The organism is Streptomyces albus subsp. albus, assembly GCF_000725885.1.
Lineage (GTDB): Bacteria > Actinomycetota > Actinomycetes > Streptomycetales > Streptomycetaceae > Streptomyces > Streptomyces albus.
This window is the reverse complement of record NZ_JODR01000004.1, coordinates 1-56,135: the sequence shown is the minus strand read 5'-3', so window position 1 is coordinate 56,135 and position 56,135 is coordinate 1. Positions and strand designations below refer to the sequence as shown.

Annotated in this window: 49 protein-coding genes, 2 pseudogenes and 1 riboswitch (1 of these 52 running past the window's edge); of the genes and pseudogenes, 25 read left to right on the top strand and 26 right to left on the bottom strand. The window is 74.1% G+C overall.

Translation table 11 applies throughout. The annotated features are described in order from the left end of the window. On the bottom strand, nt 1–619 hold the 5' portion of the coding sequence (locus IO40_RS0105015) for a sigma-70 family RNA polymerase sigma factor (RefSeq protein ID WP_033229883.1). It extends 290 nt beyond the left edge of the window; the window shows 619 of its 909 coding nt (coding positions 1–619); the start codon lies at nt 617–619; its stop codon lies beyond the left edge, outside the window. 187 nt (nt 620–806) lie between these two features. On the opposite strand from IO40_RS0105015, the gene IO40_RS0105010 reads away from it, so the two are divergent. Then, on the top strand, nt 807–1,166 hold the full coding sequence (locus tag IO40_RS0105010) for a YciI family protein (RefSeq protein ID WP_031028160.1): 360 nt from the start codon (nt 807–809) through the stop codon (nt 1,164–1,166). A 5-nt stretch (nt 1,167–1,171) separates the two neighbouring features. Next, nucleotides 1,172–2,513 (top strand): annotated as a pseudogene (locus IO40_RS33135) (RNA polymerase sigma factor). Here the strand turns inward: IO40_RS33135 and ddaH are convergent. After that, nucleotides 2,482–3,288 carry a dimethylargininase gene (gene ddaH, locus IO40_RS0105000; protein ID WP_016468686.1) on the bottom strand — a complete coding sequence of 269 codons (807 nt, stop codon included), beginning with the start codon at nt 3,286–3,288 and terminating at the stop codon, nt 2,482–2,484. The pseudogene IO40_RS33135 and the gene ddaH overlap by 32 nt on opposite strands. Nucleotides 3,289–3,566: 278 nt before the next feature. Between ddaH and IO40_RS0104995 the strand changes: the two genes are divergently transcribed. After that, nucleotides 3,567–3,812: a hypothetical protein gene (locus tag IO40_RS0104995; protein WP_031028157.1), complete on the top strand. Its 246-nt coding sequence runs from the start codon at nt 3,567–3,569 to the stop codon at nt 3,810–3,812. Between the two features lie 555 nt (nt 3,813–4,367). Here IO40_RS0104995 and IO40_RS37910 read toward each other — a convergent pair. Further along, nucleotides 4,368–4,541, bottom strand: coding sequence for a DUF6243 family protein (locus IO40_RS37910; protein ID WP_016468684.1), 174 nt, complete (start codon nt 4,539–4,541; stop codon nt 4,368–4,370). Between the two features lie 149 nt (nt 4,542–4,690). Here IO40_RS37910 and IO40_RS0104985 point away from each other — a divergent pair, with 149 nt between their 5' ends. Then, on the top strand, nt 4,691–5,299 hold the full coding sequence (locus tag IO40_RS0104985; RefSeq protein ID WP_016468683.1) for a TetR/AcrR family transcriptional regulator: 609 nt from the start codon (nt 4,691–4,693) through the stop codon (nt 5,297–5,299). A gap of 637 nt (nt 5,300–5,936) precedes the next feature. On the opposite strand, the gene IO40_RS0104980 is transcribed toward IO40_RS0104985, so the two are convergent. Both IO40_RS0104980 and IO40_RS0104975 read right to left on the bottom strand, forming a co-directional pair. Beyond that, entirely contained in the window at nt 5,937–6,716 is a 780-nt protein-coding gene (locus IO40_RS0104980) for a hypothetical protein (RefSeq protein WP_016468682.1), read from the bottom strand. Nucleotides 6,717–6,757: 41 nt separating this feature from the next. Further along, nucleotides 6,758–7,588: a glycerophosphodiester phosphodiesterase gene (locus IO40_RS0104975; protein WP_016468681.1), complete on the bottom strand. Its 831-nt coding sequence runs from the start codon at nt 7,586–7,588 to the stop codon at nt 6,758–6,760. Nucleotides 7,589–7,817: 229 nt separating this feature from the next. Here IO40_RS0104975 and IO40_RS0104970 point away from each other — a divergent pair, with 229 nt between their 5' ends. Further along, nucleotides 7,818–8,660 carry a bifunctional DNA primase/polymerase gene (locus IO40_RS0104970; RefSeq protein ID WP_016468680.1) on the top strand — a complete coding sequence of 281 codons (843 nt, stop codon included), beginning with the start codon at nt 7,818–7,820 and terminating at the stop codon, nt 8,658–8,660. 63 nt (nt 8,661–8,723) lie between these two features. On the opposite strand, the gene IO40_RS0104965 is transcribed toward IO40_RS0104970, so the two are convergent. Then, a complete protein-coding gene (locus tag IO40_RS0104965) occupies nt 8,724–9,719 on the bottom strand; it encodes an SCO2278 family lipoprotein (protein WP_078659792.1) in 996 nt (331 codons plus the stop codon). 106 nt (nt 9,720–9,825) lie between these two features. Here IO40_RS0104965 and IO40_RS0104960 point away from each other — a divergent pair, with 106 nt between their 5' ends. Then, nucleotides 9,826–10,593: a CDP-alcohol phosphatidyltransferase family protein gene (locus IO40_RS0104960; RefSeq protein WP_016468678.1), complete on the top strand. Its 768-nt coding sequence runs from the start codon at nt 9,826–9,828 to the stop codon at nt 10,591–10,593. Here IO40_RS0104960 and IO40_RS0104955 read toward each other — a convergent pair. After that, a complete protein-coding gene (locus IO40_RS0104955) occupies nt 10,553–11,032 on the bottom strand; it encodes an FAD synthase family protein (RefSeq protein WP_016468677.1) in 480 nt (159 codons plus the stop codon). The two genes, IO40_RS0104960 and IO40_RS0104955, sit on opposite strands and share 41 nt — an antisense overlap. A 199-nt stretch (nt 11,033–11,231) precedes the next feature. Here IO40_RS0104955 and IO40_RS0104950 point away from each other — a divergent pair, with 199 nt between their 5' ends. Genes IO40_RS0104950 through IO40_RS0104940 form a run of 3 tightly spaced genes read left to right on the top strand, consistent with a single transcriptional unit; the run spans nt 11,232 to nt 15,727 of the window. Next, on the top strand, nt 11,232–12,599 hold the full coding sequence (locus IO40_RS0104950; RefSeq protein WP_031174929.1) for a glycosyltransferase: 1,368 nt from the start codon (nt 11,232–11,234) through the stop codon (nt 12,597–12,599). After that, entirely contained in the window at nt 12,596–14,296 is a 1,701-nt protein-coding gene (locus tag IO40_RS0104945) for a P-loop NTPase family protein (RefSeq protein WP_030407574.1), read from the top strand. The genes IO40_RS0104950 and IO40_RS0104945 overlap by 4 nt, the downstream gene beginning before the upstream one ends. Nucleotides 14,297–14,356: 60 nt before the next feature. Then, on the top strand, nt 14,357–15,727 hold the full coding sequence (locus IO40_RS0104940; RefSeq protein WP_234336593.1) for an MATE family efflux transporter: 1,371 nt from the start codon (nt 14,357–14,359) through the stop codon (nt 15,725–15,727). Here the strand turns inward: IO40_RS0104940 and IO40_RS0104935 are convergent. Next, complete coding sequence (locus tag IO40_RS0104935; protein WP_016468673.1) at nt 15,672–17,174, bottom strand: hypothetical protein; 1,503 nt, start codon at nt 17,172–17,174, stop codon at nt 15,672–15,674. The genes IO40_RS0104940 and IO40_RS0104935 overlap by 56 nt on opposite strands. A gap of 159 nt (nt 17,175–17,333) precedes the next feature. Here IO40_RS0104935 and IO40_RS0104930 point away from each other — a divergent pair, with 159 nt between their 5' ends. Beyond that, nucleotides 17,334–18,554 (top strand): glycosyltransferase, encoded by a 1,221-nt coding sequence (locus IO40_RS0104930; protein WP_016468672.1) that lies wholly within the window; start codon nt 17,334–17,336, stop codon nt 18,552–18,554. On the opposite strand, the gene IO40_RS0104925 is transcribed toward IO40_RS0104930, so the two are convergent. The 4 genes from IO40_RS0104925 to gmd all read right to left on the bottom strand — a co-directional run bounded on the left by IO40_RS0104925 (nt 18,487) and on the right by gmd (nt 23,082). Further along, nucleotides 18,487–19,359 carry a glycosyltransferase family 2 protein gene (locus IO40_RS0104925; protein ID WP_016468671.1) on the bottom strand — a complete coding sequence of 291 codons (873 nt, stop codon included), beginning with the start codon at nt 19,357–19,359 and terminating at the stop codon, nt 18,487–18,489. The genes IO40_RS0104930 and IO40_RS0104925 overlap by 68 nt on opposite strands. A 20-nt stretch (nt 19,360–19,379) precedes the next feature. Next, a complete protein-coding gene (locus IO40_RS0104920; RefSeq protein WP_016468670.1) occupies nt 19,380–19,883 on the bottom strand; it encodes a hypothetical protein in 504 nt (167 codons plus the stop codon). After that, nucleotides 19,880–21,967: a CBM96 family carbohydrate-binding protein gene (locus IO40_RS0104915; protein ID WP_016468669.1), complete on the bottom strand. Its 2,088-nt coding sequence runs from the start codon at nt 21,965–21,967 to the stop codon at nt 19,880–19,882. The genes IO40_RS0104920 and IO40_RS0104915 overlap by 4 nt, the downstream gene beginning before the upstream one ends. 98 nt (nt 21,968–22,065) lie before the next feature. Beyond that, complete coding sequence (gene gmd / locus IO40_RS0104910; RefSeq protein ID WP_016468668.1) at nt 22,066–23,082, bottom strand: GDP-mannose 4,6-dehydratase; 1,017 nt, start codon at nt 23,080–23,082, stop codon at nt 22,066–22,068. A 155-nt stretch (nt 23,083–23,237) separates the two neighbouring features. Here gmd and IO40_RS0104905 point away from each other — a divergent pair, with 155 nt between their 5' ends. Continuing rightward, nucleotides 23,238–24,242 (top strand): GDP-L-fucose synthase family protein, encoded by a 1,005-nt coding sequence (locus tag IO40_RS0104905; RefSeq protein WP_031174927.1) that lies wholly within the window; start codon nt 23,238–23,240, stop codon nt 24,240–24,242. Nucleotides 24,243–24,266: 24 nt separating this feature from the next. Here the strand turns inward: IO40_RS0104905 and IO40_RS0104900 are convergent, their stop codons facing one another. Further along, a complete protein-coding gene (locus tag IO40_RS0104900) occupies nt 24,267–25,784 on the bottom strand; it encodes a sugar transferase (RefSeq protein ID WP_078659794.1) in 1,518 nt (505 codons plus the stop codon). Between the two features lie 387 nt (nt 25,785–26,171). Here IO40_RS0104900 and IO40_RS33130 point away from each other — a divergent pair. Together IO40_RS33130 and IO40_RS0104890 are read left to right on the top strand one after the other, a co-directional pair. Further along, nucleotides 26,172–26,908, top strand: a pseudogene (locus IO40_RS33130) (SDR family NAD(P)-dependent oxidoreductase). Between the two features lie 53 nt (nt 26,909–26,961). Further along, nucleotides 26,962–27,327, top strand: a complete 366-nt coding sequence (locus IO40_RS0104890; protein WP_031174926.1) for a MerR family transcriptional regulator — start codon at nt 26,962–26,964, stop codon at nt 27,325–27,327. Nucleotides 27,328–27,761: 434 nt separating this feature from the next. Here the strand turns inward: IO40_RS0104890 and IO40_RS0104885 are convergent, their stop codons facing one another. The 3 genes from IO40_RS0104885 to map all read right to left on the bottom strand — a co-directional run bounded on the left by IO40_RS0104885 (nt 27,762) and on the right by map (nt 30,769). Beyond that, nucleotides 27,762–28,955: an RtcB family protein gene (locus IO40_RS0104885; protein ID WP_016468663.1), complete on the bottom strand. Its 1,194-nt coding sequence runs from the start codon at nt 28,953–28,955 to the stop codon at nt 27,762–27,764. Between the two features lie 130 nt (nt 28,956–29,085). Further along, on the bottom strand, nt 29,086–29,769 hold the full coding sequence (locus tag IO40_RS0104880) for a biliverdin-producing heme oxygenase (RefSeq protein ID WP_016468662.1): 684 nt from the start codon (nt 29,767–29,769) through the stop codon (nt 29,086–29,088). A gap of 142 nt (nt 29,770–29,911) precedes the next feature. Further along, the gene (gene map, locus IO40_RS0104875; RefSeq protein ID WP_016468661.1) at nt 29,912–30,769 is read right to left on the bottom strand and encodes a type I methionyl aminopeptidase; all 858 of its coding nucleotides are present in this window, start codon (nt 30,767–30,769) and stop codon (nt 29,912–29,914) included. Nucleotides 30,770–30,867: 98 nt separating this feature from the next. Here map and IO40_RS0104870 point away from each other — a divergent pair, with 98 nt between their 5' ends. Further along, nucleotides 30,868–31,092: a hypothetical protein gene (locus tag IO40_RS0104870; protein ID WP_016468660.1), complete on the top strand. Its 225-nt coding sequence runs from the start codon at nt 30,868–30,870 to the stop codon at nt 31,090–31,092. 558 nt (nt 31,093–31,650) lie between these two features. Beyond that, nucleotides 31,651–31,819, top strand: a riboswitch (cyclic di-AMP (ydaO/yuaA leader). A 4-nt stretch (nt 31,820–31,823) separates the two neighbouring features. After that, the gene (locus tag IO40_RS0104865) at nt 31,824–32,633 is read left to right on the top strand and encodes a LysM peptidoglycan-binding domain-containing protein (protein ID WP_016468659.1); all 810 of its coding nucleotides are present in this window, start codon (nt 31,824–31,826) and stop codon (nt 32,631–32,633) included. Between the two features lie 93 nt (nt 32,634–32,726). On the opposite strand, the gene IO40_RS0104860 is transcribed toward IO40_RS0104865, so the two are convergent. The 5 genes from IO40_RS0104860 to IO40_RS0104840 all read right to left on the bottom strand — a co-directional run bounded on the left by IO40_RS0104860 (nt 32,727) and on the right by IO40_RS0104840 (nt 38,431). After that, the gene (locus IO40_RS0104860; RefSeq protein ID WP_016468658.1) at nt 32,727–33,737 is read right to left on the bottom strand and encodes a hydroxyacid dehydrogenase; all 1,011 of its coding nucleotides are present in this window, start codon (nt 33,735–33,737) and stop codon (nt 32,727–32,729) included. 29 nt (nt 33,738–33,766) lie between these two features. Then, nucleotides 33,767–34,633 (bottom strand): carbohydrate ABC transporter permease, encoded by an 867-nt coding sequence (locus IO40_RS0104855; protein WP_016468657.1) that lies wholly within the window; start codon nt 34,631–34,633, stop codon nt 33,767–33,769. Further along, complete coding sequence (locus tag IO40_RS0104850) at nt 34,630–35,661, bottom strand: carbohydrate ABC transporter permease (protein WP_016468656.1); 1,032 nt, start codon at nt 35,659–35,661, stop codon at nt 34,630–34,632. Before IO40_RS0104850 ends, IO40_RS0104855 begins: the two co-directional genes overlap by 4 nt. Further along, nucleotides 35,658–37,085, bottom strand: coding sequence for an ABC transporter substrate-binding protein (locus tag IO40_RS0104845; protein ID WP_106967457.1), 1,428 nt, complete (start codon nt 37,083–37,085; stop codon nt 35,658–35,660). Before IO40_RS0104845 ends, IO40_RS0104850 begins: the two co-directional genes overlap by 4 nt. Before the next feature lie 206 nt (nt 37,086–37,291). Then, nucleotides 37,292–38,431 (bottom strand): substrate-binding domain-containing protein, encoded by a 1,140-nt coding sequence (locus IO40_RS0104840; protein WP_016468654.1) that lies wholly within the window; start codon nt 38,429–38,431, stop codon nt 37,292–37,294. Nucleotides 38,432–38,776: 345 nt separating this feature from the next. Between IO40_RS0104840 and IO40_RS0104835 the strand changes: the two genes are divergently transcribed. From IO40_RS0104835 to IO40_RS0104810, 6 genes are all read left to right on the top strand, one after another. Next, nucleotides 38,777–39,856 (top strand): sialidase family protein, encoded by a 1,080-nt coding sequence (locus IO40_RS0104835; protein WP_016468653.1) that lies wholly within the window; start codon nt 38,777–38,779, stop codon nt 39,854–39,856. Nucleotides 39,857–39,937: 81 nt separating this feature from the next. Beyond that, nucleotides 39,938–40,768: a TrmH family RNA methyltransferase gene (locus IO40_RS0104830; protein ID WP_016468652.1), complete on the top strand. Its 831-nt coding sequence runs from the start codon at nt 39,938–39,940 to the stop codon at nt 40,766–40,768. Nucleotides 40,769–40,826: 58 nt separating this feature from the next. Beyond that, nucleotides 40,827–41,540 carry an NADPH-dependent F420 reductase gene (npdG, locus tag IO40_RS0104825; protein ID WP_016468651.1) on the top strand — a complete coding sequence of 238 codons (714 nt, stop codon included), beginning with the start codon at nt 40,827–40,829 and terminating at the stop codon, nt 41,538–41,540. A gap of 19 nt (nt 41,541–41,559) precedes the next feature. Further along, nucleotides 41,560–42,231, top strand: a complete 672-nt coding sequence (locus IO40_RS0104820; RefSeq protein ID WP_031174923.1) for a hypothetical protein — start codon at nt 41,560–41,562, stop codon at nt 42,229–42,231. 191 nt (nt 42,232–42,422) lie between these two features. After that, on the top strand, nt 42,423–44,012 hold the full coding sequence (locus IO40_RS0104815; RefSeq protein WP_016468649.1) for an MFS transporter: 1,590 nt from the start codon (nt 42,423–42,425) through the stop codon (nt 44,010–44,012). A 53-nt stretch (nt 44,013–44,065) separates the two neighbouring features. Then, a complete protein-coding gene (locus IO40_RS0104810) occupies nt 44,066–44,272 on the top strand; it encodes a hypothetical protein (RefSeq protein WP_016468648.1) in 207 nt (68 codons plus the stop codon). Nucleotides 44,273–44,319: 47 nt separating this feature from the next. On the opposite strand, the gene IO40_RS0104805 is transcribed toward IO40_RS0104810, so the two are convergent. Further along, nucleotides 44,320–45,117, bottom strand: a complete 798-nt coding sequence (locus IO40_RS0104805) for a site-2 protease family protein (protein WP_016468647.1) — start codon at nt 45,115–45,117, stop codon at nt 44,320–44,322. A gap of 137 nt (nt 45,118–45,254) precedes the next feature. Next, nucleotides 45,255–45,659: a ChaB family protein gene (locus IO40_RS0104800; protein ID WP_016468646.1), complete on the bottom strand. Its 405-nt coding sequence runs from the start codon at nt 45,657–45,659 to the stop codon at nt 45,255–45,257. Nucleotides 45,660–45,885: 226 nt separating this feature from the next. Between IO40_RS0104800 and IO40_RS0104795 the strand changes: the two genes are divergently transcribed. After that, on the top strand, nt 45,886–49,653 hold the full coding sequence (locus IO40_RS0104795; protein WP_031174922.1) for an AfsR/SARP family transcriptional regulator: 3,768 nt from the start codon (nt 45,886–45,888) through the stop codon (nt 49,651–49,653). 49 nt (nt 49,654–49,702) lie between these two features. Here the strand turns inward: IO40_RS0104795 and IO40_RS0104790 are convergent, their stop codons facing one another. From IO40_RS0104790 to panB, 3 genes are all read right to left on the bottom strand, one after another. Beyond that, nucleotides 49,703–50,596: an ABC transporter permease gene (locus IO40_RS0104790; RefSeq protein WP_016468644.1), complete on the bottom strand. Its 894-nt coding sequence runs from the start codon at nt 50,594–50,596 to the stop codon at nt 49,703–49,705. Continuing rightward, a complete protein-coding gene (locus IO40_RS0104785; protein ID WP_016468643.1) occupies nt 50,593–51,594 on the bottom strand; it encodes an ATP-binding cassette domain-containing protein in 1,002 nt (333 codons plus the stop codon). Before IO40_RS0104785 ends, IO40_RS0104790 begins: the two co-directional genes overlap by 4 nt. 154 nt (nt 51,595–51,748) lie before the next feature. Continuing rightward, entirely contained in the window at nt 51,749–52,576 is an 828-nt protein-coding gene (panB, locus tag IO40_RS0104780) for a 3-methyl-2-oxobutanoate hydroxymethyltransferase (protein ID WP_016468642.1), read from the bottom strand. Between the two features lie 173 nt (nt 52,577–52,749). Here panB and IO40_RS39360 point away from each other — a divergent pair, with 173 nt between their 5' ends. From IO40_RS39360 to IO40_RS0104765, 3 genes are all read left to right on the top strand, one after another. Then, on the top strand, nt 52,750–52,884 hold the full coding sequence (locus IO40_RS39360) for a hypothetical protein (protein WP_258775745.1): 135 nt from the start codon (nt 52,750–52,752) through the stop codon (nt 52,882–52,884). Nucleotides 52,885–53,134: 250 nt separating this feature from the next. Further along, on the top strand, nt 53,135–54,193 hold the full coding sequence (locus tag IO40_RS0104770; RefSeq protein WP_016468641.1) for an endonuclease/exonuclease/phosphatase family protein: 1,059 nt from the start codon (nt 53,135–53,137) through the stop codon (nt 54,191–54,193). Nucleotides 54,194–54,496: 303 nt separating this feature from the next. Beyond that, nucleotides 54,497–55,696: an MFS transporter gene (locus IO40_RS0104765; RefSeq protein ID WP_030409764.1), complete on the top strand. Its 1,200-nt coding sequence runs from the start codon at nt 54,497–54,499 to the stop codon at nt 55,694–55,696. The last annotated feature ends 439 nt before the right edge of the window (nt 55,697–56,135 follow it).

Here is a 56,135-nt window from a genome sequence, read left to right as displayed (position 1 = left end):
GCTTGACCAGCCCTTCCAGATCGCCGGCCAGGCAGGCGGCACGGAAGGCCAGCAGCAGGCGTTCGCGTTCGGCCCGTGCGGACGGGCCGCCCCCGGCCCCGGCCGCTGCGGCGCCCGTCCCGCCGTCCTCGCCCGGTGCCCGGTCCCGGGCGTCGGCGATCCGCCGCCGGGCCCGCGAGGTGAGCTGGCGGACGGCGGCGGGGGAGCGGTCCAGCACCCGGCCGATGTCCGCCGCGGACAGGCGGAAGACGTCCCGCAGCACGAATGCGACCCGCTCGGCCGGGTTCAGCTCCTCCATCACCAGCAGCATCGCCGTGCCCACCGATTCGTCGGCCAGGACCGGCTCCGCGGCGTCCGGGCCCGTCAGCAGCGGTTCGGGCAGCCACGGTCCGACGTACTCCTCCCGCCGCACCCGCGCCGACCGCAGCACGTCGTACGCGCGCCTGGCCGCGACCGTCACGAGCCAGGCCCGCGGGTCGGCGATGCCGTCCGGCCGGACGCGGGCGGTGCGCAGCCACACGTCCTGCGTCACGTCCTCGGCGTCCGCGACGCTGCCCAGCAGCCGGTAGGCCACCCCGAAGACGGCCGGCCGGTGCTGTTCCCACTCCTCGCCGGGCATCCCGGCGCCGGCCTCCGGCGCGCCGGGGGCGGTCGTCAGTTCGTCGGTCACGGGTGAGTGAACGACGGGGGAGAAATTTTCCATCCCCGCGATGTCGATCCCGGCCCTCCCCGTTCGTCGTCAGGGTGTGCGGCGCGGTCGCGCCGCGCGAGGATCTGTTCCCGAACACCGATGGGGAGTGCCAGGAATGAAGTACATGCTGCTGATCAACGCGGGTTCCGTGGGCGAGGACGGCCAGGCCGACGGCTGCGACGCGCAGGCGGTCGAGGACTGGATCGCCTTCGACAAGGCGGTGCGGGACGCGGGAGTCATGGTGTCCGGCGAGTCACTGGCCGATCTGGTGACCGCCACCACCGTGCGGGTCGCCGAGGACGGCCGGCGGAGCGTCGTGGACGGGCCGTTCGCCGAGACCCGTGAAGTCCTCGGCGGCTTCTACGTGATCGACGTGCCCGATCTGGACGCCGCGCTGGACTGGGCGGCCCGCTGCCCCGGAGCACGCGGTGGCGGCTCCGTCGTGGTGCGGCCGGTCGCCGACATGGGGGCCTGAGCACCGTGCGGGAGCAGGGGGCGGGCACCGGCCGGGCGGTGGAGGAGGTCTTCCGGGAGGAGCACGGGCTCCTGCTGGCGACGCTCGTCCGCCGCTTCGGCGACCTGGACCTGGCCGAGGAGGTCACCGCGGAGGCCATCGAGGCGGCGCTGGTGCGCTGGCCCGTCGACGGCGTACCCTCCCGGCCCGGCGCCTGGCTGCTGACCACCGCCCGCCGCAAGGCGGTCGACCGGCTGCGCCGCGACCGGGCGTACGCGGCACGGCTCGCGCTCCTCCAGGTGGCCGCCGACCGCGCCGCCCCCGCCCCGCCGCCCGACACCGTCCGCGAGTTGCCCGACGAGCGCTTGCAGTTGTTCTTCACCTGCGCCCACCCGGCCCTGCCGGCGCCGGCCCGCGCGGCGTTGATGCTGCGTTGCCTGGCGGGACTGACGACGGCGGAGACCGCCCGCGCCCACCTGGTGCCGGAGGCGACGATGGCCCAGCGGATCGTACGGGCCAAGAAGAAGATCCGTGAGGCCCGCATCCCGTTCCGGGTGCCCGGCGCGGACGAGCTGCCCGAGCGGCTGCCCGGCGTGCTGGAGGTGCTCTACTCGGTCTTCACCGAGGGGTACGCGGCCAGTTCCGGCCCCGATCTGACGCGGCCGGACCTGGCCGGGGAAGCCATCCGGCTGACGCGGATCCTGCACCGGCTGCTGCCCCGGGAGCGGGAGGTGACCGGGCTGCTGGCGCTGATGCTGCTCGTCCACGCCCGCCGCGCGGCCCGCACCGGCCCCGCCGGGGAACCGGTGCTGCTGGCCGACCAGGACCGGGGGCGCTGGGACCACGCCATGATCGCCGAAGGGCTGGCCCTGGTGCCCGCGGTGCTCACCGGCGGACCGCCGGGACCGTACGGGGTGCAGGCGGCCATCGCGGCCCTGCACGACGAGGCGGCCGATGTGGCCACCACGGACTGGCCGCAGATCGTGGCGCTCTACGACGTGCTGTCCGCGCTCGCGCCCTCGCCCGTCGTCGCCGTCAACCGGGCGGCGGCCGTCGCCATGCGCGACGGTCCCGAGGCGGGGACTGGCCCTCCTCGACGGGCTGGCCGGCGAGCAGCGGCTGCGCGGATACCAGCCGTACCACGCGGCGCGGGCCGATCTGCTGCTGCGGCTGGAGCGGCCGGACGAGGCAGCGGCGGCCTGCCGCCGCGCACTCGGACTGGCCGGGACACAGCCGGAACGGGCCCGGCTGCGGCGCATGCTGGACGCCGCCGCACCACCCGGCTCTCCGTACGGCCCTTCCGGCGGCGGGGACCGGCCCGCCGCCGGGGACGGCCTCAGCGGCGCAGCTCGGCCGTCACGCACTTGACGCTGCCACCGCCCTTGAGCAGCTCGGACAACGACACCGGTACGGGCTCGTAGCCGCGGGCCCGCAACGGGGCGAACAGACCGGTGGCCGCCTCCGGGAGCAGCACGTGGTGGCCGTCGCTGACGGCGTTGAGACCGAGGGCGAGGGCGTCGGCCTCGTCGGCCAGCAGCGCGTCGGGGAAGAGCCGCCGCAGGACGGCCCGGCTGCCGGGGGAGAAGGCGGCCGGGTGGTACATGACGTCCTCGGTCTCGGGGTCGAGGACGCACAGTGCCGTGTCCAGGTGGTAGTAGCGCGGGTCCACCAGGTCGAGCCCGATGACGGGACGGCCGAAGAACTCCTGCGCTTCGCCGTGCGAGAGGGGACTGCTGCGGAACCCGCGGCCGGCCAGCAGCCAGGTGCGGGTGACGGCGAAGTCGCCCTCCCCTTCGTTGATGTGGGCGGGCTCGGTCACGTCGCTGAACCCGTGCGCGCGGTACCAGGCACGGTGCGCCGCCGCCTCCCCGGCCCGCTCCGGGTGGGCGAACCGGGCGCCGAGCACCCGCCCGTCGATGACGGTGGCGCCGTTGGCGGCGTACACCATGTCCGGCAGGCCCGGCACCGGGTCGAGGATCTCGACGGTGTGGCCGAGTGCGCGGTAGCGGTCGCGCAGCGCCTCCCACTGGGCGAGCGCGAGGGGAAGGTCCACCGGCTTGGCGGGATCCATCCACGGGTTGATGGAGTAGGTGACGCGGAAATGGACCGGGGGGCACATCAGATAGCGACGGGTTGCGTACATCGTCGGCTCCTCGGGAGTTGCATGGCGGTGCGCCCATGGTCCTCCCCGGCGAGCCGGTTGTGTCCCCGTCCAGCAGCGCCTCTATGGGGTGGTTCACCGGTCATGTGAACGGGCCGTGACGGCCGTGCACCGAAGATTTTCGAACAGTCGTGAACTTCCGGGCCGCATGCGCCGTCCAACACCGCGCAAGGCGCCGTGGCGGCTCCGGTACGGCAACCGCCACGGACATCTCGACGACGCGCGCTTCCTCATGGAGGTGCGCGTGTGAAAGGGCACGAATGCGCAAGTTCAAGCGTGCAATGATCGCCGGCGCCGGTCTCCTGGCCTTCTCCGGCCTCGCCGCCGGCGCGGCCCAGGCCGCCCCGGCGACCCACCAGGGCCCCGACATCGTGGTCCCGGGCACCAGCATCGCCGACTGCCAGGCCGTCGGCGACAAGCTGGTGAACCAGGGGCTGATCGAGAACTACGCCTGCATGGTGAACCCCGACGGCACCGTCTCGGTCACCCCGTACTACAAGGACTGAACCCTGTCCTGACGCGGGTGTCCTGACCCCTCATCGGGACGCGTCGGACCGCACCGGCGGACCGACGCGGCGGGCCGCCCCTGCAAGCCGGCTCGACCAGCCGGCGCGAGGGGTGAAGCCGCGGCCTGGCGGCGCCTCCCGGCCACGGTGGCGCCTCCGGGCCGCGGCGACGGCCTCGGGGCGCGGCGCGGGCCGGGCCGGTGACGGTGAGCCCGGGGCGCGGCGGTGAACCACCCGTCGTGGCACGGTCGTTCGCAGCGGTGCACCGGCCTGCGGTCCCGCTCGCCGACGGGCGCACTCGCGTATGACGTTCCTCGTGGAACGCAGGACGGCGGCTTCTCCCTCCCCGCCGGGAGCGGAGGAGCCGCCGTCTCGTGTGTGCGCCCCGCCGGGTTCCGTGGGTGCTCCGCCCGCAGGCGGTGGAGCGCTCTCGTGCGGGGCGCCCGGTGCCACAGCCCGGCACGGCGGGGCCTCTCCGCCCGGAGTGCCCGCCGCCGCGGACGTGGGGCGCTCTTCCTGTCTGCTTGCCGCTTCCGGGGCATCACCCGGGGCGCTTCAGTCGCGGGACTCCCGCAGCTTGCGCAGCAGTTCGCGTTTGAGCGCGAGCGGGTCGGTGCCGCCGCCCGGCCCGTGGCCCCCGCCCCTCCCGCCGCCCCGGAGCTGCTTGCGCGACAGATGGGAGCGGGTGCCGCCGACGCCCAGCAGGTGTCCGCCTCGTCCCTTGCTCATGGTGGTCTCCTCTCGTCGCGGCCGTGGTGCGGCCCTCATCCAACTACCCGAGACGTATCGTCTCGCCGTGTCACGGTACGAGCATGCGGCGAGACGTCTCGTCTTGTCAAGACGATTCGTCTCGTCTCCTTCGCTGTTAGATTCGTGCCATGTCACCCACGACCGCCAAGACCCCCGACGTCTCCCGCCGCAGCGAACGCTCCCGGCAGGCCATCCTGCGCGCCAGCATGGAACTCGTCGGCGAGGTCGGATACCCGAAGCTGACCATCGAAGCGATCGCCGCCCGGGCCGGCGTCGGCAAGCAGACCATCTACCGCTGGTGGCCCTCCAAGGCCGCCGTCCTCCTCGACGCCTGCACCGACGCCGCCACCGGGGACGGCCACGACAGCGGCCTCCCCGACACCGGTGACGTCGAGGCCGACCTCAAGACCGTGCTGCGGGCCACCGCCGACGAGTTCTCCGACCCCGCCTTCGAGGCCCCCTACCGCGCCCTGGCCGTCGCCGCCGCGGCCGACGCCGAACTCGCCGAGCAGTTCCTCGTCCGCCTCCGCGAACCCGGCCTCCAGGCGTACACCCGGCGACTGCGGGCCGGGCAGGAGGCGGGCCAGATCGACCCCGACCTCGACCTGGGGCTGGCCGTCGAGATACTGCTCGGCCCCTTCCAGCAGCGCTGGCTGAACCGCTCCGGTCCGCTCACGCACGAGTTCGCGGACTCCCTGGTCGAACTGGCCATGCGCGCCTTCACCCCACGCCCCTGACCAACCCGGGGCCGGCTGCCCCACCGGGCCGCCACCTCGGAGCCCGCCCGGCGGGGCAGCCGGCCTGTGCCGGAGCGGGCCGGCCCGCCCCGGGGCCCCACCCGGCGGGCCTGACAGCTCCGCGACCCGCCTGGCGGGCCCATCCCGGCCTGCGCCGAGCCGGCCCGGCCTGCCCGGGCTTACCCCAGCCTGTCCGGGCCTACCCCGGCCCGCCCGGGCCCACCCCGGCCTGTCCGGGCCCACCACGGCCTGTCCGGTGCCTGCTCCGGCCCACCCCGGGCCCGGGGCGGGCCCACCCCGCAGTGGCCTGGCCTTCTCCGGACCGGCCGGGGGCCTGTCCCGGGTTTACTACGGGCCCTGCTCCCGGCCCCTCTCCGGGCCGGCCTCCTGCTTCGACCCGGGCCTACCCCGCGCCTGCCCGGACCCACCTCGGGGCTGCCCTGGCCTCATCCCCGGGCCGGCCTGGCCTGCTCCGGGTCTACCCGGGCCCTGTGCCGGGGCCCATCAGGGCCCACTTCAGGCTCACCCCGGGCCGCCTGGGCTGCCCCAGGCCCACCGGGGCCCACCCCTGGACCACCGTGCCGGGCCGCCTGAACCCCATTCCGGCGGGCCCCACCCCGCCGGAATGGGCCCGGCGTCAGGCGTCGCAGGGGGCGAAGTCCTGCCACAGTGCTGGTTCGCCCTGCCACCACTCCTCCTCCGCGTCCTCGGGGAGGCGCCCCTCGCCCATCGTCACCCCGCCCTTCTCCTGGCGGCCGGTGAGTCCCAGGAGGACCCCGTCGCCATCGGACTGGTACACCTGGAGTTCGGCGCGCCCGTCGCGGTCCGTGTCGGTCGCGCGCACCTGCTCGACGAAGCTCTTGCGGGCGATGCGGATGGTGCCGGTGCGGCTGCCGGTCAGGTCGCGGGCGAGGGGCCCGTACCGCACCTCGTGGAGCGGCATGTTGTCGCTGGGGTTGTCGCCGGTGTCCCGTTGGCTGTGGAACAGCGCCAGGTCGACGTACCCGTCGCCGTCGAAGTCGCCGACGGTGCCCCGGGTCGCCATGTCCTCGCGCACGGCGTCCCGCAGCTTTTCCCAGAAGCCGCGCGCCTTGTCGAGACCGACTTCGGAGCGCTCGTCGCCGTCGCGGAAGACGACGGTGATCGTCCCGTTGCGCCGGGGATCGCGTACCTCGTCGCGCTGCCCGTCGCCGTCCACGTCGGCGATCAGGCTCACGTTGTCGGCGCCGGCGCACAGCGGCATCGGGGGGTGATCACCGGGCTCGGGCCCGAGGTCGAGGAGCAGCCCGCCGGCCACGGCCACCACCAGGGCGGCTGCACAGCCGGCCACCAGCCGCCGCCGGCTCAGGTGCCTGCGTAACAGCGGGGGTCTCTCGTCGTCGTCACTCTGCGGAAGGTTCTCGGGAGAGGCGGACATGGCGGGATACTACGGCGGTCGCCGCGTCCCGACCGCGGTCGCTAACCGCGGCTGCCGGTGAGGGCCAGGCCGCCCGGTTTGTCCGTGACGAAGCCCTCGCAGCCGAGGCGGAGCATCCGGTCGCGGGCCGCCCGGCTGTTGACGGTGTGCGACCACACGTAGGTGATGCCCGACCGGACCGCCCGGCGGACGTGCCGGGCCTTCGTCCGGTGGTCCACGCTGAGCATCGTCACGTACCGCTGCCAGCGGGCCGGGCGGTCGTGGGCGAGCTGGGCCGCGGAGCGCCACACCGCCGTCAGCAGGCCCAGTCCGTGCGCCCGCTCGGCCACGCGCGGGTCGTTCGACTCCACCAGGACCGAGCGGCTGAGCTGGCGGTTGCGGATCAGCCGGGCGAGCCGGGGCAGCCCCGCCGGGTCCTTCAGCTCAAGCATCAGCAGGCTGCGCCCGCCGAAGCGGTCCAGGATCTCGCGGACCGAGGGGGGACGTTCGGGGCGCCAGCGGCCCGGCAGTCCGGGGGAGGGGGTGAGCCGGACCCGCTGCCACGCCGCCCAGTCCAGGGCGCCCACCCGGCCGCGGTGGTCGGTGGTGCGGTCCAGGGTCGCGTCGTGCATGGCCACCAGCGTGCCGTCCCGCAGTCGCCGCACATCGGCGTCCAGGACGCGTGCGTAGCCGCGCCGGTGGGTGGCGGCCAGGCCCTGCATGCTGTTCTCCGGCACCTCCGCGGCCCCGCCCCGGTGGGCGGTGACCGTGACGCCGGTCAGCCGGTCCGCGTCCGGGGCCCGCTCGGCGGCGCCGGCCGGGGCCGGGCCCGTCGTCACCAGCAGCAGAGAGACGAACGGGACCACAGGGGCGAAATGCACCTTTGCGACCATGGGCCCCAAGCTAGTTGCGACCCGGACGATCCGCCGGTCACGCCACCCGCCCGGGTGGCTCTCCCGGGTGACGCGCGCCACCCCGCGTACCCGATCGTCGGCGGGAGAGCGCAGGATAGAGGGGAATCATCCGTGATCCGTGGATTCCACCGCAGCGTGCCGTAGCGCTGCGTACCCTCGGAGCACCATGGTTCGCCCCGGCAGTCTCGGTCGCGGAGTGAGGCGGTAGATGGAACGCGAGAGCAGGATCGCCCAGTGGTTGCGCCGCCGGGCCGCCCAGGACGAGTCCGAGCGGCCCGGTGCCCGGTCCCGCGCCCGGTCCGGCTCGTCCGGGTCCGGCAGAGGGCGCCGCTGGGGAGGGCGGGGCGCCCAGGCCGCCGCCGGAGCCGACGAGGCAGCCGCCCGACGCGAAACGCTCCTGCTCACCGCCGCCGAGGCCGGATTCCCGCTGGCCCCCGCCGCCCACCCCTCCGGATACGGCTGTTCCTGTGTCCGGATCGGCTGTCCCACGCCCGGCCGGCACCCCGTCTCCTTCGCCTGGCAGACCCAGGCCACCACCGACCGCGCCCAGATCGAACGCTGGCTGCGCGCCGAACCGCAGGCCAACTTCATCACCGCGACCGGCCGCGCCCACGATGTGCTGGACGTCCCCGCCGAGGCGGGCTACGCGGCGCTGGCCCGGCTGGAGGAGCGCGAGGCCGCCGCCGAACCGGGTGCCGAACCGGTGCTCGGGCCGGTCGCGCTGCTGGGTGAGGACCGGATGCTCTTCTTCACCAAGACCCGGGGCCGCCCCGAGGACGAGGACGAGTGGTGGCCCTGCGAGCTGGACAGCCACCCCGAGACGATGGAGGAGCATCCGGGGCTGCGCTGGCACTGCCGGGGCAGCTACGTGCTGCTTCCGCCCTCGCGTCTGCCCGACGACGAGGAGGGCGTGCGCTGGCTCCGCCCCCCGCAGCCCGGCGACGCCCTGCCCGAGCCCCTCACCCTGCTGGAGACCCTCACGGATGCCTGCGCCGAGTACGCGGTGACGGTCGAGGGTCTGGAGGACCCCAGCCCCTGGCCCGTGCGCTGATCTTGTGCCGTCCCCCCGGGCGCCTCGGGGACGGGGCCGGACCGCGGGGAGCGGGGAGGCCGGTCAGCTGCCGCGGGCCGTGGTCAGGCCCTCGATACGGCTGAGGAAGTCCACCTTGCCGTGGGACTTCCGCGCCGGCACCGTCACCGCCTGCTCCGACATCCGCACGAAGGTGACCGACTGCTTCGGCGTCCCCGACATCAACGCCTTCACCAGCGGGTTCTTGATCTGCGGCCGGTAGCCGCGCGGCAGCGTCTGCTTGTGGTGGTGCCGGGAGGCGAAGAAGACCAGCGCGCCGCCGTCCTTGGTGCGCAGCCCGAACGGGGCGAACTGCGGCGACCGGACCGCCTGGTCCGCGAACTCGTTGCGCACGCTGGTGCGCTTCATCTCCTTCAGCCGCTGCTTGCGCTGCACGCTGGTGTGCGGGCCGGTGGCGAAGTCGTCGCCCGCGCCCTCCTGGAGATAGCGGGTGTAGCGCCGGCTGAGCTGGTCCGGCGCGACCGTAAGGCCCGAGGCGCCGCCCACCGGCACGGCCTTGACGTGCCCTTCCGCATCCCGGGCGAACTCGGGCATCGCGTCCGGGTCCACGACCGACAGGTACGCGGCCTTCCACGGGCCGTCGGCCCGGTCGCGCTGGAAGACGAACAGCCAGCGGCCCTGCCCCTTGCGGTTGCTCCGGGAGTCGGTGACGAAGAACTTCGGCCAGCCCGCCTGCTCGGGGATCAGATAGCGGGTGTCGGTCAGCTTCAGCGGCACGTAGTCGGGGTTGCCCTGGGGGCGGACCTTCTTGCGGGCGGTGAGGCCCGCCTGGTCGATGGCGCCCAGCGCGCCCGTCTCGATCCGCGCGTTGAGCGCCGTGTCGTAGGCGGTGTTGGCGCGGTTGTTCCGCTCCACGAAGGTGCGCAGGACCTTGGCCGCCTCCGCCTTGCCCAGCGCGGGGACCACGGCGCTCTCGCCGTGCACGGTCACGCAGCCCGTGAGCGAGGCCAGCAGCGCCCCGGCCGTCACGGCAGCCGCCAGCGGTGTGCGCCGCGGCGTGCGAACCCTCGTCCCCTTCACCTGTCCACCCTCCCCGTGCTGTCGGCGAACGCACCCTACCGTGCGGCCTGTGGCGTGCCGCGTGGTGCCTGGCACAGTATGCGCGGCGGAAGAGCGAGGGGGGCGTATGACGCGGTCGACGGGCGGGGACGGGACACGGGTGGCGGCGCGCACCGGCGGGCCCGCGGGCTTCACGGCGGCGCTGGGCGCGTTACGCGCGGCGCAGAAGCCGCCCAGGGGGGTGTCGTTGTACTCGCGGTACGTCAACCGGCCGCTGGGCCGGGTGCTGGCCGCGGCGGCCCACCGGGCCCGGCTGGTCCCCGATCAGGTGACGCTGCTGAGCGCCGCGTCCTCCTTCGCGGGGGTGGCGGCGGTGGCACTGGTGCGGCCGTCCTGGGGGCTGGGGGTGGCCGTGTGGGCGGCGCTGGCCCTCGGGTTCGCGCTGGACAGCGCGGACGGCCAGCTCGCCCGGCTGCGCGGCGGCGGCAGCCCGGCGGGGGAGTGGCTGGACCATGTGGTGGACTGCGCGAAGATCGTGGCGCTGCACTCCGCGGTGCTGATCTCCTTCCACCGGTTCGGTGATCTGCCCTCCGAGGCATGGCTGTTGCTGCCGCTGGCCTTCCAGCTCGTGGCGGTGCTGCTCTTCTTCGCGGGGCTGCTGACCGACAAGCTGCGCCCCCGGCGCGCTCCCGGACCGGCCGGTGCGCCCTCCACCTGGCGGGCCGTGGCGCTGCTGCCCGTCGACCACGGCGTGTTCTGTCTCGTCTTCCTGCTGCTGGGCGCCCCGGGGCTGTTCCGGATCGGCTACGCCGTGCTGTTCGCGGCCTCCGCGCTGTTCCTCGTGGCGTTCGGCGTCAGATGGTTCCGGGAGCTGTCCGCTGCCCCTCGGGGCTGAGCCGCCCGGAGGGCTCCGGCCCGCCGAGCGCCTCCAGGGCCCGCCGCAGTTGCGTGCTGGAGGTGTGCACGGTGTACGGCAAGTAGACGACCTCCACACCGACCGTACGGAAATCGGCCTCCAGCTTGTCGCCCTTGGGCGTACCCCGCCAGTCGTCGCCCTTGAACAGCACGTCGAACCGGACCTGCTGCCAGGTCTCCAGCTTGTCCGGCACCGTCTCGACGAACGCCGCGTCCACGAAGCGGATGCTGCGCACGATCTGAAGCCGCTCCACCAGCGGGATCACCGGCGGGTGGCCCTTGGCGCGCTCGGCCATCTCGTCGGAGACCACGCCCGCCACCAGGTGGTCGCAGCGGGCGCGGGCGTGCCGCAGCAGGTTGAGGTGGCCGATGTGGAACAGGTCGTAGGCGCCGGGCGCATAGCCCACGGTGTGCGTCATGCGAGGTCCCCCCAAGGCGTCGGCTGCCGTCGGACGTACGGCGAACGCCGTACGGTGCGCGCGGGGGCGGCCCTCCCCGGCCGCCGCGCATCGAGGCATGCAACCACAACAGGCCGGAAACAGGGACATGTTGGGGAAATCACGTACCGCAGGCGCTACCCTGCCGGGGGGTAACGAGGGGCGGACGTCTGGGGGATCCATGGTGCACGGCTCTGCCGCGCCCGCGCGGCGGGTGCTGCTGGTGTCGACCAACTACGCGCCCGAACAGGCCGGCATCGGCCCCTACGCGGCGCAGCTCGCCGAGCACTGGGCGGCGCGGGACGGCTGGGAGGTGCACGTCCTGGCCGGTATGCCGCACTACCCCGCCTGGCGTACCGACCCCGCCTGGCGCGGGGTGTGGCGCGCCACCGAACGCCGCGCCGGGGTGCTGGTGCACCGCCGCAGACACACGGTCCCGCCCCGCCAGACCGCCGTGCGCCGGGCCCTGTACGAGGCGTCCATCCTCGCCCACGGGCTGCTGGCCCCGCCCCGGCTGCCGGGCCGGCCGCACGCCGTCGTCGCCCAACTGCCCAGCCTGGCCGGGGGAGCGCTCGCCGCCCGCTTCGCCCGCGCGGCAACAGCCCCGTTCGTCCCCGTCGTCCAGGACCTGGTGGGCGCGGCGGCTGCCCAAAGCGGCATCCGGGGCGGCGGCCGGGCCGCCGCCCCGGCCGCCACGGTCGAGCGCCGGGTGCTGGCGGCGGCCACCCTCGTCGGCGTCATCCACGAGAGCTTCACCGACCGGGTCGCCGCCATGGGCGTCCCGCCCTCCCGCATCCGCTGCGTGCCCAACTGGACGCACACGGCCCGCCCCACCCGTTCCCGCGCCGCCACCCGGCGCCGGCTCGGCTGGGGCCCGCACGAGAAGGTCGTGCTGCACTCCGGGAACATGGGCCTCAAACAGGGCCTCGACGTGCTGCTCGCAGCCGCCCGTCTCGCCCCCGAGTTACGCATCGTCCTGATGGGCGACGGCAGCCAGCGCGCCCACCTCGCCGCCCTGGCCGCCACACTGCCCAACGCCCAACTGCTGCCGTTCGCCGCCGAGCGGGACTTCCCCGACGTACTGGCCGCCGCCGACGTGCTGGCCGTCACCCAGCGCGCCTCCGTCCTGGACATGAGCGTCCCCTCCAAGCTGACCTCCTACTTCGCCGCGGGCCGCCCCGTCGTCGGCTCCGTCGCGGACGGCGGCGGCACCGCCGGGGAACTGCGCCGCTCGGCCGCCGGTGTCCTCGTCCCGCCCGAGGACCCGGCCGCGCTGGCCGCCGCGCTGCGCGCCCTGGCCGCCGACCCCGACCGGGCCGCCGCCCTCGGTGCCGCCGGCCGCGTCTACGCCACCACCCACCTGGGCCGCGGAAGAGCTCTCGCCCGGCTGACGGGCCTGCTCGACGAGGCCCTCACCCTCCCGCCGCCGGCGCCCGCACCCCGGCGCGGCAACGGCCGCCGCCACCCGGCCGGCACCCTCGGCCGGGCCGGGCAGCCGCCGGGCCACGCGCTGAGCGGACCGGCCCGCCCGGCGGGCGGTGCCGGATGAGCGCCCACGGCGTGCCGCCGGCCGGCACCGGCCGGGACGCGCAGGCGGCGGGCGCCGCCTGGGACGAACCCGACCTGCTGCGCGACCAGTTCCGCCAGCTGCTGCGCTACCGCTGGCTGATCGCTCTCGGCATCGTCCTCGGCCTGCTGGGCGGCGGCTGGCTCGGCATCAGCGGCGGCGCCTCCTACAACGCGACCACCGAGATCACCGTGCGCCCCCTGCCGATCGACGGCAGCGGCGAGCGGAGCGCACCCGGCGACGTCAGCATGGGCTCGGAGCGGCGTACGGCACTCAGCAGCGTCGTCGCCGACCGTGCGGCCCGCATCCTGCGCACCGACGGCTCCCGCATCCCCTGCGACCTCCAGGTCACCAACCCGCCCGAGACCCGCATGCTGCGCTTCTCGTGCACCGCCCCCGGTGCCGGCGCCGCCGCACGGGCCGCCAACGCCTACGCCGAGGCGTACCTCGACAACCGCGAGGAGGACGCCGCCACCCGCGTCAGGACGATGGTGGACGCCTACGAGAAGCAGCGGGCGCCCCTGCTGAAGGAGCGTGACCGGCTGGCCGCGCAGATCGCCTCCTCCTCCGGTGACGACCGCGCACTCGACGGCACCGTGGCCGCCCACTCCTCCGCCGTCTCCCGGATCGCCGAGCTCAACGGCAGCATCAGCGACCTGCGTGCCGAGGACACCACGCCCGGCCGCGTCGTCACGAAGGCCACCCCGCCCGCCGCACCGTCCGGGCCCGGGCTGCCGCTGCTGCTCGGTCTCGGTGCCGCCGTCGGCATCGGCCTGGGCCTGCTCGCCGCCTGGGTGCGGCTCGTCTTCGACCCGGCCGTGCGCTCGCCGGGCGACGTGGTGCGCGCCCTGCACGCCCCCGTGCTCGGCACCCTGCCGCACGGCCGGCGTGCCCGGCGGGACGGCAACGGCCGTGCCGACCGGCGCTCTCTGCTGGCCGTGGGCCGGCTCGCCGAGGAGTACCGCTCCGTGGCCTTCCGGCTCGCCTACGACGAGACGTTCGCCCAACGCCGGCGCATCCTGCTCGTGCCGCCGCGCGGCAGCATCGCCACCGCGCTGGCCGCCTCCGTCAACCTGGCGGCGTCGTTCGCCGAGATGGGCAAGGAGGTGCTGCTGCTGGAGGCCGATCTGCGCACCCCCTCCCTCACCGAGCGGCTCCAGCAGGCCGACGGCGTCCAGCCCGGCTGGGCCCGCGCCCCCGGCCACGGCACCATCGGCTGGCCCGCCGGGTACCGCATCCCCATCGACGCGGGCGAGTCCGGCGTCTTCGACCTGGTCCCCGGCCACCGCGTCAGCAAGGTGCCGCGCGCCCTGACCTCCTCGGCCGTCACCCAGCTGATCGCGCACGCCGACGACCGGGACGCGGTGCTCATCGTGCTGGCCCCGGCAGTGCTCGGCTACGCGGACGCCATCGCGCTCATCGACCGGGTGGACTGCGTGCTGATCGTCTGCGACCCGCGCGAGGTGCGGCGCGACGACCTGGCCCGGATAAGAGAACTGGTCACCGGCGCCGGCGGCTGCGTGCTCGGCGCCCTCCTCCACTCCGAGGGGGCCGGCTCCGAACCCCGGCGGGGTGCACGGCCAGCCGGCACCCCGCCCCCGCGCGGCCCCCGCTACGCGGGCCCCCACACGCCCGAGTACGTCAGGGAGGGCGTCGGGCTGCGGGTGATGGACCGGTGAGCCACCCCCGTCCGGCAGCCGCCGTTCCGCTCCCCCCGGGCGGCTGAGGGCGAGCCGGCGATGGGGGAGGGAAGGGACGGGCCCGCCCGGACGGGCGCCGGGCGGGAGCCGGACCCAGGGAGCGCGGCGACGGCCGGGCGACGGCCGGGCCGCACCGTCGCGCTGCTGGCCTCCGTCACGGACCAGGGTGTCGCCGCGCTCACCAACATCACCGTGCTCGTCGTGGCGGCCCGCCACGCCACGGTGCACGCCTTCGCCACCTTCTCCCTCGTCTACACCGTCTTCACCGTCCTCCTCGGCCTGACCGTCGCCTACGTCGGCCAGGCCCTCGTCCTGGAGAACGGGCCCGTACGGGAAGTCGCCCGCGCCTGCCGGTCCGCGGTGGCCTTCACCGCGCTGGCCGCCACCGCGCTCGGCCTGCCCGCCGCCGCGGTGCTGGGCGCGGCCGGCGGTGGCGGCACGGCCACCGCGCTGGCCACCCTCGCGCTGGTGCTCCCGCTCGTCCTCACCCACGAGACCACCCGCTACGCCTTCGCCGCCCTGCACCGCCCCCACCACGCCCTGACGGCCGACCTCCTGCGGCTGGCCGGGGCCCTGACGGCGCTGGCCGCCCAGCCGCACGGGGCCGGCGCGCCGCGGCTGCTGCAGGTGTGGGGCCTCTCGGCGGTCCCGGCGCTGGCCCTGGCCTGCCTGCTGCTGTCGCGGCTCACCCGGGGCGCGGGCCAGAACCCGGCGCGCTGTCTGCGGCGCGGCCACCTCGGGCGCCGGTTCGCCGTCGAGTTCGGCGTCGGGAACGCCGGCACCCAACTGGCCGTCATCGGGCTCGGCCTGCTCGCCGACCCGCTGGCCGTGGGCGCGCTGCGCGGTGCGAGCACCCTGTACGGGCCGATGAACGTCCTGTTCAACGCGGCCACCGGATTCGGGCCGCCGCTGCTGGGCCGCGCCCGCGACGGCCGCGGTGCCGCCCGCGCCGCCTTCGCCGCCGGGGGCGTCCTCGCGGCGGTCGCCGGCTGCTGGACGGCGCTGCTGTCGCTGCTGCCCGCCCGCCACGGCCGGGCACTGCTGGGGGACACCTGGACGGCGGCTGCCGGACTGCTGCCCGCCACCGGCAGCCAGTACGCGGCGATGGCGCTGGGCACCTGCGGACTGCTGGCACTGCGGGTGCTGCGCCCGCGCACCACGCTGCCCATCCAGCTGGTCTTCTCCCTGCTGTCCGTCGGCTGTCTGCTCGGCGGCTATCTGCTCGGCGGGGTGCCCGGCGCCGCCTGGGGGCTGTGCGCGGGGTCGGCCGCCAAGGGCGCGGCGAGCTGGCTGCGGGCGGCCCGGCTGCTGCGTACGGGGTCCGGCGCGGCTCCCGCACCGGCGGGGCCGGCCGCTACGGCTGCCGCACCGCCCGCGGAGGGGGCCGGCGGTCCGGCCGGAGCGTCGTGACGAACAGGACGCACAGCGCCGCGACGGCCACCCGCCCCATGCTCTGGAGCAGGGAGCCGCGCAGCAGGATGAAGCTGTACCCGGCCACCAGCGGCACCACGACCGCCACCACACTGCCGGGGCCCGCACGCTGCCCGGGCGGCGGCGTGGCTGCGGCCTCCTCGGCGGTGCGCCGCGCATAGCGCCGGTCCGCGCGTGCGGCGCCGTAGCCGACGGCGGCGAAGCCCAGCGCCATGCCGAGCGGGCCGAAGTCGAGCCACAGTTCCGCCCACAGGGGTGAGGACAGGTTGGGGTAGGGCATGCCCATCCAGCGGCCCACCCGGGTGCCCGGGTCGTCGGGTTTTCCCGTCCACACCGAGCGGGGTACGAAGAACAGCGCGGTGCCGGCCAGTTGCCGCCCCAAGCTGTGGCCCGCGCCGGACTCGGCGAACGTGACGGTGTTGGCGAGCATCCCCGCCTGGTCGTAGTCCTTCCTCGTCAGCGGTTCCAGCAGCGAGTCCGTGGACTGCGCCGGCCGCTGGGCGCCCTCCTCGTAGCGGAACCGGTCCGCGAAGGGGAAGACGACCAGCGCGACCGCTACTCCTGTCGCCAGCGCGGCGCGGTACATCACCGGGCTGCGCGGGAAGGCGGTGAACAGCAGGGAGAACAGCACGGTCAGGAACCAGTAACGCGGGTTGGACACGGGGTTGTTGACCACCACGTTCACCCCGAGCAGCACCAGCCACAGCAGCGGTACCGCCGGCCGGCGCCGCGCTGTGCGGGAGACCACCAGCCAGCGGGTGAGGAACAGCAGCGCCAGCAGGGCGGGCACGGTGCCGAACCCCCGCAGGAACGCCGCACCCGCCTGCGAGGCCGCCTCGGCCCCCGGGCCGCCGCCCAGCGTCTCGCTGATCTGCTGCCGGCTGGTGAAGAAGATCGCCGGGCCGCCCAGTTCCGCCACCAGCAGACCGCTGCCCGCCACCGCCGAGGCGCACAGCACGTACAGCCGCCGGGTGTGGACCCGCGCCGCCGGCCGGTGCCGCTCCTGCATACGGCTGCGCGGCGGCGGGCGGTGCCGGGCCAGCAGCGCCCCCACGTCGAAGGCGACGATGCCGGCCAGGACCAGCGCCGAGGCGAGCACCGTGTCCGAACGGGGGCCGACCACCGGGGTGGGCGTGGCCTCCAGCACCGTCTGCGCCAGCGGGGCGATGCCCATGGCGATGTAGACGAACAGCCAGAACGCGCCCTGGATCAGCCGGCGGCGGGCCGTCAGCACCATCGCCGCGAGCCGGGTGCCGGAGTAGGCGCACGTCGCCAACTGGAGCCAGTAGGCGGCGTCCCGCGGGCCAGGGCCGGGCTCCGTGGCCACGGCCAGGGGGAGCACCGCGACGAGCGCGGCCACCAGGGGGACGGCCAGCGCGCGGGACAGCACGGCGCGGGGTGCCGTGCCCCGCACGTCGAGCGCCATCAGCCCCGGCCCCGCGTCGCGTCCGCCCGCTCTGGCCGGGCCGGCGGGGCGCCCGCGCGGCCGGGGCACGGGCAGCACTTCCGCCGTTTTCCGCCGAAGCCGGGGCAAAGGCGCGCATGTCCACTACTGTCTCCCCCAGCGGCCAGGGAGGGGACACCGATGAAGGCGCTGCACGTCGTCACCTTGCACACGCCCACCCACGAGTTCGGCGGGCCCACCCGGGTGGCCCTCAACCTGTGCCGCGGTCTGCGCGCCCAGGGGGAGCAGGCCGCCCTGGTCGCCCTCGGGGACGGCTTCCCTCCCGGTGGTCTGCCGCGCCGGGTGGAGGGCGTGCCCGCCCGTCTCTTCGCGGCCCGCCACGTGCTGCCCCGCTTCGAGGTCAGCGGCATCACCTCGCCCGGACTGCTCACGGCGGCCCCCCGTCTGGTCCGCTCCGCGGACGTCGTCCACGTCCACCTGATGCGTGATCTGGTCACGCTGCCCGTGGCGATGATGGCAGCCCGCATGGGCCGTCCGCTGGTCCTCCAGACACACGGCATGATCGACCCGACCCGCAACCGGGTGGCGCAGGCCGTCGATGTGCTCGGGCTGCGCCGGGTGCTGCGCCGGGCCGACGCGGTGCTGCATCTGACACCGGCCGAGCGGGAGCTGACCGCGGCGGTGGTGGCGCCGCACCGTACGGGCCCGGCGTACCGGCTGGTCAACGGCGTCACCCCGCAGCCGATGCGGCCCGCCCGGCCGGAGGGCGGGCCGCCCACGGTGCTGTACTGCGCGCGGGTGCAGGAGGGCAAACGCCCCCAGGACTTCGTCGCCGCGCTGCCCACGGTGCTGGAGCGGCACCCCGACGCCCGTTTCGTGCTGGCCGGGCCGGACACCGGCGCACTGGTGGGCGAACTGCTGGCGCTGGCGCGGCGGATGGGCGTCGGACACGCACTGGAGTACGTGGGGGCGCTCGACCACGCGGACGTCATCGAGCGGCTGCGCTCCGCCGACGTGTATGTGCTGCCGTCCATCCAGGACGCCTTCTCCGTCTCGGTGCTCGAATCCCTCTCGGTGGGCCTGCCGGTGGTGGTGACCCGCACCAGCGGGCTGGCGCCGGACGTGGCGGCGGCGGGCGCCGGCCGGGTGGTGGACAACGCGCCCGGCGACCCGGACAACGGGCGCCGCGTGGGCCGGGCCGTGCTGGACCTGCTCGACCCGGCCGCCAACGCCGCCGCCTCGCAGGCGGCGTGGCGGCTGGCGCGGGACAGCTTCACCCTGGACGCGGTGGTGAGCACGCTGCGGGGTGTGTACGCGGCGGTACGGGAGCGGGTCAGTGCCGCACCCGTCCGCCGTCCGCCCCGGCAGCCGTCCGGGCGGCGGCCAGCTCGCGTGCCTTGAGCCCGATCTGCCACCGGTAGAAGCTCATCGCCAGCGCGTAGTCGAGCCCGGCGCGGCCGTCGAGGAACCCCCGTCTGAGGCCGTAGGCGTAGAGGAAGGACACCAGCGGTTTGAGCGGCGCGCGGTGGAAGAGGCGGCCCTGCCGGGTCTTGGCCTGCCGGATCTGTTCCCGTACGGCGGGGTGCTCCTCCAGCCACGCCTCCCAGTCGGAGTAGCGGTTGTGCCGCTCGAACCAGGTGCGCACCGGGTCCAGGTCCTGGTGCTCGATGGGTGCGGTGAGCCGGACGACGGGGTCGGCCAGCGGCTGGTAGTGGCCCTCCTGTTCGCCCATGCCGGGGGCGGCCAGGTCGTCCGGCTCGGGGAAGCGGCACCGGGTGCGGTCCAGCAGCACCCGTTTGACGATGGTGTGGCCGTGCCGCAGCCGGCGGCCCGCGAACCAGTAGCCGAGCGGGATGTCGAAGGCGGCCGGGCGGATGCGGTGTCCGGGCGGTGGGTCGAAGACGCGCCGGATCTCGGCGAGCAGTTGCGGGCTGGGTGTCTCGTCCCCGTCGAGGAATAGCACCCAGTCGGTCTCGGGGTGGACGTGCTCCAGACACCACTGTTTCTTCTTGGGGTAGGCGCCGTCCCAGGTGTAGGGGACCACTTCGGCGCCCTCCGCCTTGGCGAGGTCGCGGGTGCCGTCGGTGCTGTCCGAGTCGACGACCACGACGTGTGCGAAGCGGCCGATGACGGACCGGACGGTCTGTGCGATGTTCTCGGCCTCGTTCCTGGTCGGTATCACCACGACGACGGGCAGTACGTCCACGGCGGCTCTCTCCACGGGGCTCACTTCCGGCCCGCTGCCTTCAGCAGCGGCGCGAACTGGGGACACAGGTGCTCGATCGCGGGCTCGGCCTGGTCGATCTCGCCGGCCGCGAGGGCGCTGATGGCGTCCTTCCTGCTGACCTCGGCCGTCGTACTGATCCGTGCGCAGGCCGTCTCGCCCGCCTCCAGCACGGCGGCGGGCTCCATCCCCTCGGGGACGCGGCCGGTGAGATAGTCCTTCTCCTTCGCCGTGAAGGAGCCGGTCGCGGGAGTCAGCCGGGAGCGCGGCACCTTCGGCGCGTCCTCGTCGTCCGCTCCCCGTTCCCGCGAGTGGTCCTCGCCGTTGCCGTCCTTGCCGTCCGCAGGCGGCTGCCCGGGAGCGGCGGAGGCGGTGGCTCCGGAGCGCTGCCCGCCGCTGTGCCCGGCGCCGTCGTCGTCCGCGCACCCGGCGGTCAGGGCCAGGGCGGCCGTCACCAGGACGAGGGTGACGGCCGCCGCGGCCCGCCGGGCCCGGTGGGCGCTCACGGCTTCCGGTAGGTCAGCGTGAGCTTGGGGCCGGTGCCCCCGGACTCGCGGGCCCACAGCCACAGGCTGTCGCTCCCGGACCCGATGAGCGCCAGATCGAGGGCGCCGCCGGCCGCGTCGCCCACCGTCGCGGTGCGCAGCGGCACGTCGTAGCCGGTGCGTGCCTGCGGAGCGCTCTTGAGGGTGCCCAGCGGGGTGCTGCCGTGCGCCGGGCGCTTCGCCCACGTCACCTCCTTCTCCGACCAGGCGCCGGTGACCGGGACGACCTCCACGGAGTCGGCCGAGGGCGCGTACTCGTCACCGCTGGTGGTGAGGGTCAGTACCGCCTCCTTCAGCACCATGCCCTTCGGCGCGGCCGGCACGTCGAAGCGCAGATAGCTCTCGTAGGGGGAGGAGCCGCGCACGGCCAGCTGCTGATGGGTGCCGTAGGTGGTGTTGAGGGAGGCGCCGTTGACGTACGCGTCCGCGGTCGCCTCCCGTTCCATGGTCGTCTCCGTCGGGGTGCCCGGTGTGGTCACCGTGGCCGCCGAGGAGCGGGCGCTGGTGTTGGCGTCGTCCGCGTCGGAGGCGGTGACCCGGTAGGAGTAGTCGGTGCCGGGCTTGGCGGTGGTGTCGGTGAAGCTGACGGTGGGGCGGTCCCAGAACGTGGAGTTGGCCCGTACGGTGCCCACCGGCTCGGCGGCGCCGTTGCGGTAGACCCGGTAGGTGAGGGTGCGGTCGTCCAGGTCGGTACTGGCCGGCCAGCTGACGCGGACCCCCTTGGTGGTGTTGGCTGCCTTCACCCCGTCCGGCACGGTCGGCGGCCGGGTGTCGGGGCCGCCCGCGAACCGCACCAAGCCCTGCTGCGGCCTGTTGCCGTTGCTCCTGATCCGGGTGAACGCGCCGCCCACCCACATGTAGTCCTTGCCCCCCTTGGCGGAGACGACCATGGCGCGCGGCCCCACCTGCTCCACGCTGAGCGGCCCGTCGTCGGTGTCCGGGAACCACGACAGCAGCGGGGTGGGGGAGTCCACCGACTCGGCCAGCAGGTGCTGGCGCTCACGCAGTTCGGGGAACTGGCCCATGCTGCCGCAGTTGTGGGCGTGGGAGCTGCTGTAGAGCACCCCCTTGTAGACGGTCACGTCCTGGGTGGCGCCCAGACAGGTGTCGCGCCAGCGCTGCTCGAAGGTGCCCAGGTTCAGGGCGATCCGGCCGTCGAAGACGCCGCCACCGGTGCCCTCGTTGCCGGTGTAGATGCCGGTCTCGTCCACGTACAGGCCCTTGACCACACTGTTGCGGGGCACGAACCGGTCGGGGTAGCTCTTGCGCAGCGCGCCCGTGGAGGAGTTCACCACGGCCAGCGCGTGCGAATCGGCGCCGCGCACCTTCTCGAAGTCGCCGCCCAGCACGACGCTCTTCCCGTCCGGGGTCACCTCGACGGCGCGGCCCGTCTTGTCCGCGTCCGCCTTCCAGCCCGTCAGCTTCCCGTCGGTGCCGACCGCGGCGAACTTGCCGCGCTTCTCCCCCTCGACGGAGGTGAAGTCGCCGCCCATGTAGACCTTGTCGGCGGTGGCGGCCAGCGCGTGGACGGTCGAGGAGACGGTCAGGCTGAAGCCGGGCTTCGCCTTGCAGGTGGCCAGGTCGATCGCCGCGACCCGGCTCGCGTGGGTGCCGTTGACGGCGGCGAAGTTGCCGCCCGCGTACAGGGTCTTGCCGTCCGGGGAGACCGCGAGCGCCCGCACGGTGGCCGTGCCGCTGCCCACCGTGAAGTCGAGGCGGCAGTCGGTGGGCTCGCCGGTGGCCGCGTCGAACGCCGCGAAGTTCACCGCCTTGCGCTCGCCGCTGCCCGGGGCGGCTCCCGGCGGCCGGATCGCGGAGAAGGTGCCGCCCGCGAAGACGGTGCCGTTCGCCTGGGCCATCGCCCAGACCACGCCGTTGGTCTGCCACGTCGGTAAGTCGTCCGCGGTCATCGCCACCGGCGGGGTCAGGGCCTCCGCCCGGTGGGCCGCGGGTCCGGTGAGGGCGGGCCCGCCCCAGCCGGCGGCGGCCACCGCCAGCACGGTGGCGGCCACCGCCGCCTTGCGGAGGGTGCTGCGTTTTCTCATCCTGTGTCCTCGATCGCCGTGTACGTGTGGTGCCCGGTCCGTGCCCCCGTCCCTCCCGGCGGCCCCCGCGCCCGGTGCGGCGGGGCCCCGGGGCCGGGTCAGCGGCGGTCTATGCGCACCGCCTGCCCCGACAGCTCCGCGTCCAGGGCGGATATGTCGGCCTCGACCATGAGCCGCGCGAGTTCGGGCCACATCACGCGCGGCTTCCAGCCGAGCCGGTCCTGAGCCTTGGCGGCGTCCCCGATGAGCGCGTCCACCTCGCTGGGCCGCTCGTACTTGGGGTCGAACCGCACGTGCTCCTCCCAGTCGAGCCCGCCGGCTCTGAACGCCTCCTGGAGGAAGTCCCGCACGCTGGTGGCGACACCGGTGGCCACCACGTAGTCGTCCGGCGCGTCGGCCTGGAGCATCAGCCACATCGCCTCGACGTACTCGGGCGCGTACCCCCAGTCCCGTACGGCGTCCAGGTTGCCCAGGTAGAGGTGGCGCTGGAGCCCGGCCCGGATGCGGGCCACGGCCCGGGTGATCTTGCGGGTCACGAACGTCTCGCCGCGCCGCGGGGACTCGTGGTTGAAGAGGATGCCGTTGACGGCGAACAGCCCGTACGCCTCGCGGTAGTTGACGGTCGACCAGTAGCCGAAGACCTTCGCACAGCCGTAGGGACTGCGCGGGTGGAAGGGGGTGGCCTCGTTCTGCGGGGGCGGTGCCGCGCCGAACATCTCCGAGGACGACGCCTGGTAGATACGGGTGTCGATGCCGCTGGCCCGGATCGCCTCCAGCAGCCGCACGGTGCCCATGCCGGTGACGTCCCCCGTGTAGAGGGGCGAGTCGAACGAGACCCGGACGTGGGACTGGGCGCCCAGGTTGTAGACCTCGTCCGGACGCAGGTCGCGCAGCAGGTTGACGAGGGCGACCCCGTCCCCCAGGTCGGCGTGGTGCAGGACGAGGGAGCGGCCCTCGTCGTGCGGGTCCTCGTAGAGGTGGTCGATCCGGCCCGTGTTGAAGGACGAGGAGCGGCGGACCAGACCGTGCACCGTGTAGCCCTTCTCCAGCAGCAGCTCGGTCAGATACGAGCCGTCCTGGCCGGTGATGCCGGTGATCAGTGCGCTCTTGCTCATGTGCCGTTCCCGGTGGTGGAAGATGCGGTGGTGAGGGCGGAGCGGGCCGGGGCCGCCGGGGCTCTGACCGGAACGATGCCGTGTGCGCGGGCCCCTTCGGGCTTTTTGTCGGATCTTCCCCCGTGCGGGTGCTTTCGCTGGCAGAATCCGGCAGCATGACGCCGACGCCGCGTACGACGCCCGCGCACCCCCACCCCTCGTCCGCCGGCTCCGGGACGCTGCTGCCGTCCGGCGCCCGCGTCTTCGTCGCCGGCCACCGCGGGCTGGTGGGGTCCGCCGTGGCCCGCCGGCTGGCGGCCGACGGCTACGAGGTGCTCACCCGCGACCGCACCGCGCTCGACCTGCGGGACGCGGACACCACCCGCCGCTGGCTGCGCCGGATACGTCCGGACGCGGTGGTCCTCGCCGCGGCGAAGGTCGGCGGGATCATGGCGAACTCGACCCGGCCGGTGCCGTTCCTGGAGGACAACCTGCGCATCCAGCTCAGCGTCGTCTCCGGCGCCCACGCCGCCGGTGTGCCCCGGCTGCTGTTCCTCGGGTCGTCGTGCATCTACCCCCGGCACGCGCCGCAGCCGATCCCCGAGGAGGCCCTGCTGACCGGCCCGCTGGAGCCGACCAACGAGCCGTACGCCCTCGCGAAGATCGCCGGCATCGCCCAGATCCGCGCCTACCGCGAGCAGTACGGCGCCTCCTACATCTGCGCGATGCCCACCAATCTCTACGGCCCCGGCGACAACTTCGACCTGGAGACCTCGCACGTCCTTCCCGCGCTCGTCCGCCGCCTCCACGAGGCCGCACGGGAGGGCGCCGAGCAGGTGGTGCTGTGGGGCAGCGGTACGCCGCGCCGCGAGTTCCTGCACGTCGACGATCTGGCGCGGGCCTGTGTGCTGCTGCTGCGCGACTACGACGGGCCCATGCCGGTCAACGTCGGCTGCGGCCAGGACCTGACCGTCGCCGAACTGGCCGCCACGGTCGCCGACGTGGTCGGCTACCGGGGCCGCATCGCCTGGGACCCGCAGCGCCCCGACGGCACGCCGCGCAAACTCCTCGACGTCAGCAGGCTGTTCGCGCTCGGGTTCAGGCCGCGCATCCCGCTGCGCGAGGGCATCGCGACCACCTACGCATGGTGGCTGGAGGCGAGCGCACAGCGCACCGCGTGACGGGGCGGGCCGCAGGGGATCCATTCAGTAGGCGCCCCTTCCGTCCACCACGGCCCGCACGGTGCGGGCCAGCAGGTCCAGGTCCGTCGTCAGCGACCAGTTGTCCGTGTAGCCCAGATCCAGCGCCAGGCTCTCGTCCCAGGACAGGTCCGAGCGCCCGCTCACCTGCCACGGCCCCGTCAGCCCCGGTTTGACCAGCAGCCGGCGCCGCGCCGTCGCCCCGTAGGCCGCCACCTCCGCGGGCAGCGGCGGACGCGGGCCCACCAGCGACATCTCGCCGCGCACCACGTTCACCAGCTGCGGCAGCTCGTCCAGCGAGGTGCGCCGCAGCACCCGGCCCACCCGGGTCACCCGCGGATCGGCGCGCATCTTGAACAGCGGCCCGTCCACCTCGTTGACGGCGGCGAGGCGGGGCCGCAGCCGGTCGGCGTCCGTCGTCATCGAGCGGAACTTCCACATGGTGAACGGCACCCCGCGCCGGCCGATCCTGGTCTGCCGGTAGAGCGCCGGCCCCGGTGAGTCGAGCCGGACGGCCAGTGCGACGAGGGCGAACAGCGGGGCGAGCAGCACCAGTCCGAGCGCGGCCCCGACCCGGTCGAGGGCGCCCTTGGCCACCAGTTGCGGGCCGCGCCGCAGCGGCGGCTCCACATGGAGCAGATGGAGCCCCGCGGCGGTGGCGGGCCGCAACCGCCGCAGGGCCACATCGGTGAGCCCCGAGGAGACGACCAGCGGCAGCCCCGCGTCCTGTACCGCCCACACGAGGGTGCGCAGCCGCTCGCCGCACAGCAGGGTGCCCGGCGCCACCAGTACGGTCTCGGCGTGGTGCAGCCGGGCGGCGGTCAGTACCGCCGCCGCGTCCGGGCCGGCGCCGTCCGTGCCGGGACCGGCCGGTGCGGCGGCCAGCTGCCCGGCGTCCGGCACACCGCTGTGCTGGGCGGCGGGGCCGACCAGGACGGCGCCGATGACGACGTAGGGGTGGTCGGTCCGGGTGGCGAGCTGCTCGACCACACGGTCCACCGCCCCGCCCTCACCGACCACCAGGGCCCGCCGTACGGCGTGCGCCTGCCGGCGCTGGGCGGTCAGATGGCGGTGGGTCAGCGCCCGGCACAGCGCCGTCAGCAACGGCGCGGGGACCAGCGCGAGCAGCGCCACGGCGGGCGGCGAGTCCTCCCCGGTCACCACGCGTACGACGGCGAGGACCCCGACGAGCGTCAGCCAGTCGTGGACCGTGGCCAGCAGCCCCCGGGCCTCCCCGAGCCGGCGGGCCCCGTACCGGCGGTGCGCGGCCAGCACCCCCAGCCAGGCCGGACAGACGGTGAGCGTCGCGGCGACGGTGTGCGGCTGCCCGGCCCCGTGGAAGAGCAGCGCGACGGGCAGGGCGCTGCCGAGGGTGTCCACGGCCAGGGCTGCGGGACGGTACCAGCCCGGCTTCTCGCGGGTGCCGCGCGTCCGGGCGGGCACCCCGCCGGTGGTGCGGCCTCTTTCCGGTTCCGGTCCGGCCGGCTCGCCCACCGTGGACACAGACGCGAAGTCGCGCCGCATGAACCCCCCCAGGTACGCGGAACCCCACACAGCGCACGGAACCCTCACCTTTGTGGTGATGCGCCGACAACCACCAGACCTTAAGCCATGTGAGTACACAGCGTGGCCATCCGCTCACTTCCCCGTAAGAAGTGCGGAGAGTGCGGTGGGGGTTGTAGCGCACGACGCGTATATTCCGGGTGATTCGCCACATCACATCCCCGCGCCGCCGGGAACCCGGCCCGGAGCGCTTGACCTTGACGCAGGCGGCAGGGTTCCAGGATGCGGGGCATGACCGAGACGACCTCTCCCTCCACCCCGTCCACGGCCCCTGCCCCCTCCGCCCAGTCCTCCCCGTCCGCCCAGTCCTCCCCGCCTTCCCCGGTACCGTCCGCGGGGGCCCGCACGGTGGTGGTCACCGGCGCCGGCGCCGGCATCGGACGGGCCATCTCACGCGTGTTCGCGTCGCGGGCGCCCATGTGCTCGCGGTGGGACGGCGCGAAGCACCGCTGCGCGAGACCGCCACCCGGCCCGGGACCGGCACCATCACCCCGTTCGCCGCCGACCTCACCGACCCGGACGCACCCCGGCGGATCGTGGCCGCGGCGCTTCGGGCCACCGGCCGCCTCGACGTCCTCGTCAACAACGCGGGCATCGTCACCGGCGAGAGCCTCGGCACATACACCCGCGCGGGCATCGAGACCCAGCTCGCCACCAACCTCGTCGCCCCCGTCCTGCTGACGCAGGCCGCGCTGAAGCCGCTCAAGGAAGCCCCCGAGGGCGGTGTCGTCGTCAACATCACCACCGCCGTCGGCCTGCGGGCCTGGCCCGGCAACTCCCTCTACGCCGGGACGAAGACCGCACTGGAGACCCTCACCCGCGGCTGGGCCGTGGACCTGGCGCCGCACGGCGTCCGTGTCGTGGCCGTCGCCCCGGGGGCCATCGAGACCCCCATCGGTGCACACCGCGGCCTCAGCCCCGAGGAGGATCAGGCCGTCCGGGACTGGCAGATCGCCCACACCCCGCTGCGCCGCAGGGGCACTCCCGAGGAGGTGGCGTGGGCCGTCGCCGGACTGGCCGCGGGCGAGGCGTCGTTCGTCACCGGCGCGGTGCTGCCCGTGGACGGCGGGGCCGTGGTGGCATGACGCCCGTGGTATCTCTCCTCCCGGACTTGTTGTCGCACACGGGGGAGGAGACCGTGCGGATCGGCGAGCTGGCCCGGCGGACGGGCACCACGGCGAGAGCGCTGCGCCACTACGAGCAGGCGGGGCTGCTCACCTCCGAGAGGGCCGCCAACGGCTACCGCGTCCATGACGCGTCCGCCGAAGTGCGGGTGCGCAACATACGGCTGCTGCTGGAGGCGGGGCTGACGCTGGAGGACGTGCGGTTCTTCGCCGGCTGCCTCGACGGCGACATCGCGACGGCACCGCCCTCCCCGCAGGGCCTGCGGATCGCCGAGGAACGCCTCGCGGTGCTGGAGGCCCGCATCGCCGCCCAGACCGAGATCCGCGACCGCCTGCGAGCGGCCCTCCGCCACGCCTCGCGCTCCCGCCCGGCCGCCTGACGGTACTCCGCGCCTCGGCGGGGGCCGCCACCTGGTGGGGCCCCGCCCCGCGCCCGTACGGCCCCCGTTCCTCGTACGGGACGAACCGACGTGCGGGGGTGGGGGCCGGCGTGTGGAGGCCCGGACCGACGTGCGAGGCCCGGACCGAGGTGCGGAGAACCGGGCCGACGTGCGAGGGCGGCGGCCGACGTGCGAAGGCCCGGACCGACGTGCGAAGGTCGGGACCTACACGAGAAGACCCGAAACGACATACGAAGACCCGGACCGACATGCGCAGACCCGGACCGACATACGCAGACCGGGGCCGACATGCGGGGCCGGACACCGTCGTGGTCCGGACCGGCGTGCCGGGGTCCGGGCCGTCGACAGCGGAGATCCGGGCCGGGTGTGCCCGGGGGCCCGGAGCTGACCCCCGTTCAGCTCCGGGCCCGGCCTCATCCCTTGACGCAGACGACCTGCTTGAGCTTGGCGACGACCTCCACCAGGTCGCGCTGCTGGTCGATGACGCGCTCGATCGGCTTGTACGCGCCGGGGATCTCGTCCACCACGCCCGCGTCCTTGCGGCACTCCACGCCCCGCGTCTGCTCCACCAGGTCACGCTCGGAGAAACGCTTCTTCGCCGCGTTCCTGCTCATCCGCCGGCCGGCGCCGTGGGAGGCGGAGTTGAACGACGCCGCGTTCCCCAGCCCCTTGACGATGTAGGAGCCGGTGCCCATCGAGCCGGGGATGATCCCGTACTCGCCGCTGCCCGCCCGGATGGCGCCCTTCCGGGTGACCAGCAGGTCCAGCCCGTCGTACCGCTCCTCGGCCACGTAGTTGTGGTGGCAGGAGATCGTCTCCTCGAAGCGGGGCTTCGCCTTCTTGAACTCCTTGCGCACCACGTCCTTGAGCAGCCCCATCATCAGCGCCCGGTTGTGCTTGGCGTACTCCTGGGCCCAGAACAGGTCGTGCCGGTAGGCGGCCATCTGCGGGGTGTCCGCGACGAAGACGGCCAGATCCCGGTCGACCAGCCCCTGGTTGTGCGGCAGCTTCTGCGCCTGGCCGATGTGGAAGTCCGCCAGCTCCTTGCCGATGTTGCGGGAACCGGAGTGGAGCATCAGCCACACCCGGTCCTCGGTGTCGAGGCAGACCTCGATGAAGTGGTTGCCCCCGCCCAGGGTGCCCATCTGCTTGGTGGCCCGCTCCTGCCGGAACCGTACGGCCTCGGCGACGCCGCCGAACCGCGCCCAGAAGTCGTCCCAGCCCGAGGTCGGCAGCCCGTGCACGTCGCCCGGGTCCACCGGCTCGTCGTGCATGGCGCGGCCGACCGGGATGGCCGACTCGATCCGCGAGCGCAGCCGCGACAGGTCGCCGGGCAGGTCGTTCGCCGTCAGCGAGGTGCGTACCGCGGACATTCCGCAGCCGATGTCCACCCCGACGGCGGCCGGGCAGACGGCACCGTGCATGGCGATCACGGAGCCGACCGTCGCGCCCTTGCCGTAGTGCACGTCGGGCATCACGGCCAGGCCCTTGATCCACGGCAGTGTCGCGACGTTCTGGAGCTGTCGCAGGGCCGCGTCCTCCACGGTCGCCGGGTCGGTCCACATCCGGATCGGCACCCGGGCCCCGGGCATCTCGACGTGACTCATGGCAGGCTCAACTCCCCGTGATTCCCCCGAAGAACAAGACAAAGGACGGGAGGCCGCCCCGAGACCGGGCGGCGTTCCCGTCCCACATTGTGCGCCGCCGCGCGCCCGCGGCGGCAAAGGGTTTTCCTGTTCAGGCGCTCAGCCGGAAACGGCTGCCCAGGTCGCGGAAGACCGCCGTGTTCAGCGCGAAAGCGTGCTTGCATTCCTCGACGACGCGGTGCTTCTCCAGCTCGTCGCAGGGCAGCGCGTCCAGCAGGGCGCGGTATTCGCGCTTGAAGGCGGCCGGGTTGTCGATGGCGTCGAACACGTAGAAGCGGACGCCGTCGCCCTTGCGGGCGAAGCCCCAGGTCTTCTCGGCGGTGCCGCGGATGACCTGGCCGCCGGACAGGTCGCCGAGATAGCGGGTGTAGTGGTGGGCGACGTAGCCGCCGGGCCAGGTGCGGGCGACCTCGGCGATGCGGTCCGCGTAGGCGGCGGTGGCGGGCAGGGGGCGGACCGTGCGGCGCCAGTCGGCGTCGCCGTGGAGGTGGGCCAGGTCCCGCTCCAATGCGGGGAGCCGGAAGAGTTCGCCGCGGACGAAGGGCCCGGCGACCGGGTCGCCGGCCAGGTCGGCGGCGGCGCCCTCCAGCGCGGCGTAGATGAACCAGAGCTGTTCGGTGTAGCGGGTGTACGCCTCCACGCCGAGCCGGCCGCCGAGCATCTCGCTCATGAAGGCGGAGCTCTCGGCCTCGGTGTGCTGGGCGTGCGAGGCGGTGCGGATGAGGGCGGAGAAGGCGGGGGCGGGGTCCGGCGAGGGCGAGGCGGCAGGGGGCACGGCTGTCTCCCGGGGCTGGACGGACGTCGGGCGTACGTGCTCCGACAGGGAGCGATCCTGCTACTTAGGTAAACCTAAGTCAAGGAGTTGCCGACACCCTGTCGGGAAACACGTACCCCTCCGCGGGCCCGCGGAAGCCTCGTCACGGGAGTGTCAGGATGTCCGCTCCCGTCTCGGTGACCACAAGGGTGTGCTCGAACTGTGCGGTGCGCCTGCGGTCCTTCGTGACGACCGTCCAGCCGTCGTCCCACATGTCCCACTCGTGGGTGCCCAGCGTCAGCATCGGCTCGATGGTGAACGTCATGCCGGGCCGCATCACGGTGGTCGCCCGCGGGTCGTCGTAGTGCGGGACGATCAGTCCGGAGTGGAAGGAGGTGTTGATGCCGTGCCCGGTGAAGTCCCGGACGACGCCGTAGCCGAAACGCTTGGCGTACGACTCGATGACGCGGCCGATGACGTTGAGTCGCCGACCCGGCTTGACGGCCTTGATCGCGCGGTTGAGCGCCTCCCGGGTCCGCTCCACCAGCAGCCGTGATTCCTCGTCCACCTCGCCGCACAGATAGGTGGCGTTGTTGTCGCCGTGCACGCCGTCCACGTAGGCGGTGACGTCCAGGTTCACGATGTCGCCGTCGCGCAGCACCGTGGAGTCGGGGATGCCGTGGCAGATGACCTCGTTGACGGAGGTGCACAGCGACTTGGGGAACGACCGGTAGCCGAGCGTGGAAGGGTAGGCGCCGTGGTCGATCATGTACTGGTGCGCCACCTCGTCCAGCTTGTCCGTGGTGACGCCGGGGGCGATGTGCTTGGCCGCCTCCTCCATGGCGCGGGCGGCGATCCGCCCGGCGACGCGCATCTTCTCGATCGTCTCCGCGTCCTGCACCTCGGGCCCGTCGTACGGGGTGGGTGCGGGCTTGCCCACGTACTCGGGACGCGGGATCGAGGCGGGTACGGCACGCGGCGGGGAGAGCTTGCCGGGGACGAGAAGTGACTGGCCAGACATGTCAGCGAGTCTAGACGGGCCTTGCCGCCGCCGTCCGGGCCCGCCCGGACGGCCCCCGGGGTGGTGCGCACCGGGCCCGGTTACGGGATCATGCCCGCATGGCTCTGTTCAAGCGCAAGACCGTCGGCAAGCCAGGTGAGTGGTTCTTCAACGTGGAGACCGGAACGGTCGAGGAGGGCCCGCAGTCGCCGGGGAAGAACCGGATGGGCCCGTATGCCAGCCGTGAGGAGGCCGAGCGCGCGCTCCAGACGGCCCGGGAGCGGACGTCCGAGTGGGAGAGCGACCCCCGCTGGCGCGACGGGTCCCGGGGCTCCGAGAGCTGAGAGACGCCACCGGGGCTCGGACACATGTGAGGACGGGCTCGCCCGGACGGTGCACACCGTCCGGGCGAGCCCGTCCTCGTGTGTGTTCGGTGGCCGCCGCCGCGGCGAGGGCGCTGCCGCCGGGCGCGGCGGGCGTGCGGGCCGGTGCCAGGGGACGGGCGTGGCGGGCGGGTTCGCCGGACAATCGCGCAACTTATGGACACAAGGGGAGAGATGTCCTCGTGCGGGCGATTTGAGGGGGTTTCTCCCCTCTTCGTGGCCGGAATCACAGGCCCGCCGCCGGTATTGACGCGGGAAAAGCCTTTCCGGCCCCAATCCGCTTGCCGGCAAGGCCATTTCGGAAAACTCGGCACTCTGCGCCCTTTCACGCTGAGGAAATGATCCACAGCGCAGCGTCCAAGAATTCGTTGATCAAATACTAGGCTCATTAGTAATTCCCCCGTCTCGCCTTGTCCAAAACGAATTCGCTGTGTTTCCGTGTCCCTCGCTTCCGACACCGACGGCCGTCGGAAGATCCACCGCCGGGGCGCCGAATCCTGCCGCCCGGCCGGTGGACGGCAGACCAGACCACTCATCCGGCAGGAGCGGGGGACCCACTTGTGCCGTGCCGCCACCGTGCGGAACGGCTCGGGGTGAAGCCGGTTCCCTGTGCGAAAGCACGGGGTTCCGGCCGGGCCACTCCAGCCCGAATCCGACAGCTCACCTCGCAGGCGCCAGGAGAGGACCCCCACATGTTCCGTGACCTTCATGGCCGCGTGCGCAACACCTTCCAGTCCCATTCCCGGCGCGTTTCCCGCATTTCCTTGGTGATCGCCGCGGGCGGTGCCGGTATCGCCGCCCCGCTGCTCACCGCGGGCAGCGCGAGCGCGGCGCCGGCCCCCGCCCACGTCCAGGCGCACGCCCCCGCCGCCCAGCAGGTGAAGAGCGAGCAGGAGTCCGGCGCGTCGTCCTACACCGTCGAAGCCGGCGACACCCTGTACCGCATCGCCGTCGACCACGACGTCGAGGGCGGCTGGAAGGGCGTCTACGACGCCAACCGGCAGACCGTGGGCGGCAACCCGAACCTGATCCACCCCGGCCAGCGGCTGACCCTGCCCACCGCCGACGACGCCGACAAGAGCGCCGACGACAGCGCCGACAAGGGTGCCGCCGAGGGCGGCGAGGCCCAGAGCGCCCCCCGCACCACCGCGCAGCAGTCCGGCGTCGTCCACCCCACCCGGTCGGACAACCTCGACGGCTGGATCAACGAGGCGCTGGCCGTCATGAAGCAGCACGGCATCCCCGGCAGCTACGAGGGCATCCACCGCAACATCATCCGGGAGTCGGCCGGTAACCCGAACGCCATCAACAACTGGGACATCAACGCCCAGAACGGCACCCCGTCGATCGGCCTGCTCCAGGTGATCCAGCCGACGTTCGACGCCTACCACGTCCAGGGCACCGCCCAGGACCTGCGCGACCCGGTCGCCAACATCGTCGCCGCCTGCAACTACGCGGCCGACCGCTACGGCTCGATCGACAACGTCAACGGCCCGTACTGACCGGACCGAGGCGCTTGAGCGAGCCTCACGCCCCGACTGCCCGTCACCTCTTCCCCTCGGGTGGCGGGCAGTCGGCGTACCCGCACGGCCCGGTCAGGCCAGCAGCTCCCGGCGCCCGGGCGGCACCGGGCAGGCGAACCCCTCACCCGCCGCCCAGCGCCGCACCTCCGCGACGGCCAGCTCCACCAGCCGGTCCAGCTCGTTGCCCTGCGAGCCGGCCAGATGCGGGGTCAGCAGCACGTTCTCGCACTCCCACAGCGGGTGCCCGGCGGGCAGCACCTCCGGCTCCGTCACATCCAGCACCGCCCGCAGCCGGCCGCTGAGCAGCTCGGCGGTGAGTGCCTCCTGGTCGACGACCGCGCCCCGCGCCGTGTTGATCAAGGTGGCGCCGTCCCGCAGCGCGGCCAGCTGCGGGCGGCCGACCAGCCCGCGGGTGGCGGGCAGCAGCGGCGTGTGGACGCTGACGACGTCGCTCGCCGCGAACACCTCGGTCAGCTCCGCCTTGACGGCGCCCAGCTCGGCCGCCCCGGCCGCGGTCACGTACGGGTCGTAGAGCAGGACGCGCAGCTCGTGCGGGGCCAGCAGCTCCATGACCCGGCGGCCGACGAGCGAGGCACTCAGGATGCCGACCGTACGGCGGTGGTTGCCCAGCGTGCCGTCCGAGGAGACCAGGCCGGCCCTGTCCCGTCGTCGGCGATAGTCGCGGGCCGCCTCCAGCACCCGCTTGTTGGCCAGCAGGATCATCGCCAGGGTGTACTCGGCCACCGGCACGGCGTTGGCGGCGGCGGCCGAGGAGACCTCGATGCCGCGGGCCCAGCACGCTTCGGTGACATGTCCCCGCACGCTGCCCGCCGTGTGCGCCACCGCCCGCAGCCTCGGCGCGTGCGCGAGCGCCGTCGCGTCCAGCGGGGGACAGCCCCACCCGGTGAGCAGCAGCTCCGCCTCGGCCAGCGTCTCGCGTGCCGCCGCCGAGGTGAACTCCGTCAGCAGCCGGGGCCGCAGCAGGACGGACTCCTCCAGCCGGCGTCTGACCGCCGGCTTGACCACCGCGTCCGCCGCCTCCTGGGACATGGCGAGGGCGACAACAGGCCGGGTGTGGGACATACGGCTCCAAGGATCGTCCGGTCGGGTCTTCATTTGACGCTGCCCGCGGTCAGCCCGGACCGCCAGTACCGCTGCAACAGCACGAACGCGGCGACCAGCGGCAGCACGGCCAGCAGCGAGCCGGCGATCACGACGGGGTAGTAGTCGGGCGTGACCACGGCGGCGCTGTTCCACACGTACAGGCCGAGGCTGACGGGGAAGAGCGACTGGTCCGAGAGCATCACCATCGGCAGGAAGAAGTTGTTCCAGATCGCGGTGAGCTGGAAGAGGAAGACCGTCACCAGCCCCGGCCCCAGCATCCGCAGCGCCACCCGGAAGAAGGAGGCCAGCTCTCCCGCGCCGTCCACCCGCGCGGCCTCCAGCACCTCGTCCGGCACGTACCCCTGGCTGAAGACCCGCCCCAGGTACACCCCGAAGGGGTTGAAGAGCACGGGGACGAACACCGACCAGAAGGTGTTGACCACACCGATGCCGGAGGCCATCAGGTACAGCGGCAGCGCCAGTACCGTCGGCGGCACCATCACCCCGGCCAGCACCAGGGAGAACAGCTTCTCCTTGGCGCGGAAGCGGTACTTGTCGAAGGCGTACCCGCACGCCACGCTGATCAGCGAACCGAGGGCGGCGCCACCGACCGCGTACAGCAGGCTGTTGAGGTACCAGCGGGCGAAGACGCCGTCCTCCATGTCCAGGAGCGCCCTGATGTTCGCGGCGAAGGAGAAGTCGCCCGGGGACAGCAGGTCGCTGCTGAAGAGCGCGTCGCGGTCCTTGGCGGCGGCCAGCAGCAGCCACAGCACCGGCAGCAGCGTGTAGAGGACGGACAGCCACACCACCGCGTTCACGGCCGTCCTGCCCAGCAGCCGGGGCCGGGCGGCCCGCGGGGAGACCGGGTCGCTCATCGGGGACCTCCCTCGCCGGTCCGTCCGGGCCCGCCCGGCCTGGCGCCCCGGGTGCTCCACCGGCCCACCGCGTAGGAGAGGGCCACGGTGACGGCCAGCAGGACGACGGAAGCGGCGGCGGCCAGACCGTAGTTGTTGCGGGTGAAGGCGGCGTCGTAGATGTACATGTTCGGCGTCCAGCGGGCCCCCACCACCGGACTGGCCTGGCTGAGCAGCATGGGCTCGGTGAACAGCTGGAGCGACCAGATCAGCGTGAAGAGCACCACCATCACGGCGGAACCGCGCACCAGCGGCACCTTGACGAGCAGCGCCGTGCGCACCGGGCCGGCGCCGTCCACCAGCGCCGCCTCCGTCACCTCGCGCGGCACGGCCTGGAGCGCGGCGTAGAAGATGACGACGTTGTAGCCCAGGTTGCTCCACAGCGCGATGTTGACGACGGACGGCAGCACGGTGTCCACCCCGAGCAGGTCCACCCGGACACCGGCCGAGTCCAGCAGGCCGATCACCGGGCTCAGCCCCGGCGTGTACAGGTACAGCCAGATGACGGCGGCGATGATGCCGGGCACCGCGTGCGGCAGGAACAGCGCCAACTGCGCCGTACGCCGCAGCCGGGCCGCCCCCGAGTCCAGCAGCAGCGCCAGGGCGAGCGAGAGGACCACCATGAGCGGGAGGTGGACCAGGCAGTAGAGGGCGGTGGTGCCCAGACCGCGGAGGAAGGTCGGGTCGGTGAGCACCGCGCGGTAGCTGCGCAGCCCGGTGAAGACGGTGCGTTCCGGGCCGAAGCCGAGCTCGGGCTGGTCGTCGCCGAAGAAGCTCAGCCAGACGGCGACGCCCACCGGCAGCAGGAAGACGAGGACCAGCAGCAGGAAGAACGGCGTCATCAAGGCGGCGCACGCCGCCCCCGCCCCCCGCCGCGCGGACCGCCGGGTGCGCGCCCGGGACCGGCGGGCGCCCTGCTCGGCGGGCCCGGCCGCCGCGTCCGGGCCCCGGCCCACCCCGGCCGGGACGGGGCTGGGTGCGGTGCTCACCGCACCACCCGGCGCGCGTCGAGGCCGAGGGCCTCCAGGTCCGGCATCGTCGCGCGTTCCCCCTCGCGCAGCGCGGTCCACACGGTGCCGTCACCGTCCCCGGCGCGGGCCAGCCCGTCCTGGACGGTCCGCAAAGTGGCCGTCATCCGCGGCCCCCACGTCCAGCGCCGCGAGATGAGCCCCGCCTCCCGCCGGAAGAGGGCGTAGATGTCCTGGCCCGCGAAGTAGCGGGTGTCCATGGCCTTGCGGGCGACCGGCACCAGATCCGTGACGGCCGGGTACTGGCTGCTGACACCGCTGGAGAGCCGCGCCCGCAGCGAGTCGGGGCTGGAGACCTGCCACTCGATGAAGTCCATGGCCGCCCGCGGATGCGCGCTGTCCTTGGTGACGGCGAACGTGGAGCCGCCCATGACCCCCAGCCGGGGACGGTGCGGGTCCCACTGGGGGAGCGGCGCCACGCCCCACTTGCCGTGCTGGCCGGGCTGGGCGGCCATCATCCCGCCCGCGTCCCAGGCGGCCGTCAGTTTGCCGAAGACCTCACCCCGGCCGATCTGCGCCGACCCCGCCTGGGTGTCCACGGGGTTGAGGAAGACCAGGCCGCGGTCGATCAGCCGCTGCCAGTAGGCGGCGACCTTGCGGGTGGGCCGGTCCGTCATGGAGACCGACCAGGTGCCGCCCGCCGTGTCGAACCAGCGGGCCCCCGCCTGCCAGGCCAGCCCCGCCAGATGGTGGCCGCCGTCGGTGGGGAACGTCGCGATACGGGAGCCGGGGGCGGCCCGCCTGACCTCGCGGGCCGCCCGCTCGAACTGGGCCCAGGTGCGGGGCACCGCGATGTGGTGCGCCGCGAACAGGTCACGGCGGTAGAGGAAGACCATCGGCTCCACGTCCAGCGGCACGCTGAAGGTGCGGCCCTCGAACGTGGTCAGGGCCAGCGCCTGCGGCAGCAGCCGGGCACGCAGCCGCTCGCCGAGCAGCGGGGTGAGGTCGCGGGCCACGCCGTCGATGGCGAAGCCGGGTACCTGCGGGTACTCGATGGTGGCGACGTCCGGCGCGTTGCCGGCGCGGGCGGCGTTGCTCAGCTTCGCGTACCCGCCCTGCTGGCCGGAGGGCACCTGCTCGAAGTCGACGTGGACGCGGCGTTGGCTCCTGTTGTACGCGTCCACCACCTGCTGACTGCCCCGCAGCGCGGACCAGAAGGTGATGCGGACCCGGCCCTCTCCGGCCCGCGCGGTGCCGGCCCCGCCGCCGGCGCAGGCGGTGGCCAGCAGCAGCGGGAGGAGGGCCAGTACGGCGATCAGGGGACGGGGACAAGGACGAGGACGGGGACGGTGACGGTGACGGCGGGGACGGGTGCGGGGGGTGCGGCCGGTTCGTGCGGCGTCATCGGCGGGGCCCGGCCGCCGCGGTGCGCGTCGTCGGTGCACGGGGGATGCCTCCTTCGGGAGAGGAGGGGAACACCCGCATCCTGAGCGCCCGACCGGAAGAGGTCAATGGAACGATCAGAGGAAAGTGAAACGCTCAAACGATCGAGTGTGGACGGGTGTTGACCGGACCGGCGCCACGCCGCAGGGGCCCCGCCCCGCCCGGGACCCGCCACCCCACTCCGGTCCGCCCGGCGACGGCCCGCAGGTCACCCGGGGGACGCCGCCGCCTCCGCCGACGAGCCGCGCACCACCAGCCTGGGCAGCAACTCGATTCGGCGCACCGCCTCGGGGGCCGCGCCCCGCGGATGCTCCAGCCGGCGCAGCAGCACCTCGGCGGCGACCCGGCCGATCTCCTCCTTCGGGGGCGCCACCGCCGTCAGGGGCGGACTGCCCAGCGCCGCCACCACGTCGTCGTACGCCACCACCGAACAGTCCTGCGGCACCCGCACCCCGCCCTCGCGCAACTGCTGCACCAGCATCAGCGCGTCCACGTCCGCGTGCAGCACCGCCGCGGTCGCCCGGTGCTCGCGCAGCACCGCGCACAGGTCCACCAGCGGCGCCGCCTGCCCGCCGGTGCCGGGCTGCCGCGTCGGATCGGGTGCCGTCGCGGCAGCCGCCTCGGAGGTGAGGACCACCGCCCAGTCCGCCACCTCGGGCCGCTCGGCGGCGATCCGTGCGAACGCCGTGCGCAGGGTGCGCGCGGTGGGGCTGTCGTCCCGCGCGGCCAGCACCAGCCGGCGATGGCCCAGCCCGATCAGATGGTCGAGCGCCAGATGCGCCCCGTACCAGTGGTCACTGCACACCGAGTCGAGGGCGTGCAGCGGGGTACCGGCCTCGGGCCGGCGCTCCATCAGCACCGCAGGCACGGGGAGTTCGCACAGCCACCGCTCGTCCAGTGCCGGGGCGTCCGCGGTGCGCCAGCGCGGCGCCACCAGCAGTCCGCGCGCCCCCTGCTCCACCGCCTGCCGCGCCATCTCCCGTTCGGCGCCCGGATGGTGGCGTGCGATGTGCAGGGCCGCCCGTACACCGGCCGCCTCCAGCACGGCACGGGCCCCGCGCACCGCCTCGAACAGGTACGAGTGGTGCTCCGGGACGATCAGCCCCACCGCCGGCGCCGCGGCGTCCACCGTGCGGGGCGCCTCCTGCTGCCCGGGTACGGAGGTCAGCGACCGGGCCACCCCGTGACCGCGCGCCAACTGGCCGCGCCGGGACAGCTCTTCCACGTCGCGGCGGACGGTCACCACGGAGACGCCCAGCTCCCGGGCCAGCGTGGTGACCCGCACCTCGCCGCGCGCCCGTACCGTCTCCAGCACCCTGTCCCGCCTCGCGGCGGCCCCCTCGCGCACGGCGCATCCTTTCGTCTGACCGTTTCTCCCTACGATACGGTCGCGCTCCCCGCCCGCCCCGGCGCCGATTCCCCGGCCCCGGGCGCCGGTCCGCCCCCGGCCCGGTGCCGGTCCGCCCCGGGCGCCGGTCCGCCCCGCCGGCGAGCGCCGCGCCCAGTCGCTCCGGGAGCGCGGGCCGTCCCCGTTCACGGGTGCGCTCTCCACCGTTCACGGGGGCGACTTCCGCTGTTCACAGGCCCGCAGTGCGCCCGACTCCCGGGCGCCGGCGCCTGCTTGACCGGGCCCTTCGCCCCGCATACCGTCCCCGCGACGAAGGACGTCATACCTCCCGGCTGGAGGCAGTGGATGCCCGACGAGACCTCCGTACCGTTCCGCGCCGGAAGCGAGGGCTACGCCAGCTTCCGGATCCCCGCGCTCGTCCGCGCCCGGAGCGGCGCCCTCCTCGCGTTCGCCGAAGGACGCGTCGACTCCGCGGACGACAGCGGACACATCGACATCGTCCTCAAACGCTCCACGGACCAGGGCCGCACCTGGGGCCCGCTCACGGCGGTGGCCACCAACGACGACGGCACGGCGGGCAACCCGGCGCCCGTCGTCCTCGCGGACGGCCGCGTCCTGCTGGTCTTCGTCCGCTCCGCCGCCGACGCCACGGAGGCCCGCATCCGCCGCGGCGAGGTGAGCCGCGAGGACGGCAGACGGGTGTGGGTCCAGCACAGCCGGGACGAGGGCGTCTCGTGGAGCGCGCCCCGCGAGATCACCGCCGAGGTGAAGCGTGCGGACTGGCGCTGGTACGCCACCACCCCGGGCCACGCCCTCCAGCTGTCCTCCGGCCGCATCCTGGTGCCGGCCAACCACTCCACGCCGCCCACCGTCGCCGGGGACGACGGTTCTCAGGGCCGCTACGACGGCGGGCACTGCCTGCTCAGCGACGACGGCGGCGCCGGCTGGCGGATCGGGTACGTGGACGACGACCCCGACGGCTGGGTGAACGTCAACGAGACGACGGCGGCCGAACTGCCCGACGGCACCGTCTACCTCAACGCCCGCAACAACTCCCGTGCCCCGGCCCACCGTTCCGACGCCCGCTCCGCGGACGGCGGTGAGACCCTCACCGCACCGTTCGCCCCGCAGGACGGGCTGACCGCCCCCGTGGTGCAGGGCAGTCTGCTGTATCTGCGCGAGCCCGGCCTGCTGCTGTTCTCCGCCCCCTCCGACCCGGCGACCCGCCGCCGGATGGCGGTCCGCACCAGCACCGACGGCGGCGTCACCTGGCGCGAGGCGCTCGCCGTGGACGACCGGCGGGCCGCCTACTCGGACATGGCGCGCCTGGACGCGCGCACGGTGGGGCTCCTCTACGAGACGGGCGACACCGGCCCGTACGAGACGATCACGTTCCGCCGCATCCCGGTGGCGGCCCTGCGCTGAGCGCACACGCGGGGCCGGAGGGGCCGGCGGGGGCCGGGACCGGTCCGGGGCGGGGGCCCGGGCGTCGCTAGGCTCGGCCGTATGCGTTCAGCCCTCCGGATCACCACCCGCAACGCCCGCTTCCAGCAGTGGCAGGCCCTGCTGTCCAACCGCACCAAGCGCCGGCGTTCGGGCGAGTTCCTGGTCCAGGGGGTGCGTCCGATCACGCTCGCCGTCGAGACCGGCTGGCCGGTCGCCGCGCTGCTGTACGCGGACGGCCGCCGCCTCTCCGGCTGGGCCCGCACCCTGCTCGACGACCCCGGTGTGCCGGGGGAGCGCGTGGCGATGGCGCCCGGTCTGCTGGCCGAGCTGAGCGAGCGGGAGGACGGGGACGCGGAGCTGGTGGCCGTCGTCCGGATGCCCGAGGACGACCTGTCCCGCATCCCCACCGGTCCCGCCTTCCTCGGCGTCCTCTTCGACCGTCCCACCAGCCCCGGCAACATCGGCAGCATCATCCGTTCCGCGGACGCCTTCGGCGCGGACGGCATGATCGTCACCGGGCACGCCGCCGACGTCTACGACCCCAAGTCCGTGCGGGCCAGCACAGGTTCGCTCTTCTGTCTCCCCACCGTCCGCGTCCCCTCACCACGCGAGGTCGACGACTGGCTGGCCGGCCGGACCGAGCACCCCCTCACCGTCGTCGGCACCGACGAAGGAGGGGAGACGGAACTGTACGAAGCGGATCTGACGGGCCCCACCCTGCTGTTGGTCGGCAACGAGACCAGCGGACTGAGCACCGCCTGGCGCGAGCGCTGCCACCGCACCGTCCGCATCCCGATGCGCGGCAGGGCCAGCTCCCTCAACGCCGCGAACGCGGCCACGGCCGTCCTCTACGAGGCGGCGCGGCAGCGCGACCGGGCGCGCCCGGCGTGAGCACCTTCACTGCGGGCCGTGCGGGCGCGGTCCGCACAGGGGTGGCAGGATGCGGCGTATGAACACTGCTGACTCTTCCGCTGCCGGGAACGCCGCCCCCAAGAAGGACCCGTGGGACCTGCCGGACGTGTCGGGGATGACCGTCGGGGTCCTCGGCGGCACGGGTGACCAGGGCCGCGGGCTCGCCTACCGGCTGGCACTGAGCGGACTGCCCGTGATCATCGGTTCGCGTGCCGCGGAACGGGCACAGCAGGCCGCCGGGGAGATCGGCCACGGTGTCGAGGGCGCGGACAACGCCGAGTGCGCGCGCCGCAGCGACATCGTCATCGTCGCCGTCCCGTGGGAGGGCCACGCCAAGACGATCGAGGCGCTGCGCGAGGAGCTGACGGGCAAGCTGGTCGTGGACTGCGTCAACCCGCTCGGCTTCGACAAGAAGGGCGCCTACGCGCTCGTGCCCGAGGAGGGGAGCGCCGCTCAGCAGGCGGCGGCCCTGCTGCCCGAGTCGCGGGTGACGGCCGCGTTCCACCACCTGTCGGCGGTGCTGCTGTCCGACCCGGAGGTGACCGAGATCCCCACCGACGTCATGGTGCTGGGGGAGAAGCGCGCGGACTGCGAGATCGTGCAGGCGCTGGCCTCCCGCATCCCCGGGATGCGCGGCGTCTACGCGGGCCGGCTGCGCAACGCGCACCAGGTGGAGTCGCTGGTCGCCAATCTGATCTCCGTCAACCGCCGCTACAAGGCGCACGCGGGCGTGCGCCTCACCGACATCTGAACCGGCTGGAGGGTACGGCGTGAAGCGGCGGATTCCCGGCGGCGGCCTCACGGTGGCCGTCGTCGTGGCGGCCGTGCTGGCGGCCTGCTCCGGACAAGGCGGTGACGGCCACGGCAGCGGCGGCGACGGCCACCGCGGCGGCGACGGGGCGGGCGGGAAGAGCGCCGCGCCCCTGAGCGTCGCCGCGCTCCGGTCGCTGGCCGCCGACGCCGAGGGCACCACCTGTCCCGTCCCCTACGACGTGCCCGCCGCGCTGCGGGCCGCGGACGTGCACCGCCAGGTCGAGCGGCGGTCCGTGGAGGGCGAGCTGCCCGACGGCCCGGACTCGGCGCTGGCACGGTTCAAGGGCGCCCTGGTCGGCTGCGGCTACCGCATCGGCGGGGAACGGGCCCGCCTCTTCACGGTCGGCGCGGGCGAGGGGCACGCCGTCAACGTGCTGCTGCCGCAGATCCAGCACGACGCGCGGCTGGAGATGGCCGGGCTGCAACGGTACGCGGCCCGCACGGGCAAGGCCGCCGAGGGCGAACCGGTGCTCACGCCGAGCGGCAACGTGGCGTCCGTCCGGCTGCCGGTGGCGGGTGACGGGGACCTCGCCCTGGTGGTCACCGTCGGCGAGGGCCGCACACAGCTGTCCCGTACCGAGATGACCGCCTTCGCCCGCCACCTGGCCGGGCAGGGCACCCGCGGCTGAGCCCGCACCGCCCCGGACCGGCCGCACCCGCCCGCCCGGAGCGGCGGCCGTCCGCGCACGTGGCCCCGCGGCCAGGTGTCGGCACCCCGGCGTGCGGGCACCCAGCCCAGCCGGACATGCGGGTCCCGCCCGCCCCGCCCATCATGGGGTGAGCGGTGACCGGCCACAGGCGCGCCCGCCAGGAGGCACGGATGGGACAGGAGCCCGCAGCCGCCGCCGGGCGGAACGGGGCGGACACGGACGGTCCCGGCCGGCGGCCGGGAGACGACCCCGGCCGGCAGGGACGAGCCCCCGGCCGGCAGGACGCACAGGCCACGGGCCGGCAGGACGGACACGGGGGCGAGGGCTACACGCCGGACCCCCGGCGCTGGAAGGCGCTCTCCGTCTGCCTCGTCGTCGGCTTCATGGCGCTGCTGGACGTCTCCATCGTCAATGTGGCCCTGCCCGCCATCGAGGAGGGCCTGGGCGCCTCCGAGTCGGCGCTCTCCTGGGTGGTCTCCGGCTACGCGCTCACCTTCGGGCTGGTCCTGGTGCCGTCGGGACGCATCGGGGACGCCCTCGGCCGGCGCACGGCCTTCCTCGCCGGACTGGTGCTGTTCACCGCCGCCTCCATGGCGTGCGGCTTCGCGCAGAGCCCCGGCTGGCTGGTGACGGCACGGCTGGTGCAGGGCATGGCGGGCGGGCTGCTGAACCCGCAGATCTCCGGAATGATCCAGCAGCTGTTCCGGGGCGCCGAGCGGGGCCGGGCCTTCGGCATGCTGGGCTCGACGATCGGGCTGTCCACCGCCGTCGGCCCGCTGCTGGGCGGGCTGCTCATCCAGGGCTTCGGCGCCGACGAGGGCTGGCGCTTCGTCTTCTTCGTCAACCTGCCCATCGGCGTCGTCGCCTTCCTGCTGGCGCTGCGCCTGGTGCCCGCGGCGTGCGCCGAGCGGGACCGCGAGCACCGCGAGTCCCTCGACCCGGTGGGCGTGCTGCTGCTGGGCGCCGCCGTCATCGCGGTGATGCTGCCCCTGGTGGAGGAGCGGCAGTGGCACGGCCAGGGCAAATGGCTGCTGGAGCCGGTCGGGGTGCTGCTGGCCGTGGTCTTCCTGTGGTGGGAGCGCTCCTTCAAACGGCACGGCAGGGCGCCGTTGGTGGACCTGCGCCTCTTCCAGGACCGCTCGTACTCGCTGGGAACACTGCTGGGGCTGGTCTACTTCGCCGGCTTCACCACGATCTTCTTCATCTTCACCCTCTTCCTCCAGAACGGGATGCGCTACAGCGCCCTCCAGGCCGGGCTGACGCTGACGCCGTTCGCGATCGGCTCGGCGACGTCCGCGGTCGTGGGAGGCCGCTTCATCACCCGTGTCGGACGGCCGCTGATCGCCGCCGGGCTCGGCCTCGTCCTCATCGGGCTGGCGGGGGCCTGGCTCGCGGTGCACGAGGTGCGCAGCGACGCGGTGGGCTGGGCGCTGGTGGCGCCGATGCTGTGCGCCGGGTTCGGGTCGGGACTGGTCATCTCGCCCAACCAGACGCTGGCCCTGCACTCGGTGCCGGTCGCGCAGGGCGGCGCGGCCGGCGGGGTGATCCAGACCGGGCAGCGGATCGGTTCGGCCGCCGGGATCGCCGCCGTCGGCGCCGTCTTCTTCGCCTGGCTGGCCTCCAGCCACGACTGGGCGACCGCGCTGGACGCCGGCCTGGTCACCGCGATGTGTTTCGTGGCGGGCGCGCTGGTGGTGGCCCTGGTGGACGTGGCGTACGGGCGTCGGGCGGCCCGGCAGGAGGCCCGCCGGGAGGGGTGAGCGACAATGGCTGGTGCACGCAAGGACCCCGACCCCTCGCTGGAGACCGCCCCATGCCCGCCCCCGCCCGCCGAGCCCCCAGGGGCCTCGCCCTGTATGCGACCGTCATCTGCCTCCTGGCCGTCGTCGCGGCCGTGGTCTCCTTCGTGAACGGCCAGTGGCTCGGCATCATCTGGGTGCTGCTGGCCGGTCTGACCTCCAACATGGCCTGGTACTACCACCGGCGTGGCCGGTCCGTACCGGCCGAACGCGCCGGCTGACCCGTCCCCGCGCCCGGCCCGCGGCCGAGGCGAACGGTCCGGCCGCCTCACGGGAGCAGGACGTTCTGGGGTTCGCCCTGCCAGAAGCGGAAGTATTCGAGGCCCAGGTAGGTCTCCAGTTCGGAGACCCCCAGCCCGCGCAGCAGGGTGTCGACGACGTTCCAGAAGACCTCGTTGACCTGCGGGATCCACAGACAGCCGAAGACGATCAGCAGACCGAACGGGGCGAACGGCTCCGCCTGCCGGCGGGCCTGCGGCGACAGCCACGGTTCGATGACGCCGTAGCCGTCGAGCCCGGGGACGGGCAGGAAGTTGAGCAGCGCGGCCGTCACCTGGAGCAGCGCCAGGAAGGCGAGGGCGCAGCGGAAGGCGACGGGCACGTCGGCCACCCCGTGCAGCCAGAACGGCGCGGTGAGCACCGCGGCGAACAGGGCGTTGGTGAGCGGCCCGGAGGCGGAGATGAGGCTGTGCTTCCACCGGCCCCTGATCCGCCCGCGGTCGATGTAGACGGCACCGCCGGGCAGCCCGATCCCGCCGAGGACGACGAACAGGACCGGCAGCACGACGCTGAGCAGCGCGTGGGTGTAGCGCAGAGGGTTGAGCGTCAGATAGCCCTTGTCGGCCACCGAGAGGTCACCGGCGCCGAGCGCGGAGCGCGCGTGCGCGTACTCGTGCAGGCACAGGGAGACGAGCCACCCGGAGACGACGAAGAGGAAGACGGCGAAGCCGGTCACCTCCGCCCAGCCGTACCAGACGGCCCAGCCGGAGACGGCCATGACGGCGGCGATCCCGAGGAACACCGGACTGATCCGGTGGTGCTCCGGGTGGGTGGATGCGCTGGTCATGGGGCATGACCGTACCGGCAGGAGGCAGGGCCCGCGAACCCCCGCCCGGTCGGGGCGCGGGGCACGCCGCCGGGCCGGGGCACCCCGCGGCGACTCCGCGGAGCCGGCCCCGGAGCGCCCCGGGGCCGGCGGCTGTGTCAGCGGGAGCGGGCCTTCCGGGTGCGGGACCGGTTCTCCTTGCGGATGGCCTCCAGCAGCTCGCCCTTGGACATCCGGGAGCGCCCCTCGACGCCGAGCCGCTGCGCCACGCCGTACAGGTGCTGCTTGGGCGCGTGCTCGTCCACGCCCTGCCCGCTGCGCCCGCCCCGCCCGCGGGGGCGTCCGGACTGCGGGTCGGACGGGCCCTTACGGCCGCCGCTCTTGCGTTCCCAGTGGTCGCCGACCTTCTCGTGGGTGTGCTTGAGCGCCCCGTACGCGACGCGGTGGGACCGCTGGCCCTCGCCGTACTCCTTGACGGCGGAGTCGTGCGCCTTAGCCCACGTCCGCTGGGCACTCTGCGGCGAGCGCTGAAGGGTGGACGGCATCTCCTGACGAGCGGGCATGGAAACCTCCTGGCGATACCCGTGGTTCCGGCGCCCGGGTGCCCCACGGGGAACCTCCCAAACGGGGTGTACGCCGCAAAACGGAATCGGCTCATGTATCCGGCCCCGCCGCTGCCCGTACCGTCCGGGAAGGGCCGCCCCGAAGCCGTGCCGGAGGGCGGTGAGCGGAGCATGGCGGGGCAGTTGGCCGCTGCCACCGGGGGCCCGGTGCGGCCGGTGGCAGTATGTGGGGGTGCGCTACCTCTACCGCGTTCTGGGCACCACACAGGCCCTCCGGACCGACGGCACGGCCGTGCCGCTCGGCGGGGCGCGCCTCCGTGCCGTCCTGACCGCGCTCGCCCTGGCGGGAGGCGGCGCGGTGCGGACCGGCCAGCTCGCGGCGGCCGTGTGGGCCGAGGACGAGGAGGCCCCCGCCGACGAGACGGCCGCCGTCCAGGCACTCGTCGGCCGGCTGCGCAGAGCACTGGGCCGGGACGCGGTGGAATCGGTGACCGGCGGCTACCGGCTGGCGGCCTCCCGGGATGACATCGACCTCTTCCGCTTCGAGCGGCTCGCCGCCGAAGGGGCCGCGGCGCTCGCGGACGGCGACCCGGCCCAGGCCGCCGACCTGCTGGACGACGCCCTCGCCCTGTGGCGCGGCCCCGCACTGGCCGACCTGCCCGACGGGGGCGGCCCGGCCGGCATCCGCGCCGCCGACCGCGCCGTGGCCGCCCGCCGCGACCGGGCGCGCGCCGCGCTCGCCCTCGGCCGGGCCGAGGAGATCCTGCCTGCGGTGCGGGAACTGGCCGCCGCGCACCCGCTGGACGAACCGCTCCAGGCCCTGCTGATCCGCGCCCTGCGGGAGACCGGCCGCACCGCCGAGGCGCTGGCCGTCTACGAACAGGTCCGCAGCCGGATAGCGGACCGGCTCGGCGCCGACCCGGGCACCGAACTGCGCACCCTGCACGCCGAGTTGCTGACCGGCGACCCCGCCCCGGCCCCGTCCGGCGGTCCCGCCCCGGCTCCCTCCGGCAGCTCCTTCCCGGCCTCGCCCGGCGGTCCGGCCACGGCTCCCTCCGGCGGCCCCTTCCCGGAGCCGCCGGCCGGTCCCACTTCGGGCCCGTCCGGCGGTCCGGCCGCGGCCCCGCCCGGCGGTCCCGCCTCGGCCCCGCCCGGCGGTCGCTCCCAGGGGCTGCCCGGTGGTCCCGCTCCGGCTTCTCCTGGTGGTCCCGCCCCGGCCCCGTCCGGCGGTCCCTCCCCGGCGTCCTCCGACGGCCCCGTCCCGGCGTCGCCCGGCGGTCCGGCCCCCGTCCGGTCCGTGGATGACGCCCCCGCGTCGGTGCCCGCCGGGGCGGCCGACGGCCGGGGAGCGCCGCCGTACGCGGCCGGTGCCGGGCGGGTGCCGGCCGGGGCGCGGAGGCCGGGGAACCTGCGGTCCATGCTCACCTCGTTCGTCGGACGGGACGACGAGCTGCGCGCGATCGGCGAGGAGCTGTCGGCGTCGCGGCTGGTGACGCTGACCGGGCCGGGCGGCGCCGGGAAGACGCGGCTGTCGCTGGAGGCCGCGGCCCTGGCCACCGAGCGGGGCGCCACTTGGTCGGACGGGGTGTGGGTGGCCGAACTCGCGGGGGTGCGCGGCCAGAACGCCCAGCGGGAGACCGCCGAGGCCGTCCTGACCGCGCTCGGCGGCAGGGAGACGGTGCTGACCGGTTCGGCCGCCGAGGGCTTGGTGGCCGCGACCGACCCGACGGCGGGTGACCCCCTCGCCCAGCTCGCCGAGCACTGCGCGGGGCGGCGCATACTCCTGGTGCTCGACAACTGCGAGCACGTCATCGACGCGGCGGCCCGGGTGGCGGAGACCCTGCTGATGGAGTGCCCGGGCGTGACCGTGCTGGCCACCAGCCGGGAACCGCTGGGCGTTCCCGGCGAGTCGGTGCGCCCGGTCGAGCCGCTGCCCGATCCGGTGGCGCTGCGGCTGCTGGCCGACCGCGGGGCCGCGGCCCGTCCCGGGTTCCGTACGGAGGAGGACCCGGAGGCCTGCGCGGAGATCTGCCGCCGGCTGGACGGGCTGCCGCTGGCGATCGAGCTGGCCGCGGCCCGGCTGCGCTCGTTGACGCCGCGCCAGCTGGCGTCCCGGCTGGACCGCCGGTTCCGGCTGCTGACCAGCGGCAGCCGTACGGTGCTGCCGCGGCAGCAGACGCTGCGGGCGGTGGTCGACTGGTCGTGGGAGCTGCTGGACGGGCCCGAGCGGGCCGTGCTGCGGCGGCTCGCGGTGTTCGCGGGCGGCTGCGAGCTGGAGCAGGTCGAGGAGGTGTGCGCCGACCTCTTCCCCGAAGCGGCGGATGCGGGCGGCCACGACGGGACCGGCGGGAGCGCCGCCGCCGTACTGGGTTCCCTTGTCGACAAATCGTTGGTGGTGGCGGTGCCGAACCGAGCCGGCGCCGGGACGGGCATGCGCTACCGGCTGCTGGAGACCGTCGCCGAGTACGCGGCCGGGAAACTGGACGGCGAGCCCGGCGAACGCGAACGAGCCGAACGCCGCCATCTGGTCGCCTACCGCGAACTGGCCCGCACCGCCGACCCTTTGCTGCGCGGCCCGCAGCAAGCCGCCTGGCTGGACCGGCTGGAGAGCGAGCACGACAACATCCGTACGGCCCTGCGCCGGGCCTTCGCCGCCCGCGACGAGCAGGAAATGCTCTGCCTCGTGCTGTCCATGGGCTGGTTCTGGCAGCTGCGCGGCCACCGCAGCGACGCCAGCGCCTGGGCCGAGGCGACCGTCACCCTCGGCCCCGACCCCTTCGCCTCGCCGCTGCGCCCCGCCCGGCCCGTCCACGAACCGTGCACCGCGGCGCCGCCGCCGATGACCGGAGAGGTCCTGTGGGAGGCGCGGCGCGGGGTGCGGCTGATGGTGCTGGCCGACGCGGAGGACGGTATCGACCTGGTGCGGCGCCCCGCACGCCAGGCCGAACTGCGCAACGTCACCCGCGCCTACACGCCGGGCATGCCGCAGGTCTGCCGGCTCCCCGGGTGCATGTGGCTGTTCGCGTGGATGCTGACCGGCGACTTCGCCGCCCTGAAGGAGCTGTGCGACGCGCAGGTGCGCGCCTGCCGGGAGCTGGGGTACGAGTGGGAGCTGGCGTTCGCCCTCCAGCTCCGCTCGAAGCTGTTGAGCGACCGGCCCGGGGGATGGGACCAGTCGGGCGAGGACGCGGCCGAGAGCCTGGAGATCTTCCGCCGCGCCGGGGACGCCTGGGGCGAGGCCGAGGCGCTGTCGGGCCGGGCCGAGGCGCTGGCGGCACGCGGCGAGTTCGGGCAGGCGGCGACGGACTACCGGATGGCCATCGAGCGCGCCGCCCAGCTCGGCGCCCACAGCCAGGTGCCGCAGCTCAAGTCGCGGCTGGGCGCCGTCCTGGTGGAGCTGGACGATCCCGCACAGGCCGCGGAGGGCGACCGGCTGATGCGGGAGGCGACCGAGGAGTCGGAGGGGCTGCCCGGCGACGGGCCGAACTTCGCGGCCGTCCAGCTCGCCGTCCATCTGGTCCGCCGGGGCGAGCCGGCCCGGGCCCAGGAGCTGCTGGAGCCGCTGGAGGCGCGGTTCGAGGACAAGTCGCCGCAGCTGTTCGCCGGCATGGTGCAGGGCATCATGGCCTGGGGGCACCTGGTGGCGGGCCGGCCGGCGGACGCGCTGGCCAAGCTGCGGGTCTCCATCGTGCGGACCCGTGAGGTGCTGGCGGACGCCGTCACCCCGCATCTGACGCTCAGTCAACTGCTGACGGCCGCCGGCGCGCTGGCCGGCCTGGGGCGGGGCCGGGAGGCGGGGCGGCTGCTGGGCGCCTACGACGGCCTGGCCGCGGTGCCCGAGGGCCGCTTCCCGCACCCCCTCGAACGCGAGGCGCGGCAGTCCGCCGAGAAGGCGGTGCGCGAGCTGCTGTCCGAGCGGGAGTACGCCGACGCGCACGCCGAGGGCGACGGTCTCTCCATCGAAGAGGCCGTCGCCCTGGTGCGGAACGCGTGAGCGGCGCCCGCCGGGTGCCCGGCGGGGTGGGGCAGCCGCTCCGGTGCCCTCATGCCTTCTTGCGGAACTTGGCGATGGCGAACGGTGCCGTCACCAGCGTCAGGCCCACGGACCACACGACGGTCCACAGGACCGGGCCGCCGACGGCGCCCTCGCCCAGCATCAGGCCACGGGCCGCGTCCGCCAGGTGGGTGAGCGGGTTGACCTTGGTGAACGCCTCCAGCCAGCCCGGCATGGTGTCCGTGGAGACGAACACCGAGGAGCCGAACTGCATCGGCATCAGCACCAGGAACGAGACGCCCTGCACGGCCTGCGCCGTCTCCATCGTCAGCCCCAGCAGGATGAAGATCCACAGCAGGGACGCGCCGAACAGCGCGGTCAGACCGATGGCGGCCAGCATGCCGAGCCAGTGCCCGTTGATGTCGAAGCCGCACAGGAAGCCGACCGTCAGCAGCACGGTGACGGCCACCAGCATGCGGCCGACCTCCACCACGGACTTGGCTATCAGCACCGAGGACCGGGCGATCGGCATCGACCGGAAGCGGTCCATGACGCCCTTGCGGAAGTCCTCGTTGATGCCGGTGCCCACGGCCATGGCGATGGACATGCCCATCATCCCCATCATGCCGGGGATCAGGTACTGCACGTACTGGTCGCGGCTCGCACCGCCGCCGTCGCCGCCGATCGCGCCGCCGAAGACGTAGACGAACAGCAGGGTGAAGACGATCGGCATCAGCAGGGCGTCGAACATCGACTCCGGGTCCTGCTTGATCTGCAAGGCGTTGCGGCGGACGAGCGCGCCGATGTGCCGCAGATTGGCCCGCAGTCCGATGCGGCCGTCGTCGGCGCCCGGCCGCACGGGGCCGGAACCGGTTCCTGAGCCGGCACCGGGCGGGGTCCGCTCCGCCCCGGACCGGGACTCGTTGACGGTGGCGGTGCTCACGCCGCTACCTCCTCGATCTCTGTCTCGTCGTCCTGATGGGTGGCCTTCTGGCCGGTGAGGGCGAGGAACACCTCGTCCAGACTGGGCAGGTGGGTGGCGATGTCGGCGATGGCGAAGCCGCGGGCGCCCAGCAGCCCGACGACCGCCGTCAGCTGTTCGTCGCTGACGATGGGGACGCTGACCACGCCCGCCTCCGGGTCGGCGGTGGCGCCGGCGACCCCGTCCAGACCGGCTTGCGCGAGCGCGTCGGCCATCTTCGTCACCTCGCCGGTGTCCACCGGGCGGATCTCCAGCGTCCGGCCGCCGACCTTCGCCTTCAGCTCCGGCACCCGGCCCTCGGCGATGACCCGGCCCCGGTCCACCACTGTCAGCTCGCTGGCGAGCTGTTCGGCCTCCTCCATGTACTGCGTCGTGAGCAGCACGGTGTTGCCGTCCGCCACGATGTTCTGCACCTCGTCCCACACCTCGTTGCGGGTGCGGGGGTCGAGACCGGTGGTCGGCTCGTCGAGGTACAGCACCTTCGGGCGGCCGATCATGGAGGCCGCCAGATCGAGCCGCCGGCGCATACCGCCGCTGTACTTGCTGGCCGGACGGCGGGCCGCCTCGGTGAGGGAGAACCGCTCCAGCAGCTCGTCGGCGCGCTTGCGGGCCTCGGAGCGGGGCAGGTCGAGCAGCCGCCCGATCATGTAGAGGTTCTCCCAGCCGGACAGCTTCTCGTCCACCGAGGCGTACTGCCCGGTGAGACCGATCGTCCGGCGGAGCTGACGCGGCTGGCGCACCACGTCGAACCCGGCGACGGTCGCGGTGCCCGCGTCCGGCAGCAGCAGGGTGGAGAGCATCCGCACGAGCGTCGTCTTGCCCGCGCCGTTGGGGCCGAGGACGCCCATCACCGTGCCCTCGCGCACATCGAGGTCGATGCCGTCGACGGCCCTCGTCTCCCCGAAGTGCTTGACCAGTCCGCGGACCTCGACCGCGTTCGTCGTCTTCTTCCGTGTCATGTCCGCCAATGTGCCAGGTGGCACCGACAGGCCACCGACACGTCACCGACACCGCACCGACACACCTGCCCCCCGCACCGTGCGGTGCGGGGGGCAGGTGGCGGGCGGGTCGCGCGAGGCGTGCACGGCCCGCGACGTAGCCGCGGGTGCGCTGTTATGCGTAGGAGTGTTCGGCCGCCGGGAAGGAGCCGTCCACCACGTCCTGGGCGAAGGCGTGAGCGGCCTCACCCAGCGCGCCGCGCAGCTCGGCGTACCGCTTCACGAAGCGGGGCAGCTTGCCGGGGGTGAGACCGGCCATGTCCGTCCACACCAGGACCTGGGCGTCACAGTCGGCGCCGGCCCCGATGCCGACCGTCGGCACGTGCAGCGCCCGCGTCACCTCGGCGGCGACAGGCGCGGGCACCATCTCCAGCACGACGGCGAAGGCCCCGGCGTCCTGGACGGCCTTGGCGTCGCGCATCAGCCCGTCCGCCGCCTCCTCGCCGCGGCCCTGCACCCGGTAGCCCATGGCGTGCACGGACTGCGGGGTCAGCCCGATGTGCGCCATGACGGGGATGCCCGACCGCACGAGCAGCGCGATCTGATCGGCGGACCGCTCGCCGCCTTCGAGTTTGACGGCGCCCGCCCCGGCCTCCTTGATCAGCCGGGTGGCGCTGCGCAGCGCCTGCACCTCGCCCTCCTGGTAGGAGCCGAAGGGCAGGTCGGCGACGACGAGCGCCTGCTCGGTGCCGCGGACGACGGCGGCCGTGAGCATGGTCATCTGGTCGAGGGTCACGGGTACGGTCGTCTCGTAGCCGAGGTGGCAGTTGCCGGCCGAGTCGCCGACGAGCAGGACGGGGATGCCGGCCTCGTCGAAGACGGAGGCGGTCATCGCGTCGTAGGCGGTGAGCATGGGCCACTTCTCGCCCCGCTCTTTGGCGAGTGCGAGGTCGCGCACGGTCACGCGGCGGTTGCGGGTTCCCCCATAGAGCGTCTGTGGCATGGCTCTGTCTCCAAGGTGTCGTCTCGAAGCGCCCTGACGGCGTCTCCGGATCCGTCTCCATGCTGGCACGCGAGCGCGGGGCCCGGTAGGGGCGGCGGCGGCCGGCCGTCTGTCCGGCGCCGGGCAGCGGACCGGCCCCGGTCCCCGGGAGGAGACGGCGCGGTGAACGCCCTGTGGTGGTGCTGATCGGCGTGCTGACGGCACCGTTGCTCTCCCGTATCCTGCTGCGTGTCTGGGAGGACCTGCCCGAGGAGACATCCGGGCGGATCGTCGACGCCTTCCTCGACCGCCCGCGTCCAAGGACGTGACCCGGCGGCCGGCGTGCCGGGCCCGCTCGGCTTGTCCGGTCCGGGTCGATGTGCGCGTTGTGTCACAGTCGCGAATCCACCGCGCTCCCGCGGAACCCGGTGCGCTCCTTGCCTCGTCCTCCCAGCAGACCCGCACCGGACCGTGTCGTTTCAGGGCGAAGGCGGCAGCAGGGCCGAAGGGTTCATCTTCAGGAGAACCGGTATCGCCTATCGTTCATCGGGCACCAGCACAGGCAAGTGAGGACGGCGGATGGCGCGCGTGTACACGTCGGAGGCCACGAACAGCGACGAAGACAGCCCGCGGAAGGGATTTCTCTCCCGATTCCCCCGGCGTTCCGGCGAGCGCCCCCGCGGTCTGTTCTCCCGCTGGGCCGGCTCCGGGAAGTGGCGGCGCGGAATCATCCTGGCGCTGCTCGCCGTCGCGCTCGGGTTCGCCTTCATCCTGCACGCCGAGGTGCCCAACTCCATCGGCAACATCGGCTCCCTGTGGGAGACCTTCCTGCCCTGGGGCGGCCTGCTGATCCCGGTGCTGCTCGTCTGCGCCCTGCTGCGCCGCAGCGTCACCGCGCTGGTGGCGCTGCTGCTGCCGACGGTGGTGTGGGTCAACCTCTTCGGCGGGGTCTTCCACGACAAGACCTCGACCGCGTCCGGCGATCTGATGGTCGTCACGCACAACGTGAACGCCGACAACCCCCACCCGGAGCGGACGGCCCGGCAACTGGCCCGCTCGGGTGCCGACGTGATCGCGCTGGAGGAGGTCCCCTCCTCCCAGAGCGACTTCTACGAGGACGGGCTGCGCAAGTCGCACCCCTACCACAAGCTCGCCGGCACGGTTGGGATCTGGAGCAAGTACCCGCTGTCCGGCGCCCGTACCGTGGACATCAAGATGGGCTGGCCGCGGGCGATCCGGGCCACCGTGCGCACCCCCAAGGGCGTGATCGCCGTGTACACCGCGCATCTGCCCTCGGTGCGGGTGCAGTTCAAGTCAGGCTTCACCGCCGGTCAGCGTGATGCCAGCGCCCGGGCGCTGGGCCGGGCCATCTCCCACGACCGGGCCGACACGGTGATCCTCCTCGGCGACCTCAACGGCACCATGAACGACCGCGCCCTGGCGCCCATCACCTCCCAGATGCGCTCGGCCCAGGGTGCCGCGGGCAAGGGCTTCGGCTTCAGCTGGCCGGAGTCGAGGCCGATGGCGCGGATCGACCAGATCATGGTCAAGGGCGCCGATCCCGTCTCGGCCTGGACACTGTCGCCCACCGGGAGCGACCACCTCCCCGTCGCGGCCAAGGTGAACCTGCCGGGCTGACCACCACCTGTGCCGGGCTGACCACCTGTGCCGGGCTGACCACATATGCCGGACTGACCACGTACCGGAACGTCATGGGCACGTAACGGCAGGTTTTGCAGCCTGGAACATCTGCCTGCGACACTTTGTTGCACCGCAAAACATAGAGGGGGCGGCCCCGTGTGCCGCCCCGGGCGGTCCGTGCCGCCCAGGTGAGTCCCCGCGGGGGCTCACCTTTCTGTGTCTCGTGCTGTTCATCTGTCCGGTCAGCGGTCAGCGCTCCGCACCGCATCCCTTCCGCACGCGTCGAAAGGTCTTCTCCGCATGCCTCTGGCTCTGCTCGCACTCGCCGTGGGCGCCTTCGGTATCGGCACCACCGAGTTCGTGATGATGGGCCTGCTGCCGAACGTCGCCGACGATCTCGGCACGTCCGTCCCCACCGCGGGGTACCTGGTCTCCGCGTACGCCCTCGGCGTCGTCCTCGGCGCCCCGCTGCTCACCGCCGTCGGCGCCCGCGTCCCGCGCAAGCTGATGCTGCTGCTGTTGATGGGGCTGTTCACCGTCGGCAACCTCGCCTCGGCCCTCGCGCCCGGATTCGGCACCCTGCTGGCCGGCCGGGTACTGGCGGGACTCCCGCACGGCGCGTTCTTCGGCGTCGGCGCGGTGGTCGCGGCCCGGCTCGTGCGGGAAGGCCGCGCGGCCCGCGCCGTGGCGACCATGTTCCTCGGGCTGACCGTCGCCAACATCGTCGGCGTACCCGGCGGCACCGCACTGGGCCAGCAGCTCGGCTGGCGCGCCACCTTCGTCGTCGTCACCCTCATCGGCCTGGTCGCGATGGTCTCCCTCGCCCTGCTGGTGCCGCGGCTGCCGCTGGAGCACCAGGGCGGCGTCAAGCACGAACTGCGCGCACTGGGCAACCGCCAGGTCGTCCTCGGGCTGCTGACCGCCGTCTTCGGCTTCGGCGGTGTCTTCGCCGTCTACAGCTACCTCGCCTCGATGATGACCGAGGTCACCGGTCTCGCCGAGGCCTCGGTGACCTGGGTGCTCGCCCTCTTCGGCATCGGCATGACGCTCGGCACGCTGCTGGCCGGACCGCTGACCGACCGGGCCCCGCGCCGCACCCTCTACACGGCGCTCGCCCTGATGGCCGGGCTGATGCTGGCCTTCCACGCCGTCGCCACCGTCAAATGGGCCGCACTGCTGCTGGTGGGCCTGCTGGGCGCCGTCGGCTTCCTGATCACCACGCCGGTCCAGATGCTGGTGATGCGGGCCGCCTCCGACGCCCCGACGCTGGCCTCCGCCTCCAACCACTCCGCGTTCAACCTCGCCAACGCGGGCGGCGCCTGGCTCGGCGGCGCGGTGATCGCCGCCGGCTGGGGCTGGATGTCGCCCACGCTGGTCGGTGCCGCCCTCGCCCTGGCGGGGCTGGCCATCGCCGTGACGGCGGGCGCCCTCGCCCGGGGCGAGTCCCGGGTGGTGGCCCGCGCCGAGGAGGTGCCGGCACAGGTGTCCTCCGGCCACTAGGAGGCGGCGCCGGGAGCCGGCCGTCGGTCGGTCACCGGTGTCGGCGGTCGGCTACCTGCCGGTCACCGGCGTCAGGAGACGGCGCCGGCGGGCCGCGCCGGCGCCGTACGGCGGGCGCCGTGTGGTCGGCCCTCCGGCGTCATGCGGCGGGCGCCTCCCGCACCGGCGCCCCGCCCGTGCCCCGCACGGCGTTGCACGGGCCTCCTGGTCGGCTACGCGGCCGACGGGTGGCGCTCCCGCCGGGAGGCGGCTGGCCGCCCGCGCCGCCCGTCCGCCGCCGTGGCCCGGGCGCGGCGCGGGCGGCGCGCATGCGAACGCGCATACGAAGGGGCCCGCACACCGGGCGGTTTCTAGCGGTCGTTGCAACACGTGGTTGTGTTGATCAGGCCGCGAGCAGTTTATGCAGGCGCTCGGCTGGGGTTTCCCAGCCGAGCGTTTT

Bases quoted from the DNA above. Each gene is read 5' to 3' on its own strand.
- IO40_RS0105010 (WP_031028160.1), top strand. From the start codon at position 807: ATGAAGTACATGCTGCTGATCAACGCGGGTTCCGTGGGCGAGGACGGC.
- ddaH (WP_016468686.1), bottom strand. From the start codon at position 3,288: ATGTACGCAACCCGTCGCTATCTGATGTGCCCCCCGGTCCATTTCCGC.
- IO40_RS0104995 (WP_031028157.1), top strand. From the start codon at position 3,567: ATGCGCAAGTTCAAGCGTGCAATGATCGCCGGCGCCGGTCTCCTGGCC.
- IO40_RS37910 (WP_016468684.1), bottom strand. From the start codon at position 4,541: ATGAGCAAGGGACGAGGCGGACACCTGCTGGGCGTCGGCGGCACCCGC.
- IO40_RS0104985 (WP_016468683.1), top strand. From the start codon at position 4,691: ATGTCACCCACGACCGCCAAGACCCCCGACGTCTCCCGCCGCAGCGAA.
- IO40_RS0104980 (WP_016468682.1), bottom strand. From the start codon at position 6,716: ATGTCCGCCTCTCCCGAGAACCTTCCGCAGAGTGACGACGACGAGAGA.
- IO40_RS0104975 (WP_016468681.1), bottom strand. From the start codon at position 7,588: ATGGTCGCAAAGGTGCATTTCGCCCCTGTGGTCCCGTTCGTCTCTCTG.
- IO40_RS0104970 (WP_016468680.1), top strand. From the start codon at position 7,818: ATGGAACGCGAGAGCAGGATCGCCCAGTGGTTGCGCCGCCGGGCCGCC.
- IO40_RS0104960 (WP_016468678.1), top strand. From the start codon at position 9,826: ATGACGCGGTCGACGGGCGGGGACGGGACACGGGTGGCGGCGCGCACC.
- IO40_RS0104955 (WP_016468677.1), bottom strand. From the start codon at position 11,032: ATGACGCACACCGTGGGCTATGCGCCCGGCGCCTACGACCTGTTCCAC.
- IO40_RS0104950 (WP_031174929.1), top strand. From the start codon at position 11,232: ATGGTGCACGGCTCTGCCGCGCCCGCGCGGCGGGTGCTGCTGGTGTCG.
- IO40_RS0104945 (WP_030407574.1), top strand. From the start codon at position 12,596: ATGAGCGCCCACGGCGTGCCGCCGGCCGGCACCGGCCGGGACGCGCAG.
- IO40_RS0104940 (WP_234336593.1), top strand. From the start codon at position 14,357: ATGGGGGAGGGAAGGGACGGGCCCGCCCGGACGGGCGCCGGGCGGGAG.
- IO40_RS0104935 (WP_016468673.1), bottom strand. From the start codon at position 17,174: ATGGCGCTCGACGTGCGGGGCACGGCACCCCGCGCCGTGCTGTCCCGC.
- IO40_RS0104930 (WP_016468672.1), top strand. From the start codon at position 17,334: ATGAAGGCGCTGCACGTCGTCACCTTGCACACGCCCACCCACGAGTTC.
- IO40_RS0104915 (WP_016468669.1), bottom strand. From the start codon at position 21,967: ATGAGAAAACGCAGCACCCTCCGCAAGGCGGCGGTGGCCGCCACCGTG.
- gmd (WP_016468668.1), bottom strand. From the start codon at position 23,082: ATGAGCAAGAGCGCACTGATCACCGGCATCACCGGCCAGGACGGCTCG.
- IO40_RS0104905 (WP_031174927.1), top strand. From the start codon at position 23,238: ATGACGCCGACGCCGCGTACGACGCCCGCGCACCCCCACCCCTCGTCC.
- IO40_RS0104900 (WP_078659794.1), bottom strand. From the start codon at position 25,784: ATGCGGCGCGACTTCGCGTCTGTGTCCACGGTGGGCGAGCCGGCCGGA.
- IO40_RS0104885 (WP_016468663.1), bottom strand. From the start codon at position 28,955: ATGAGTCACGTCGAGATGCCCGGGGCCCGGGTGCCGATCCGGATGTGG.
- map (WP_016468661.1), bottom strand. From the start codon at position 30,769: ATGTCTGGCCAGTCACTTCTCGTCCCCGGCAAGCTCTCCCCGCCGCGT.
- IO40_RS0104870 (WP_016468660.1), top strand. From the start codon at position 30,868: ATGGCTCTGTTCAAGCGCAAGACCGTCGGCAAGCCAGGTGAGTGGTTC.
- IO40_RS0104865 (WP_016468659.1), top strand. From the start codon at position 31,824: ATGTTCCGTGACCTTCATGGCCGCGTGCGCAACACCTTCCAGTCCCAT.
- IO40_RS0104860 (WP_016468658.1), bottom strand. From the start codon at position 33,737: ATGTCCCACACCCGGCCTGTTGTCGCCCTCGCCATGTCCCAGGAGGCG.
- IO40_RS0104855 (WP_016468657.1), bottom strand. From the start codon at position 34,633: ATGAGCGACCCGGTCTCCCCGCGGGCCGCCCGGCCCCGGCTGCTGGGC.
- IO40_RS0104835 (WP_016468653.1), top strand. From the start codon at position 38,777: ATGCCCGACGAGACCTCCGTACCGTTCCGCGCCGGAAGCGAGGGCTAC.
- IO40_RS0104830 (WP_016468652.1), top strand. From the start codon at position 39,938: ATGCGTTCAGCCCTCCGGATCACCACCCGCAACGCCCGCTTCCAGCAG.
- npdG (WP_016468651.1), top strand. From the start codon at position 40,827: ATGAACACTGCTGACTCTTCCGCTGCCGGGAACGCCGCCCCCAAGAAG.
- IO40_RS0104815 (WP_016468649.1), top strand. From the start codon at position 42,423: ATGGGACAGGAGCCCGCAGCCGCCGCCGGGCGGAACGGGGCGGACACG.
- IO40_RS0104810 (WP_016468648.1), top strand. From the start codon at position 44,066: ATGCCCGCCCCCGCCCGCCGAGCCCCCAGGGGCCTCGCCCTGTATGCG.
- IO40_RS0104805 (WP_016468647.1), bottom strand. From the start codon at position 45,117: ATGACCAGCGCATCCACCCACCCGGAGCACCACCGGATCAGTCCGGTG.
- IO40_RS0104800 (WP_016468646.1), bottom strand. From the start codon at position 45,659: ATGCCCGCTCGTCAGGAGATGCCGTCCACCCTTCAGCGCTCGCCGCAG.
- IO40_RS0104785 (WP_016468643.1), bottom strand. From the start codon at position 51,594: ATGACACGGAAGAAGACGACGAACGCGGTCGAGGTCCGCGGACTGGTC.
- panB (WP_016468642.1), bottom strand. From the start codon at position 52,576: ATGCCACAGACGCTCTATGGGGGAACCCGCAACCGCCGCGTGACCGTG.
- IO40_RS0104770 (WP_016468641.1), top strand. From the start codon at position 53,135: ATGGCGCGCGTGTACACGTCGGAGGCCACGAACAGCGACGAAGACAGC.
- IO40_RS0104765 (WP_030409764.1), top strand. From the start codon at position 54,497: ATGCCTCTGGCTCTGCTCGCACTCGCCGTGGGCGCCTTCGGTATCGGC.